A 57117-nucleotide genomic window follows, 5' to 3' on the forward strand; every position below is an offset into this window, starting at 1 on the left:
GCCCGAACTGAAGCATGCGGCGGTGCGCATCGAGCGCGCCGACCTGCCGTGGCGGATGATCGCGGCACGCCGCGGCGACACGCTCGCGCTGCAGGCGGCGCTGCAACCGCTGCTTAAGGACTGCGCGTACGCATCGGTGACATTCGACGCGGACGATCTGCTGGTTCTGCGCGCCGCGCACACCGCCGCGCCGCAGGGGTGGCTCGAGCGCGTCTACGCGGCACTGGAGCTGCCGTCCGGCGACGACACGCTCGAATACCGCGACGCGCGGCGCGGACTGGACAGGCGCGCCATCTGGCGCGACAACGTGATCGACGGCTTCGTGCTGGCCGGCGACACCGCCAACGGCGCCGCATTGCTGGCAAGATTACGCGAGGCGAAGCCGTGGAGCGGACCGCGTTTCGCCGCATTCGCGAGCCTGCGCGCCGAACCGGTGGTGCGCGATCGTGTCGTCTGCGGATGCATGCAGGTAAAGGCGTCGAGCATCAACGAGGCGATTGCGCAAGGCGCAACCGTGCCCGAGCTGAAGGCAAAGCTCGGCTGTGGCACAGTCTGCGGTTCGTGCCTGCCGGAGCTGAAACGGCTCGTCGACACCGCTGCCGTCGCAGGTTAATGTTGCAGATGCGGCCGAGAGCGACAACGCCAGCGACAACGCCAGCGGCAACGCGCGCGACAAGACAGGCGCGAAGCCGCGCAACGCGGCGCCCCGCGCGACTGAAGAATCGAACTGGAAGACCATGCTGCGTGTACTGCTCGTGACCGATACCGACAAGCCGATAGGCGAATTGCGCGAAACGCTCGCGCAACTCGGCTACGAAATGCTGGCCGGCATGGCGACACCGCAGGCGCTGCACCGCACGGTCGAAAGCGAGCGGCCCGACGTGATCATCATCGATACCGAATCGCCGTCGCGCGATACGCTCGAACAGCTGGCGGTGATGAACGCGACCGCGCCGCGCCCCGTGCTGATGTTCAGCAACGACGCGAACCAGCAGCTGATTCGCGATGCGGTGGGCGCGGGCGTCACCGCGTATCTCGTCGAAGGTCTCGCCACCGAACGCCTCGCACCGATTCTCGAAGTGGCGCTTGCGCGCTTTGCACAGGAATCCCAACTGCGCGAACGTCTCGCGCAGGCCGAAAACGAACTCGCCGAGCGCAAGCTGATCGACCGTGCGAAACGCGTGCTGATGGAGCGTCAGAAAATGACCGAGCACGCCGCGTACGCGATGCTGCGCAAACGCGCGATGGACCAGAGCATCAAACTCGTCGACGTCGCGCGTCAGATCGTTGCGTCGGCGGGCTTGCCGGAATGATGGGCCGCTTATGACTGAATCCGCACACTCGCTTGGACCGGACACGGCGCGCACGCCGCACGCCTCGCCGGGCCGCCTCGAAAAAACCCATCTGCGCCTCGGCTTCGTCGCGCTCAGCGACGCCGCGCCGCTCGTTGCCGCGAAACTCTACGAATTCGGCCACGCGCATGGGCTGACGCTCGAACTCGTGCGTCAGCCGTCGTGGGCCGCCGTGCGGGACAAGCTCATCTCCGGCGATCTCGACGCCGCGCACGCGCTGTATGGCCTCGTCTACGGCGTGCAGCTCGGCCTTGGCGGACCGCAAACCGATATGGCCGTGCTGATGGTGCTGAACCGCAACGGCCAGGCAATTACGCTGTCCCGACGCCTGACCGAGGCGCTTGCCTCGCATCGCACGCTGCCCGAAGCGCTTGCGACGCTCGGCCGCAAGCCCGTGTTCGCTCAGACGTTCCCGACCGGCACGCACGCGATGTGGCTGTACTACTGGCTCGCCGCACAACACGTGCACCCGTTGCGCGATATCGAAAGCGTCGTGATTCCGCCGCCGTTGATGGTCGATGCGCTGCTGGAGGACCGCCTCGATGGCCTGTGCGTCGGCGAACCGTGGAATGCCGTGGCGCAGGCGCAAGGCGTCGGCGCGACGGTCGTCTATAGCAGCGAAATCTGGCCGGATCATCCGGAGAAGGTGCTCGCGTGCCGGCGCGATTTCGTGAGCCGTTTTCCGAATACGTCGCGCGCGCTCGTGCAAACGATGCTCGAAGCGTGCCGTTGGCTCGACGACGACCGGCATTGCGCGGAAATCGCACGGCGGCTCGCGCAGCCTGAATTTATCGGCGTACCCGTGGAGATGATCGCGCCGCGGCTGCAGCATGAAACCGGGCATGGCGCGCGTTTGCCGGTCCGTTTCTTCGCGGGCGGTAAGGTGAACTATCCGCGGCCCGATGACGGTGTGTGGTTTCTCACGCAGTATCAGCGCTGGGGCATGATTGACGCACGTGACGACTATGCGCAGATCGCCGCGCGGATCAACCAGACGCAACTCTATCGTGAAGCGGCGCAAAACGTCGGCGTGAGGGTGCCGGATATTCAAGCGCCGCAGGTGTTGATCGATGGCCGTCTGTGGGATGGCTCGAACGCAGTGAAATACGCGGAAGCCTTCGCAATACGAGGCCTATGACGCGGCTGTGTCGAGCCGCTATCAAGGTCTGGTGCGGCCTGTCGCAGGCTACCGCCGCCGGTCGCCGAACTCACCGAGACTCGCCGCGAACCGCCGCGCGCACTCGAGCCCAAACGCAGCGGGCACAACGCCCCGATCGTGCGCCACGTCGAACCCCATCCGCCACGCGGCGATGCGCTTGCCGTAACACGTGAGCGTATCGAGCGATTGCATCACGAACACGATCGCGGGCAATAGTTGCGCATACAAGCTTTCCGCACGCGCGGTATCGCCTTCCGCAAACGCCTGATAGATCGCCGCCTGCCAGTCGAACGTATCGGGCGCGACGATCAGCCCGGCGCAACCCGCGCGCAGATTGTCGACGAGTTCCTGGCCGCCCCTGCCGTTGAACACCGGCAAAGCCTGACCCAAAGCGCGCAGGCTTTCGATCGTCGCGCGGATCGTTACCGCCGGACCCTCGCCCTTCAGCCAGCGAAACTGCGGACATTGCGCCGCAAGCGCGACGATCGATTGTACGGACAAGCCGACGCCCAGATACTCGGGCGCATTCTGAATGCCGGCCGGTAGATGCGTGCGCCGCATCACCGCCGCGAAGAAGTCGAAATAGAATGACTCAGGCTGCCCGCGCGTCGAAGGCGGCTGCAAGATCAGGCCGGTCGCGCCGCGTTGCGCCGCATAGTCGGCCAACGCAGCCTGCGCATCGACCGTATCGCCGGTAATCGTCACCGCCAACGGCACACGCGATGCGATATCCGCCGCCGCCCAATCGATCAACGCATGCTTTTCTTCAAGCGACAGCCGGTTCACTTCGGTCGCAAGACCGAGGATCACGATGCCGCTTGCGCCCGCTGCAATCGTCGCGTCGACCTGGCGGCGCATCGCGTCGCGATCGAGCCTGTCCTGCGCGTCGAAGTACGCGTATAACACCGGCCACATACCGGCGGGCAGCGAAGAGGTCCCGGCAACGGCGCTCACGGTTCGCGCCGCTCAATGCGAATCGCGCGGCACCGGCGCACCGCTTGCGCCGACCAGGAAGTCCAGGTCCGCGCCCTGATCCGCCTGCAATACATGCTCGACATAAAGCCGGTAATAGCCGCGCTTCGGCAATTCAGGCGCCTGCCAGGCGGCACGCCGGCGTTCGAGTTCTTCATCGGACACTTCGAGATGCAGCCTGCGCGCCTTCACATCGAGTTCGATCATATCGCCGGTGCGCACGAGCGCGAGCGGGCCGCCCGCCGCTGCCTCCGGCGATACATGCAGCACCACCGCGCCATACGCGGTGCCGCTCATGCGCCCGTCGGAGATCCGCACCATATCGGTAATGCCCTTTTGCAGCACCTTCTTCGGCAGCGGCATATTGCCGACTTCCGCGAAACCCGGGTAGCCCTTCGGCCCCGCGCCCTTTAACACCATCACGCAGTTTTCATCGATATCGAGCGACTCGTCGTCGACCTTCGCGTGCAGTTCCTCGACGTTTTCGAACACGACCGCGCGGCCGCGATGCCGGAGCAGCGATTCGGTCGCCGCCGATGGCTTGATCACCGCGCCGTTCGGCGCGAGGTTGCCCTTGAGCACCGCGATGCCCGCATGCGGCTTGAACGGCTTCGCAAACGACGTGATGACCTGCTCGTTGTAATTCGGCGCGTCGCTCACGTTGTCCCAGATCGTTTTGCCGTTGACGGTCAGCGCATCGCGATGCAACAGCCCCTGTTCGCCGAGCTGCCGCAACACCGCGGGCAAGCCGCCCGCGTAATAGAAGTCTTCCATCAGGAATTCGCCGGACGGCTGCAGGTTCACGAGACACGGCACTTCGGAACCGAGTTCCCAGTCTTCGAGTGTCAGTTCGACACCGATGCGTTTCGCAATCGCAAGCAGATGCACGACCGCATTCGTCGAGCCGCCGATTGCCGCGTTGGTGCGAATCGCGTTTTCAAATGCCTGACGCGTCAGGATTTTGTCCATCGTCAGGTCATCGCGCACCATGTCGACGATGCGGCGCCCGGCCAGATGCGCGAGCACCTGGCGGCGCGCATCGACCGCGGGAATCGCCGCATTGTGCGGCAGCCCCATGCCGAGCGATTCGACCATCGACGCCATCGTCGACGCCGTGCCCATCGTCATGCAGTGGCCGCGCGAGCGGTTCATGCACGATTCGGCTTCGACGAACTCCTGCCGCGTCATCGTGCCCGCCCGCACTTCCTCGGACATTTGCCAGACGCCGGTGCCCGAGCCGAGCGTGCCGCCGCGAAAGCGGCCATTGAGCATCGGACCGCCCGATACGGCAAGCGCGGGCAGATTGCACGACGCCGCGCCCATCAGCAAGGCCGGTGTGGTCTTGTCGCAGCCGACGAGCAGAATCACGCCGTCGATCGGATTGCCGCGAATCGATTCCTCGACGTCCATCGACGCGAGATTGCGAAACAGCATCGCCGTAGGCCGCAAGTTCGATTCGCCGAGCGACATCACCGGAAATTCGAGCGGCAGGCCGCCCGCCTCGCGCACGCCGCGCTTCACGTAGTCCGCCAGCTCGCGGAAATGCGCGTTGCATGGGGTAAGCTCGGACCATGTATTACAGATGCCGATTACGGGCCGGCCGTCGAATTCGTCGTGCGGAATACCCTGATTTTTCATCCACGAGCGGTGGATAAAGCCATCTTTGTCGTCCCTGCCGAACCAGCTCTGCGAGCGTAGCTTGCGCATGTCGCCTCCTGTGTCTTTTTACTTTGCCGTCTATTGCGGCAAGCATTGAGCTTACCGCATCGGGGTCGCGCCGGCAGCGGCTCCCTGCGCGGCACGCATTCGCGTTATCCCTTACCCGCTTTTACTTTCCCTTATCCGCCGGTACTTTGCCGTCGTCGCGTTGCCCCATCAGCCACGTGCCTATCGCCGCAATATCGTCGGTATCGAGCGTCGCGGTATCGGCTTTCAATGGCAGCCGTGCGACGATCGGCCTGCGCCTTCGACTCGGCCATCTTCCGCGCAATCGTGACGGCGACCGCGTTCAGTTCGGGCCGTGCCTCGGCGCGCCGGCGCCGCCGGCCGAAATGCAACCGCCGATCGATCAGCCTTTCGAGATGCGCACCGGCCAGCTCGTCGCGCCGCTTACGGGACGACAGCCGCAATATGTCGCGGCCGGTTTCCCATCGCTCGAGTCCTGCCCGGAATGGATAAATACGACCATCCGGAATCCTTTCTTTTACAGTACGCTCCGGACGCGCAGAAGTATCTGCAATGCCCCCGCGACGATCTATAGGACTTCTTCTATTCTTTACCGACGATCCGTAAAATATCGTCACTTCGCTGCACAAGCAGCGATCGAACGCTAGAATCGCCGCGTTACAAACGCCGCGGTCATGCACCGCCCCAAGCATGTGCGTCCTCTCCAATGAACCAGTATCACGCGAGATCCGGATCGCCGTCGCCGACGATCATCCGGTGATCCGCCACGCGGTCGCTGCAGCAATCAGCCGCATCGCAGGCATGCGCGTCGCCGCGAGCATCGCTTCAGGTACCGAACTACTCGATGCGTTGCAAACGGGTGAATGGCATCTGATCGTCACCGATCTTTTGATGTACAGCGAGCAAGCCGATGACGATGGATTGCATCTGGTGAGGCGCCTGAAACGGCTCTATCCGGCCATTCCGGTCATGGTATTCACGATGGTTCACAATCGCGACATCCTGCATGAACTCGATCAGATGGACATTGCCGGCATCGTGTCGAAGTCCGAAAGCGTCGGCGTATTCACGGAAGCCGTGCTCGACGTCGCGGTGCATCGGCAGCCGTTCCGGTCCGCCAGCGTGCAGGACATACTTCGTGGTCCGCACGTAACGACGCACGAACCTTCTGTACGTTCGCTACTGACGGTGAAGGAACTCGAAGTGGTCCGCCTTTATGGAGCGGGACTGTCGCTCACGGAAATCGCGGCGCGCCTGAACCGTTCGATCTCCACTGTTGCCACGCAGAAGAGCAAGGCAATGCGCAAACTCGGTATCGAAACGAACGCGGACATCATTCGGTACGCGCAGGCCAATCGCCTCATTCAATAAAAAAGCCGCGCAGCAGGCCTGCGCGGCTCGTCCTTGACATCGGCGTTCAACCCGTTCGCCGCTTTGTAGCGGCCAGCCGGTGTCAGAAGTTGAAATTGTCGATATTGCTCGCGTCGAACGTGGTAGGCGGTCCGAGAATAATCTCGCCGTTCGCGCCGATCGTGCGCTTGCCGAGCTTGCCCGCTTCGAACGACTCGCCTTCCTTGCCGCTGATCGTGCCCGATGCGAGATTCGCCGCCGCATACGCGGCGAGATAACCGAGTTGACCCGGATCCCACAACTGGAATGCCTTCACCGTGCCGTTCTTCACGAACGCGCGCATCTGGTTCGGCGTGCCGAGGCCCGTCACCGCAACCTTGCCCTTGCTCGACGAGGTCGAGATGTAACGCGCGGCCGCGGCGATGCCGACCGAGGTCGGCGCAACGATTGCCTTCAGGTTTGGATACGCCTGCAACAGACCTTGCGTTTCGACAAACGACTTCTGGTCGTCGTCATTGCCGTACGCGATCTTCACGAGCTTCATCTTCGAATACTCGGGCTTTTTCAGCTCTTCCTGCATCCACTTGATCCACGTGTTCTGATTGGTCGCGTTCGGCGTCGCCGACAGGATCGCGAACTCGCCCTCGCCGCCCATCAGCTTCGACACGAGCTGAATCTGCCCGCGGCCGATGCTCTCCGCGTTCGCCTGGTTGACGAACAGCTGGCGTCCGTCCGGCGCCGTGTCCGAATCGAACGTCACGACCTTGATGCCTTGCGACATCGCTTTCTTCAGATACGGCACGAGCGCATTCGCATCGTTCGCGGCGATCACGATGGCGTTCTGCCGTTGCGTGATCAACGTGTTGATGTACGACACTTGCGAGGACGCGCCCGCATCCGATGGACCGACGACCTTGCCATCGCCCTTGAATTCCTTGATCGCGGCCATGCCGCCGTCATCGGCGATCACTTCGTACGGGTTGTTGATCTGCTTGGGGACGAAGGCGATCTTCAGGCCGCTTTTCACGTCGGCCGCGTGCGCGGCGCTCGCGACGCCAAGCATCGCCGCGCATAGCAGCGCCGCGGACACCGCGGTTTTCGCCGCAGTTTTCGCATACCGCAGGGGTTCATGCATTTTTCTGTCTCCTCGCTGGAATGACCGGACCGTGCGGGCCCGGGTGGTTGATATCGGTCACTACCGTGTCACTGCGCTTTTCAACTGGCCGCTTGCGAAGACGCGGACTTCGCAACGGACTTCGCAAGAAAGCGCCGGTCGCGCATTGCACGCCAGCGCGCCACGAGATTCGGTATCAGCACCGACGCAAGCAGCAACGCACCGGTGACGATGGTCAGTGTTTCGCTCGATACGTCGTCGAGCGTCAGTGCATTCTTCAGTACGCCGATAATCAGCAGCGACAGCAGCACGCCGATCATCGAACCGCGTCCGCCGAAAATGCTGACACCGCCGAACAGCACCGCGGCAATCACGGAAAGCTCGAACCCTTCGCCGTTATCGCCGCGCGCGCTCGTAAAGCGCAGCGTATAGACGATACCGGCCAGCGCGCTCATCCCCCCCGACAGCACGAAGGTGCTGAGCCGGATCTTCGCCACTTCGATGCCCGAAAATGCGGCGGCCGTCGGATTCGCGCCGATCGCATGGAGGCTTCGGCCGAACGCGGTGGCCTGCAGCAGCACGGTGAACAGCACGGCGCAGACGACGACGATCACGAACGGCAGCGGAATAAACGTGGCGCCAAGCGTATCCATGCCGAACGCGGTGTAGCCGGGCGGAAAATCCGCGACGGCCTGGTCGCCGAGCAATACATAGGCAAGCCCGCGAAACAGCGCAAGCGTGCCGATCGTGACCGCCAGCGACGGCAGGTTCAGCTTCACGATCACGAGCCCGTTCAACAGCCCGGCAAGCATGCCGAACCCCAGCACGAGCACGATCACCGCGGGCATCGGCAAGCCCATATGCCACAGCACGCCCATCAGCGCGCTCGATGCGCCGAGCACCGATGCGACGGAGAGGTCGATTTCGGCGGACACGATAATCAGCGTCATCGGCAGCGCCATCAACGCGATCTCGGTCAGATCGGCGAGCACGTTCGACAGATTCGCGCCGGTCAGAAACACGGGCGACAGCACGCGGCCGAGCACCAGCGACAGCGCGAGCACGATCACAAGCAGCGTCTCCCAGCGCAGCGGCGTTTGCCGCTTGCGCGTGAGCAGCGCGGAATCGGGTTTAGCCATGATCGCGTTTCCTCATCATGCGTTTGGCGACGGAGCGGGCCAGCAAGGTATCGACGGTGATCGCCGCGACGATCAGCGCGCCTTCGATGGCCTGCTCCCAGAACGGCGACACGTGCAGCACGACCAGCGCGATGCTGATCACGCCCAGCACAAGCGCACCGAGCGTGGCGCCGAGTATCGTACCGACGCCGCCCGTAATCGCGACACTGCCGACCACCGCGGCCGCGACCACCTGTAGTTCGATGCCCTTTGCCGTGCTCGCGTCGACCGTGCCGAAGCGCGCCAGCCATAGCGCGCCCGCAAAGCCCGCGATCGCGCCCGACAGCAGAAAGCCCGACATCACGCGCCGCTCGACATTGACGCCTGCGAGCCGCGCCGCTTCCGGATTCGAGCCGATGGCGTAATGCTCGCGGCCGCCGCGGAAATGCTTCAGATAGACACCGAGCGCGATCAACACCGCGGCGGCGATCAGCGCGAGCGTCGGAATGCCGAACGCCGCACCGGTAGCAAGCCGTGAGAACGCATCGGGCAGACTCGTCGCGTTGATTTGCCCGCCATGCACCCACGCGTAGTCGGCGCCCCGGAAAATATAAAGCGTCGACAAAGTCGCGACCAACGAAGGCACGCGGCCGACCGCGACGAGCAGCGCGTTGATGCCGCCCGCCACGAGGCCGATCGCCAGCCCCGCGGCCAGTGCGACGAGCACCGGCATATGCGGGAACGCAACGTACAGGCTGCCGACCGCATATGCGCTGATGCCGACTGTCGAGCCCACCGACAGGTCGATATGGCGCATCAGGATCACCACGGTCATCCCCGCCGTCAGCAAGCTGACGATCGACACATTCAGCAAGACATCCCGCAGGTTTTGCAGATTCAGGAATTGCGGCCGCGCGAGCGCGGTGCCCACGATCAGCAACAGCAGCACGACAAAAAGCGTCGTTTCGCGGCGCTTCGCGATGCTGCCGATGAAGCCGCCGGAACGCGGCGCGATGCGCTTTTCCGCCGGCGGCTGCACCGGTGTGGCATGGGTCGACGAATGGCGCATCATGCGGCATGCCCCCATTGAGCGGCGCCCTGGCCGAGCGCCGCGCTCATGATCCGTTCCTCGCTTGCATCGGCACGCGCGATTTCGGCGCTGATCCGTCCTTCGTGCATCACGAGCACACGATCGGCCATGCCGAGCACTTCGGGCAACTCGCTCGAAATCATCAGCACGGCCATGCCGTTCCGCACGAGTTCCGATAGCGCGCCATACACTTCGGCCTTCGCGCCCACATCGATGCCGCGCGTCGGTTCATCGATGATCAACACGTTCGGGTTCGTCGCGAGCCATTTGCCGAGCACGACTTTCTGCTGGTTGCCGCCCGAAAGCGTCCCGGCCGCCGCGCCCGGATCGTCGGCCTTCAGGCGCAGCCGCTTGCCCCAATGTGTCGCAAGTTGTGTTTCGCTGCGCGTGGAGATAAGCCCATGACGAACGAGGCGCCCCAGCACCGTCAGCGACGCATTGCGCGCGATGCTCAGTTCGAGCGCAAGGCCCTGCTGGCGACGGTCTTCCGGCACGAGCGCGAGCCCGGCGCGCACAGCCGCGGCGGGACGCCCGGGCGCCAGCCGTTTGCCGCCGAGCAGCACCTCGCCTGAGTCATATGCATCGATACCGAAGATCGCGCGCGCGACTTCGCTGCGTCCCGCGCCGACGAGGCCGGCCAGCGCGACGATTTCGCCCGCGCGCACGGTGAAGGAAATGTCCTTGAACACGCCGACGCGCGTCAGGTCACGCACGGCGAGCCGTACTTCGCCGGGCGTGACGTCGGCCTTCGGGTAAAACGTTTCGAGGTCGCGGCCCACCATCTTCGCGACGATCTGATCGGTGGTCAGCGCCGACGTCCGCGCATCGAAGACTTTCGCGCCATCGCGCATGATCGTGACGTGCTGCGTGAGCGCGAACACTTCGTCGAGGCGATGCGTGATGAACAGGATCGCGACGTCGCGTTCGCGCAGTTTGCGCACGATCGCGAAAAGCCGCTCGACTTCGGGCAGCGACAAGGCGGCCGTCGGCTCGTCCATGATCAGCACGCTTGCGTTCAGCGATAGCGCTTTGGCGATTTCAATGACCTGCTGGTCCGCAATCGAAAGCCCGCGCACGAGCTGGTCGGCGCGCAGATCGACGCCGAGCGAGGCAAGCAGACCATTCACTTCGTCGCGCATCGCATCGTATTGAATGCGGCCGATGCGGTCCACGGGCTGGCGGCCCATATAAATGTTCTCCGCAATCGACAGATCGAAGAACAGCGTCGGTTCCTGATAGATCACGGCAAGGCCCGCGTCGCGCGCTTCGGCCGGCGTCGCGAAGCGACGCGGCGTGCCGTCGATAGACAGCTCGCCGGTGTCGGGCTGATGCACGCCCGCGAGAATCTTGACGAGCGTCGACTTGCCCGCGCCGTTCTCGCCGAGCAACGCGTGCACTTCGCCGGGCCATAGGACGAGTGCGCCATCGGCGAGCGCGCGAACCCGCCCGAACGATTTGCTCGCGTGTTTCAGTTCCAGCCTCGGCACCGCGTCGGTGTGTTGCTGCACGGCCTGTCTCCTCCCGCAAGCAGCATCGTGTGTGTGCCGCGTTGTTACGGTTGCCTTGCGCTTCTATCAAGGCTCCGTCAAAGATTCGGCATCCGATCCGATAATCAGATGCGGTAAACGCGCTCGGCGTTGCGCACGAACAGCGCGGCTTTCTCGGCGTCGCTCGCGCCACCGACAATCGCTGCATACGCATTCCACCAATCCGCATACGCACCGAACTGCCGGTCGACCGGAAAATTCGACGCGAACATCGCACGCTCGACGCCGAACGCATCGATCGTTTCCAGCACATAAGGCCGCAAGCTCTCGACCGTCCAGCGGTGATCGAACATCGCCAGCCCGCTGATCTTCACCGCGACGTTCGCGCAGCCCGCCAGCTTGCGCATGCCTTCACGCCACGCGCGATACCCGCCCACGCTGTCGCGATCGACAAACATGCCGGTGTGGTTGACGATGAACTGCGTATCCGCATGTTCGCGTGCGAGCGCGGCCGCCTCGTCCATTTGCGACGGATACAGCTGCATATCGAACGACATCCGGTACTGACGCAGCAGCGCGAAGTTCGCACGCCAGGCCGCATCGCGCATCAGATGCCGGCCGATATAGTCGTACAGCCTGTCTTCATGCACGTTCAGTATTTGCCGAACGCCGCGCGTGTTGGCGAACGCCGCGTGCGCTTCGAGCACATGTGCCGCGTCCGGCGCGCCAAGATCGATGCCAGCGACGATGCCGTTCGGCATGCGGCGCGATGAAGGTTCATCGGCCACCTGCTGCAGCCAGCGCGTTTCTTCGACGAGGTCCGCCGGATCGTGATTCGCCTCGACGTGCACGACTTTCAACACCTCGACGGGCTGCGCATCCTCAAGCAAATCGGCAAGCAGATAGTCATGCCGCAAATCGCGCGCATCGCCGACAAACGAGACGCCCGGGTTCGCCAGCCACGGATAGTGATGCGTCTTCAGGTCCCACAGATGAATGTGCGGGTCGACCACTTGCATGGAGCGTCCTTTATCTGTTGAGTGCGTCGATTCGCCGGGCGTGCGGCGAATCGGCATTGCGCAACCGGAATACGCGCGAAAGCGGCTGCTGAGACGGTGTGTGATCGGGAGCGGTCTGCATGATGTCCGCCATGTAATCCCACCATTTGCGCATCACATCGAGATGCGGCAGTTCGTCCATCGAGTGATTGCAGGTGCGCGTCAGCACCGCGAACAGATGGTGCGTTGCGTCATCGTAGTAGATCGAATAATCGCGCACGCCTGCATGATGCAATGCATCGACAAGCTCGGGCCAGATTTCGTTATGGCGCCGTTCGTATTCGTCGCGCATGCCGGGGTTCAGCACCATTCGGAAAGCGATTGTCTCCGTGTTGCTGTCTATTTCGCGCTCCATGTCCTGCTCCCTCCCGTTCGGTCTTTCGTGCCTGATCAAGGCTTGCGGGTGCCGTCTGCCGCGGTTGCCGGGCGCTTTCGCGGTCGCGCGTATGCAGCGACTATAATTCGGGCGTCGATAGCCTCTCAATCCGTTGTTCGGATAGGGCGATACCGAAACCGGATCGCACACCTCATGAGCCAGAACCCCGCCACCGTCGCCCTTATCAATCGGCTCAAGTTCAAACATCTTGCGTTGCTGGTCGCGCTCGACGACACGCGCAACGTCCATCAGGCCGCCGACGCCATCAACGTCGCGCAGCCGAGCGCGAGCCGGATGCTCGGCGATATTGAAGAAGCACTCGGCTTTCTGCTGTTCGAACGCAATGCGCGCGGCATGCAGCCGACGCCGCTTGGCGTCGTCACGCTCGCCTATGCGCGCCGCGCCCTGGCCGAACTGACGCGTTTCGCCGACGACCTCGAGGTGAAGCGCAAAGGCGGCCACGGCCAGCTCACCGTGGGCGCGATCATGGGCGCCGCGCCCGATCTGCTCGCGATGGCCGTCGCGACGCTGAAAACCGAGCGGCCGCTGCTCAACATCTGCATCCTCGGCGAAACGAGCGACCAGGTCGTGCAGTTGTTGCACCGCCGCGAGATCGACCTCGCGCTCGGGCGCCTGACAAATCCGCTGCAGCACAACGATTTCAGCTTCGAACCGCTCGCGCGCGAAACGCTGCTGCTTGTCGTGCGCGCCGTGCATCCGCTGGCGAAACGCGCCAGGCTTACGCTGCCCGAAACGATCGACTGGCCATGGGTTGCACAGCCGATTTCGAGTCCCGCGCGCGTGCTGTTCGAAGAAGAGCTCGCGCGCGCCGGGCTGACGACGCCCGCCAACCTCACCGAATGCGCATCGATCTTCGCGACGCTGCAATTGCTCGAAAACTACGACGCGGTCGCGATGCTGCCCGAATCGGTCGTGCGCGATCACGTGCGCGGCAAGCTGCTCGTCGCGTTGCCGGTTGAAATCGGCAAGAGCCTGGCGGGCTTCGGCATTCTGACGCGCAAGGAAGAACCGCTTGCCGAGCCGGCTGTGCGCTTTGTCGAATTGCTGCGTCAGCATTCGCTCACGCTAAAGCGCGATGCGTCCACGGCCGGCGACGTGGCGCCGGCGAGCCGCGCTATACCAAAGATCGCGTCTGCGCATTGAGCACCGCGTCGAGCACCGCGTCGAGCACGCTTCATTGCAGGTTCACGAACAGGCCGCCATCGACGAGCAGCGCCGCGCCCGTCACATAGCGCGCCCGATCCGACGCGAGAAACACGACGCAATCGGCGACATCGTCGGGACGGCCTAACCGTCCGAGCGGAATGCGCTTTTCGAAGTACGCCTTCCTCGCTTCGTCGGCGAGGTCTTCTGCGTTCAGGTCCGTCGCGATCGTGCCGGGCATCACCGAATTGCAGCGAATGCCGTACGGTCCAAGTGCGATCGCGCACGATTGCATCAGCGAATGCACGCCGGCCTTCGTCGGCGTGTAGTGCGTCTGCATGCCGCCGCCAACTAGTGCGCTGATCGAGCTCGTCGCGACGATCGCACCGCCTGTGCCCTGCGCTTTCATCTGCTGCGCGGCGGCCTGCGTCACGAAGAACGCGCCGTTCAGGTTCACCGCCACGGTGGTTTCGAGCACGTCGGCCGGCATATCGAGAAACGCGTGAAACGGGCAGATGCCCGCATTGCTCGCGAGCACGTCGACCTTGCCGAATGCCTCGACCGTGCGGCGCACGAGCTCGGGTCCCGTCGCGCGATCGGCGACGTTGCCTTCGACCGCGATCACGCGGCGGCCGAGCGCTTTGATTTCGTCGACGACTTCCGCGACCGCGGAGCGGCGGTTATACGATGCATCGTTGTCGCCCCAGTAATTGATCGCGACGTCCGCGCCGTCCTTCGCACATGCCACCGCAATCGCCCGGCCGATGCCGCGCGAGCCGCCGGTCACGATCACCGCCTTGTCTTTCAGCAGCACAACTGTCTCCTTCGTTTGACTGATTTCGATGCCTTAGTGCTTTAGCGCGGCGCTTTCGGTGGGCGCTTTAGTGTGGCGCTTTTAATGTGGGCGCGTTTAATGTGGATAAGGCCGCGCAAGCGCGCATTCAGGATTCAACCGCACGCCGAAGCCAGGCGTGTCCGGCACCTTCAGCCGGCCATTCACGGGCACCGGCTCGTCGAGCAGCAGCGGCGTGAACATCGGCACGACCTCATCGGCCTTCGGCGCCATCATCAGGAACTCGGAGAACGGCGAGTTATGCCGCGTCACCACGAAGTGATAGCTGTACACCGACGACCCGTGCGGCACGACCAGCACGTTATGCGCATCGGCCAGCGCCGATATCTTGATCAGCTCGGTGATGCCGCCGCACCAGCCGACGTCCGGCTGGATCAGATCGCAGCATTGCATGTCGAGCAGCATCCGGAAGCCCCAGCGCGTCGCTTCATGTTCGCCGGTGGACACCATCATGCCGCGCGGAACGTTGCGGCGCAGTTCGGCGTAACCCCAGTAGTCATCGGGCGGCAACGCTTCCTCGATCCATTTGAGCCCATATTCGTGCGCCGCTTTCGCGAGCTTCGTCGCATAGTTGACGTCGAGGCTCATCCAGCAGTCGACCATGAGCCAGAAGTCGTCGCCAACGCGGCTGCGCATATCGGCGAGGCGCTCGATGTTCTGCTTCAGGCCCGCTTCGCCTTCGGCGGGGCCATGCTGCAGCGGCAGCTTGCCGCCGATAAAGCCCATCTCTTTGGCGAGATCGGGCCGCGCGCCGGTCGCATAGAACTGCAGTTCGTCGCGCACCGGTCCGCCCAATAGTTGGTACACCGGCTCTTTGCGCACCTTCGCGAGCAGATCCCACAACGCGAGATCGACACCCGAGATCGTATTGAGCACGATGCCTTTGCGGCCGTAATAAAGCGTCGAAAAGTACATCTGATCCCACATCTTCTCGATGTCGGTCACGCATTGCCCTTCGAGAAAACGCGCGAGATGCCGCTCGACGATAAACGCGCCGATCTCGCCGCCCGTCGTGACCGCGAAGCCGACCGTGCCGTCGCTCGCCTCGATTTCGACGACGAGCGTGCCGAGCACGTTGATGCCGAACGATTGCCGGCTTTGCCGGTATTCGGGGTAGCGCGCCATCGGCGTCGCAATATGGTCGTCGATCCAGTGGCCGCCGGCCTGATCGTGATAGTCGGCGCCGCCGCCGCGGACGACGAAGGCACGCACGTGCCGGATAGTGGGCATCGCCATGTTAGTAGGCTCCGTTATGTTTTTGCGGTTGCGGGTTGCGGGTTGCGCGGTTGCGCGGTTGCGCGGTTGCGCGGTTGCGCGGTTGCGCGGTTGTGCGGGTTGCGGGTTGCGGGTTGCGGGTTGCGGGTTGCGGGTTGCGGGTTGCGGGTTGCGGGTTGCGGGTTGCGGGTTGCGGGTTGCGGGTTGCGGGTTGTGCGGGTTGTGCCGGTTGTGCAATTGCGCGCGCAACCACTCGTGCACGGATCCGCATGACGTATACATGGCGGCACAGCGCGCGTGAAAGCCGGCTTGGTTAAGCGGATCGGCGGCCGGTCAATAAGTCGCGCGTCCGCCGGACAGGTCGAATACCGCGCCCGTGCTGAACGCGCAGTCTTCCGACGACAGCCAGAGAATCATCGACGCGGCCTCTTCTGGCAGCAGGAAGCGGTTCATCGGGATTTTCGACAGCATGTAGTCGATGTGTTCCTGCTTCATCGAGTCGAAGATCTCGGTCTTCGCGGCTGCCGGCGTGACCGCGTTAACAAGGATATTTCTGGTCGCGAGTTCCTTTCCGAGCGATTTCGTGAGGCCGATCAACCCGGCCTTCGATGCGCTGTAGTGCGATGCGTTCGGGTTGCCTTCCTTGCCCGCCACGGAAGCGATATTGACGATGCGGCCGTAGTTCTGCTTGATCATCAGCGGCACAATCGCGCGGCACGTGAGGTACGGGCCGATCAGGTTGACGTCGATCACCCGGCGCCACACGTCCGGCGTGAGATCCCACAACGTGCCGTTGCCGCCGGTAATGCCCGCACAATTGATCAGCACGTGAATCGCGCCATGCGCGGCGAGGGTGGCGGCAACCGCCTTGTCGATCGATGCCTCGTCGGTCAGTTCGACGGTGGCCGCCGAGACGGTGCCGAATGCTTCGAGTTCCTTTTTGCTGCGCTCGAGGCGCTCGCTATCGATGTCCCACAGCGCGACTTGCGCGCCCGAACGCAGCGCACGCTGCGCGACCGCGTAGCCGATGCCGCGCGCACCGCCGGTAATGACGACGACGCGGCCCTCCAGATCGATCTGATTCATCGTGCGCTCCTGTACGGCGCACGAATGGCGTGCGCGCCGTTATCGTTATTGCCGGTTGATAGCGGGTTCCGGTTCAAACAATATAAAGCGGCACGCGATGCGGGAACAATCCGCGTATTAGATGGGGTGATAACAAAAGTGGATCGGGGCGGACTGATCGGCAAAGTTCACGGGCCCTCGCGAGACAGGCTCAATCCAGCAGCGCCGGGTTATGTATCGCGCCCGTCAGCAATTCGATAAACGTTTGCATTGTCTGCGGCAGGATGCGCCCCGCCATCGTCTGCACCTGCAGCGTACGCTGATGCAATTCCGCATTGACGATCGGCACGGCCGCGAGTCCATCGGCCTTCAGGCGGCTGCGTACCGTCACATAGCCCGTCAAGGTAAACGCGTCGGTCTGCCGCACGAAACTTTGCAGCGCGGCGTGATAGTTGCTCACGAATACGGGATCGAATACGAGCCCCTCGAGGCTGCACGCGATATCGAACAGCTGCCGGATCGTCACGCCCTGGTGATCGATCGCAAGCGGCCACGCGGCGAGATCGGCAAGCGACACAGATTCGCGCGCGCCGAGCGGATGATCGCTTCTGACGAGCGCGAAGATCGGCGCGCGCTGCGCATACAGCACGTGAATGTCCTTTTCCGGCGCGATACTGAAACAGACGGCGATATCGGAGGCGCCCTCGCGCACGCGCTGCGTCGCAACGGACGGAGCGGACACATCGAGCTGGAAATGCGTGGCGCGATGCGTCTTCAGAAAACGCGCGAAGACTTGCGGTAAAAAGTGCGGCGCCACGCCTTCGGAGCTTGCCACGCGTATGGTTGCCCGGCCGCCGTTGGAAAGGCCGCGGATTTCTTCGGTGACGCGCTCCGCATCGAGCAGGCTGCGCTGCGCATGTTCGGCAAGCAGACGTCCCGCATCGCTTAGCACCATGCCGCGCGGATGCCGCTCGAACAGCGCCGCACCGACTTCCTCTTCGAGCTTCGCAATCTGCCGGCTCAATGCGGACACGGCTACGTACAAACGCTCGGATGCCTTGCTCAGCGACCCGCTGCGTGCCACTTCGAGAAAGTAACGCAGTGCTGTGTGGTCCATATCGACAGATGGTTGCATTGCCGTTTCGGCAACGGTACGTGCCAAATATTGTAATTGTCCATAAATATCGTCCACGTCAGGATCGCGACATGGGTTTTGCACGAATGCCGTATGTCCCCTCGCCTCACTCGCCGCTGCGGCGCTGACCGGAGAGCAACGTTGACACGTGACATCGCGATTCAATCGGCAGCCGAACAGTACGATTCGGGCCGCTTCCTCGAAGACCTCGGGCGCCGCGTCGCCGCGCGCACCGAAAGCCAGGAAGCGGACAGCGGCGAGCGACTTCATGCCTATCTCGCCGACGAGATCGCGCCGCTGCTCAGCGCGTGCGGCTTCACATCGCGCATCGTCGCGAATCCGGTAAAGGGCGCCGGACCGCTTCTGATCGCGCACCGCCATGAAAGCGATACGCTGCCGACCGTGCTGACGTACGGGCACGGTGACGTCGTGCGCGGCTACGACGCGCAATGGCACGCGGGCCTCGCACCGTGGCGCGTCACGGTGGACGGCGATCGCTGGTACGGCCGCGGCACCGCCGACAATAAAGGACAGCACAGCATCAATCTCGCCGCGCTGCAAGCCGCGATCGAGGCACGCGGCGGACGGCTCGGCTTCAATGTGAAGCTGCTGTACGAGACCGGCGAGGAAGTCGGCTCGCCGGGCTTGCATGCGCTCTGCGAGCAGCTACGCGACGAACTGCGTGCCGATGTGCTGATCGCGTCCGACGGTCCGCGCGTAAGCGCGCACAGGCCGACGCTCTTTCTCGGCTCGCGCGGTCTCGTCAACTTCAGGCTCGACGTCACGCTGCGCGACGGCGGTCACCATTCGGGCAACTGGGGCGGGCTGTTGCGCAATCCGGGCATCACGCTCGCGAACGCGATTGCATCGATGGTCGATGCGCAAGGCCGCATTCTCGTCGAAGGCCTGCGTCCGCCGCCGATCACCGATTCGGTGCGCCGCGCGCTCGCCGATATCGAAGTCGGCGGCTATCCGGGCGAGCCCGCCATCGATGCCGATTACGGCGAACCGGGCCTCACGCCGACCGAACGCGTATTCGGCTGGAACAGCCTCGAAGTGCTCGCGTTTCGCACCGGCAATCCGGATAAGCCGGTCAATGCGATACCGCCGTCGGCTTTCGCGCATATGCAATTGCGCTTCGTGGTCGGCACCGACTGGCAGAACCTCGAGTCGATCGTCCGCCGTCATCTCGATGGGCACGGCTTCGCGCACGTCGAGCTCGATGTCGAACGCGGCGTTCCCGCCACACGCGTCGATCCGGATAACGCATGGGTGCAGTGGGCACTGCGCTCTATCCGCGAAACGACCGGCAAACCCCCTGCGCTGCTGCCGAATCTCGGCGGCACCTTGCCGAACGACGTGTTCGCCCATGTGCTCGGCATGCCGACGCTGTGGGTGCCGCACTCCTACCCCGGTTGCTCGCAGCATGCGCCGAACGAGCATCTGCTCGGACCTGTCGCGCGTGAAGCGCTGCAAATCATGGCGGCCCTTTTCTGGGATCTCGGTGCGGGACGCCCCGATAGCGCCGGCCGCCACGTCTCCAGCTCCGCCCTTTCCTGAACCGCTGACCGTTGCGTAAGGACATCGCCAATGCGCCTCGACTCCACCACGACGGCGGGCTCGCTCGCTGAACGCGCATCGCGCGCGAACGTGTCGCGCCTGATCGTCGCGACCTCGATCGGCAACGCGCTCGAGTTCTTCGATCTGATTGTCTATGGCTATTTCGCGACGATTCTGTCGCATCAGTTTTTTCCCGTGCATGACAAAACGGTGTCGTTGCTGCTGACACTCGGCACATTTGCGCTGTCGTATCTGGCGCGGCCAATCGGCGCGCTTGCGCTCGGCTCGTTCAGCGACCGCAAAGGCCGCAAGGCATCGCTGACACTATCGATCACGATGATGACGCTCGGCACCGGCATGGTTGCATTGATGCCGTCGTACGACGCGATCGGACTCTTCGCGCCGTTCGGCATATTCGTTTCGCGTCTTCTGCAAGGCTTCTCGGCCGGCGGAGAGTTCGGCAGCTCCACAGCGTTTCTGATCGAACACGCGCCCGAGCGCAAAGGATTTATGGCGAGCTGGCAGTTCTCGAGCCAGGGCGCGAGCACGCTGCTCGCGTCCGCGTTCGGCGCCGTGCTGACCAGTACGCTCGCGCCCGACGATCTCAACAGCTGGGGCTGGCGCATCCCGTTTCTGTTCGGCATGCTGATCGGTCCGGTCGGCCTGTATATCCGCCGACGCATCGACGAAACGCCCGAATTCGAGCGCGCCGAAAAGGCCGCGTCGCCGGTTCGCGAACTGTTCGCCACGCAAAAGGCACGCGTGCTCGTGTCGATCGGCGCGCTCGTGCTGACGACAACCGCAAACTACATGCTGCTCTATCTGCCGACCTACGCGTCGCGGCAACTGGGGCTCGCCGCATCGTCGGGCTTTATCGCCACGCTGATCGCGGGCGGCATCGTGATGGTGCTGACGCCGCTCGTCGGCCATTGGTCGGACAGGGTCGGCCGCACGCGGATCATGCTCGGCGCCGGCACCCTGTTTCTCGTGACCATTTACCCTGCCTTCGTGTTTCTGAACGCGCATCCGTCGCTGCCCACCCTGCTCGTGGCCGTGATCTGGATCGCGCTGCTCAAGGCAACCTACTTCGCGCCGATTCCGGCGCTGATGTCCGAACTGTTCCCCACCCGCACACGAACCACAGGAATGGCGCTCGGCTATAACATCGGTACCACCGTGTTCGGCGGTTTCACGCCGCTGGCGGTTGCGAGTCTGATTGCGGCGACGGGCAATAATCTCGCACCGGGTTTCTATCTGATGCTCGCGGCGATCATCAGTCTCGTTACGCTCGGATGGGCACGCGCGCGGCTCAGTGTTCGCTAGCCGCCAATTTATCGACCTGACAGCAGGAAGCATTCATGCAACACGCTTTACAGCAAGCCGTGCAATTCGCAGTGGAAAACGAATCGCTCTGGGACCGTCATGTGAACGGCAACTGGGGCGTGCACGTGAACGACCCGCCGCCGTGGAACAGGCTGCTCGGTCCGGTGCATGACCGCGGACCGGCTTCCGGCACGATCGCAGTGGACGGCCGGGTGCTCGTCACATGGGGCGAGCCGGATCGGCCCGACCTGACATTCAGTGTCGCGAAGATGTATCTCGCGTTGCTCGCCGGCGTCGCGCACGACCGGGGCCTTATGCCCGACGTCGACGAACCGGTGCGTGTCCGGGTGCCCGGCATCGGCTTCGATGACGCGCACAATGCGCCGATCACATGGGCGCATCTGCTTCAACAGACGAGCGAATGGCAAGGCACGTATTTCGGCTTATCGGATCAGGCCGATCACTTTCGCACGGTGAATTTCGCCGCGCCGCCCGACGGCAAAAAAGGCGACCTGCGCGCGTTGCAGCATCCCGGCACATACTGGGAATACAACGACGTGCGCATCAATCAGCTTGCGCTTGCACTGCTGCATCTGTTCAGGCAACCGCTGCCGGACGTGTTTCGCGAGGCGATCATGCGGCCGGCCGGCGCGAGCGAAAACTGGCAATGGGTCGGTTACGACAACGCATGGATCGATATCGATGGCCGGCGCATGCAGTCGGTACCGGGCGGCACGCACTGGGGCGGCGGCATGTCGGTCAGCGCGAACGACCAGTTGAAGATTGGGCAATTGCTGCTCGACGAAGGTATCGCGAACGGCCGGCGCCTGCTGTCGAGCGAATGGATTGCGCGGATGCGCACGCCCTGCGCGATTGCGCCGTTTTACGGCTACCTCGTGTGGCTCAATACCGACAGAAAGATTTTCCCGAGCGTGCCGGCGTCGAGCTATTTTGGCGTCGGCGCGGGCAGTTCATTTACGTGGGTCGAGCCCGAGCACCGGATGGTGGCGATCGTGCGCTGGCTGAATCCGGCGGCTGCCGATGGTTTCTTTGGGCGCGTTCTCAACGCGATTGGATAGGCCTTCAGGCGAGGACTGCGGCGCCATTCAGACATCGACGCGCACCGGCAACACGCCGGCGCTGCGTCCGTTTAATGACGCTTCAATGCGCGACGCTTCAATGCGCGCTGCGCGCGCCGCGCGTCAGCGAATCGAACAGCTGTTCCGCTTCGGTCAATTCCTCGAGCGCACGTTCGAGGCGCGATACCGCATCCGAATGGCTGATTGTCGATTCGCCTTCGGCTTCCCCACGCACGAGGCGGAACGCCTGTTCGACGTTGCGCGTCGCTTGCATATAGCGCGCAGCGGCGTTCGATTCGCGCGAGTGAGAAATGGCTGCCATGGTGGTCCTCCGTCTGCCTGCACATTACACAGACGCCAGGTTACCAGGCCGGCAACGGCCTGTCCAGGAACTCGCGCACAGTGTTGTAAACAGGCTAAGAGGCTCGCTTGCGCCCGATAGCGGCCGGGCCGTTATGCGTCGACAATAGATACGCCCTTACGTTTGCGCAATGAAGCGCCCGATCTCCACGTTCAACTGTTGCGCAGCGGCCGGTTCCGCCTCCGATGCCGCCATATGACCACTGTCGTAGGGCAAGTGCAGCAGCGTGCTGCCGGCGATCTGTTGCGCCGCCCATACGCCATCTTCGACAGGATTGTAAAGATCGAGCCGCGGCACGCCGATCATCGTGCGCGCGGTGATCGATGCGAGCGCTTTCGCGGTGTCGCCGCCGAAGCCGGGCGTCTGTCCGACGTCGTGAGCATCGTATGCCCACGACTGATACGTCCAGTCGAGCGGATCGCATTGTTGCCCGCTCCACCACCGCGTGCGATGCTCGAGCCACGCGTCCACGCTGCCCGCTTGCGCGACGTCGATGGCAAAGCGCTGCGGCGTGCGATTCGCGAATACGTGCATCACGCCGACCCATGCGGACCAGTCGGTGGCCGCGCCGCCGCGCATCAATTCAGGATTTGCGTTCGCCAGCGCGAGCCGGCCTGCGTGGTTCATCGCCTGTGCCCACGGCGCCGTTTTCGCCATCGGCACCAATGCAACGATGTGCGACATGAAGCCGGGAAACTGCACGCCCCACTGCAAGGCCTGCATGCCGCCCATCGACGCGCCCGCGACCGTATGCAACGCATCGATGCGCAGATGATCGAGCAGACGCTTCTGGCTCGACACCATGTCGCGAATCATAAAGCGCGGGAACTGCGTGCGCGGTTGCGTCGCCGAATTCGACGGTGAACTCGACAGCCCGTTGCCGAGCGCGTCGACCACGACGATCGTGAAGCGCGACGGATCGAACGCACGGCCCGCGCCGATCAGAAAGTCGAGCCGGTGATGCGTGCTGCCGATCGCGCAGAGACCGAGAATGACGGGCTTCGTCCGGTCGTCGAGATCGCCGTGCACGACATACGTCAGGCGAAGATCGTCGATGTGCTCACCGGATTCGAGCGCAAAATGGCCGAGCGCCGCGCTTCGATGCGGCACGTCGATCCAGCCCGGTTGTAAAGGAGGATGGCGCATTTGTCAGGATTCGATTACCGCGCGATTACGCTTCCCGATGCGAGACGCTCGAGGGGCCGGATTCACGTCGGCGAATGCGAGAGTGTGATTGTCGAGGCCACATAGTCGTCCAGTTTGAGCGCGCCGTCGAGATGCGCTAGCTGCTCATATACCAGCCGCCATTCACGTTGATCGTCTGGCCGTTTATATATCCGTTGCTCGCGAGCAGCACTGCGACATCGGCGACTTCGTCGACGTCGCCCAGGCGCCCGACCGGAATCACATCGCGTTTGATGTTCGGATTGCCGGCAACCATATCGGTCTCGATCAGCGCCGGCGCGATGACATTCGACGTAACACCGGTTTTCGCGAGCAGGTTCGCATAACTGTGCGCAAGCCCGATCATGCCCGCCTTCGACGCCGCATAATGCGGACCGATCACGCCCCCCGTCTGCGCGGCCACCGACGACAGCATGATCAACCGTCCCCAGCCGCGCGCCACCATGTCAGGCGCGACTTCCTGCGACGCAAGATAGGCCGACGTGAGGTTCGTTGCGATCGTCGTGTGCCAGTCGTCGGCGGTAAGCTGCTGCCATGGCTTCGCAAAGCCGACACCTGCATTGTTGACGAGCACGTCAATCTTGCCGAACGCGTCGCGCGCGCTGCCGGCCATCTTTCTGATCGCCGCCGCCTCGCTCACATCGACCTGGATCGCGATTGCTTTCGCGCCGGCCGCTTCGATCTGCGCGACCGTTTCGCGCGCGGGTTCGGCCGCATCCTTGTAGGTGAGCACAACCGACATTCCGCATTTTCCATAGGCAAGCGCAATGGCCTTGCCGATGCCGCGGCTTCCGCCCGTTACGAGCGCGACTTTTCCTGCCAGATCCTTCATCGCCAATCCTCCTTACCGTTAGCGACAGCCGCGCGGCCGCCCTTTCCGCTCGGGCTGTCTTTCAAACAATTTTCGCCACGACCCGATCGCATCACTTGATAGACTTGCAGCTTGCACAGACGACGGATAGAACGCGTGAGCATCGGGGAATACTACAAGCGGCTGAACCTGCCTGAAACCGCATCGCCTGAAGAGATCAAGAAAGCGTATCGGCGCCTGCGCGCGAAGTACCATCCCGACCTCAACAAGGGCAGCGAATCGAACGTCGAGCCCGTCTTCAAGCGCATACAGGAAGCATTCGAAGTCTTGACCGGGGCACGCGCGCCCGCGGCGCATGGTGCTTCCGCCACGCAGGAAGCGAACCGTCCTACACAGGCGCGCCCGCCGCAACCCCAGGCGCCGCGCGCGAACGAACGCGATGCGCGGAGCAAGTCCTGGTCCACCGCGTCCGACCGCTGGCAAGCGTACCGGTCAAACGACGACCGGCCGCCGATGCGCGGCGCGAACCGCCACGACAAGCTCTACGTACCGCTCGACGTCGCGTTGAACGGCGGCCATGCGCCGACCAGTTACCAGATAACCGCGCCCTGCCGGCAATGTGGCGGCATGAGCGCGCGCGTCAATGCCGGGCCCTGTGCCGATTGTGAAGGACAAGGCAAAACCGCGCTCGGTGCACGCTGCGGGAGTTGCGGCGGCAGCGGACGCGCAAACATCGATCGCTGCCCCGCCTGCCAGAACACGGGCTCCGAAAGCTACTGGAAAACCGATCAGGTTGCCGTGCCCGCCGGCGCCTGGGACGGCCAGCAACTGACGGTGCCCGACGGCGGCTTCCCCGGTGCGAATGGCGGCGCCGCAGGCAATGCCCTGCTCTCGGTCGTCATTCTGTGCGGCTCCGACATCGAGCGAGACGGACTCAATCTGACGCGCGAACTGAAAGTCGATTACGTGACGGCGACCCTGGGCGGCACATTCGACGCGCATCTGCTCGGGCGCAACTTGCGCGTTGCGATCCCGCCGAACTCCACGCAAGGCAGTGTGATCCGTTTGCCTGCGCATGGTTTATCGGATGCATCGGGCAATCAGGGCGAACTGAGGCTGCATGTCGTGCTCGCGATGCCGGATGCTGCGCGCTACCTGACCGACGAACAGCGTGCGCAGCTCAAGCAGATGTTCGACGATGCCGCGCGACGCCTGAAAAGCGACGACGACGCGCAATGATCGCGAGCCGCGATGTGTGGTGCTGCATCGCGATCCTCAGCAAGTATCGACCAACGCGCACCGCGCGGCGCGATGAGATTCCGCGTTGCCGCGAACGCCGGCTCGCGGCGGGCGATGGCGCGTCCATGCGCCGTTTGCCTACGCCATCGAGCGATCCGCGCTATGCTTGACGCAGCCTCGGCGCCGTTCAATGCGGCTTTGCACACCGGCGCTGCCCCCCTATCACGAGGAGTCCGCGATGACCGACACCCAGAAGCCGACGCAAGCGCGGCAACCATCCGAGGAAATGGATCCGCAACTGATCGAACTCGCACACGAGGTGTTCGAACTCGCGCGGCGCGGCGATGCGGGAATGCTGGCCGCGGTAATCGAGAAAGGCGTGCCGCCGAACCTGCGCAACGACAAGGGCGATAGTCTCATCATGCTTGCCGCTTATCACGGCCACGAGAACGCGACGCGCACGCTGCTCGAACAGGGCGCCGACCCGAACCTGCGCAACAACAACGGCCAGACGCCGATTGCGGGCGCCGCGTTCAAAGGCTTCAAAACAATTATCGAAATCCTGCTCGATCATGGCGCGGATGTGGAAGGTGCCTCGCCGGACGGCCGCACCGCGTTGATGGTGGCGGCCATGTTCAACCGCACCGAGATCGTCGACTTGCTGATCTCGCGCGGTGCGAACCCGCAGGCACGCGATGCGGGCGGCAATTCGGCCGCCGATGCGGCCGCGCGCATGGGCGCCGCCGATACCAGCGCGCAACTGACGAAGCCGCGAAGCTGAAATTTCATGCTTCATCCAACCTGCAGCGCGCCCGGTGCGGCGCGCCGCCTGCTTCATCGAACAGCGCTTTCGCTCGTGGTTAAATAGCGCCGGCTAATCCCCCTCGCAGCGCGACCCGCTGCGATATCCGCTTACCACGAGGCACTCCGGTGACCCAGACCTTCGACGCGCTCGCGGCGACGATCCGCGAGAAGTTTCCCGAACTGAGCCCGCAATTTCAGCTTGCGGCGGCGTTTTTGCTCGACAACCCCGATGAAGTCGCGGTGCTGTCGATGCGCAAGGTCGCCGAGCGCGCGAGCGTCCAGCCGGCCGCGATGGTGCGTCTTGCGCAGTATCTCGGCTTTCCGGGCTGGAACGAGTTGCGCGAGATCTTCGTCGGCCGCCTGCGCACGCGCCCCGAGCCGCTGACCGCGAAGGCGCGCTCGCTCGTCAAAGGCGGCTCCGGCAACCGGTTGACGCAAGCCCTTGCCGTTGCGCAGGCGCATAGCCTCGACACCACGGTCGCGCACAACGCGGGGCTCGTCGCCGAAGCGGCGAAACTGATCCGCAAGGCGCCGCATGTGCACGTCGCGGGGTTCCGCTCGTGCTTTCCGGTGGCGTTCGGGATGGTCTACGGATATCGCTTGTTCCGCTCGTCGGTGAGCCTGATCTCGGCGGAAGCCGGCACGCTCGAAATGGAGCTGCGCAGCATCGATAAACGCCATGCGACGGTTGTGATCAGCTTTGCGCCGTATTCAGCCGAAGCGGTGCGCGTCGCCGACGCCGCCGTGCGGCAGGGCTCGCGGCTGGTTGCGCTGACCGACAGCGCGGTATCGCCCATCGCCCTGAACGCGGACCAGACGCTGATTTTCTCGCATGACACGCCGTCGTTTTTCCCGTCGCTGGTGGCGGCCTCCGCGCTGGCGGAGATGCTTGTGGCGCATCTGCTGGCGCTCGAGGGCAAAGATGCCGTTGCGCAGCTCGCGGCAGCGGAAGCGGAATTGCATGCGAGCGGAGCTTATTCCGTTTAGAAGCGCGGTTTAGCCGCACCGCCAAAATCCCCGCCTCCACACGATTTTCCGCATTGACAACATGTGTTGTTACTAATGTAGAACTTTGCATCGTGTGCTTCATCTGTTCCGGAGGCCGGAAAATGACCCGGGTATTCCAACGCGCACCGCGCCCCACGTTACCGGTCACGGTGGCCGGCGATGGCATCGAGATCGTCGATTCGCAAGGCCAGTGTTATATCGATGCAAGCGGCGGCGCGGCCGTTTATCTGCAACGAACAGCCGATTGCGAAAATTGTCGGGCGGCTCGATGGTGCGATCGGTGCTGCGTTGACGCAGATCGGTGCGCCTTCGGCGCTATGATGTTTGCGCTCTCCTCCACTTCGACTTGACCATGAGCCAACGACTTCCGCAATTCCAGGCCGCCACGGCCACCGACGAACAGAAGGCCGTTCTCCACGACATCCTGAGCGGTCCGCGCGGCAACCTGAACGGTCCGTTCCTCGGCTGGATTTTCAGCCCGGAGCTGGCGCAGCACGCCCAGCGTTTGGGCGCGTTCTGCCGTTATCAGACGGGTCTGCCGCTGCGCCTGTCGGAACTCGCGATTCTCGTCACGGCCGCGCGCTGGCAGGCGCAGGCCGAGTGGTACATCCATTATCCAATCGCCATGCAGGCGGGCCTGCCGGCCGACGTCGCCGAGGCCATTCGCATCGGTCTGGAGCCGAAGTTCGCCGATAAAGACGACAAGCTCATCTACCAGTTCGCAACCGAACTGTACGAAGCGAAGCGCGTGTCGGATGCGACCTATAAGGAAGCGGTCGAGCGCTTCGGCCATACCGTCGTTGTTAATCTTGTCGGCCTGCTTGGCTACTATGCGCTGGTCGCGATGACGCTCAATGTGTTCGAGATGCGCGCGGAAGGTCAGGACTCGCTGCCGTTCCACGAATAAGCGTAAGCAGCAAACGTGCGCCACGGGTGCGTGGCGCACGCGCTCTTTTATTCGAATGCCTTATCGTTCGGGTCTGCGTGGAGCCTTTCCGTCGTCGCCGCTTTTCACCCGGAAAGACTCGCTCAATTACGCAAGCCTCAAGCCGCACTTCGGCAGGATCTCCTGCACCACCGCAAAGCGATGCTCCTTCACTGCGTCGTGAAACTTGCGATAGTCGCTGTTTTCGAAGGCCTTCGAGTATTTCGGCTGCACCTTGCCGTCGTCCTTCACCTTGATGCCGGTCGCGCCGTGTTTCCACGAGCCTGGGCCTTTCGCGACGTAGACCGGAATCGCTTCCTGAATGCCAGGAATCGAGCCGGCCACGACCGCATCGCGAATCACGTCAAGGCGCTTCTGCTCATCCCGATCTGTGTTGTGCTCGAGCAAGTGCTGCAGCGCCGCTTTCGCCCCAGCCGGCAGCCCCGGTTGATCGGTGAAATCGGCGGTTTTCGCGGCCCACGCCTGCACGACGCGGCAAGCCATATCCGCGGCTTCCATGAATTGCGGCAGGTTATCGCGATGCACTGTTTCGTTCTTGCCGTTCACGTAATGCCATTTCGCCCAGGGCAGGTCCGGGTAAGTCAGCGCGGCGCCATGCCCGAGCGGCAGCGCACGCGTGAGCACGTCGGACTGCAGCTTGTCGATCAGATGCCCGGTGTAGTGCTCGATCCGTTCGAGCCAGTCTTCGCGCGAACAATCCTCCGCTTCCAGATGCGACACCTTGTTGTAGTCCGATTCGATACCCGAGAACCCCTGGTGTGCCCACGTATCGACGTAGGTATGCAGCGTGGTGCCGAGCCGGTGCAACGCGTTGTCCGCGCCGCGGCGCTCGAGCGCGTGCCGCACGAGGTCGCGCGCGACTTCGCTGTCCGGCCGGCAGATCGCGCGCTGCTCGAGCGTTTCGCCGACGCCCGCCGGCAGGAAGTGAAAAGGCGTCCAGACCAGCCGGTTCAAATCGTCTTGCGTGTTCTCGTAGTCGAACAGCTGGTGGGCGGACGCGAAGCGTTCGAACTGCTCGCCGCCCGCGAATCGCAGCAGGCCCGGCGTCGTCGCGTCGTCGATGTACTGGCACGCATGCGCGACGGTTTGCGCGTCCTTTGCGGACAACCCGCCGAGCCGCGTCGTGATGTAGATCACCCCGTAGTGGAAATCGATGTTCATGCCGTGTCTCCGTATGGTTATCTTCGCTTTGCGTGGCGCGCCTGCACGCGCTGTGTAGGCACCGCCTCAATACAAAGCTGCGACACAAATACATCGATTCGCGCGCAGCGGCCTCATCCGAAAGTCGAATCAGACACGCTCGCTTTTAACTACATGGGCGTTAATCAATCAATTAATCACGACGATCTGATGAAAACGCCTTGCACAACGCGGCCGCCGATCGCTCGATCAGCGCCTTGCCCGCATCGAGTGCACCGGCAAACGACGCAAAACCATGAATCATGCCCTGCCAGCAAACATGCTCGACTTCGACTTTCGCGGCACGCAGCTTCGCTGCGTATTCGTCGCCCTCGTCGCAGAGCGGATCGTGGTCCGCGGTGAGATCATCGCCGGCGCAAGACCGGTCAGATCGTTCGCGAACAGCGGCGACACGTCGGGCGACGCGCGGTCGATGCCGGGTCGCAGCCATGCGTCGTAGCGCTCCTGCATATCGGTGCGGTCGACGAGAAACGCAGGCATGCCGAAGGTCTGCCACGACGGTCGCGACATCGTCGCATCGGTGTTCGGATAAAGCAGTAGTTGCAGCCGCAACGACGTACCGCTCGCCCGCGCGCGCTGCGCGACAAGCGCGGCCAGCAGACCGCCCGCGCTATCGCCGCCGACCGCGAGACGCGTTGCATCGACATCGAGTTCGACGGCGTGCACGGCGAGCCATTGCAACGCGGCCCACGCGTCATCCGTTGCCGCAGGGTACGGATGCTCGGGCGCGAGCCGATAGTCGACCGCCATCACCACGCATTGCGCGCGATTCGCGAGCGCGCGCATCAGCACGTCGTGACTCTCGAGACTGCCGGCAACAAAGCCGCCGCCGTGATAGTAGAGCAGCGCGGGCGCCCCGGCGATCGCCTCGTTTTTCGCGGCATCTGCGTCACCTGCACTGTCGCTGCGCGGATCGTAGATGCGCACCGGAATCGCGCCCCCAGGCCCCGGCAAAGTCCGGTTCGTCACCTTCGCCACGGCCTCCGGCGTACCGCGCACCGGGGTGTGGCGTGCGATTCGCGCGCGTAACGCGGCCACCCGTTCTGCAAACGTCAACGGCGCCGCCGACGCGGGTTGTGCGGCAGCCTGCCGCCTCATCTGTTCGAGCAACGCCACCACTTGCGAATCAAGCTCATTCATCGGTGCGGCCTTCCGTTTGCGATCGGCAACGATCGATTCTCAGCTAACGCACGACGCGTCCGAATATTCCTCACGTTGCAGCGCAGCACGCCGCATTCGCCGCGTCACGACCAGGCCTCGACGCGCGCAGCGCCGCCTGCCGCGCCGGTCTACGGCATCTGCCGGCCGTGATCCGATCAAGCAGATTCATGAGCCGCCGCGCCATTCACGCTGCCGGTGCGCGCCTCTAAAGTTCACCCCATGCCGTCGCCGACGGAAACTTTCCTAGAGGTGTTAGCCATGAAACGTCTGAATCGCGCTCTTATCGCCGCATCGCTGGTCGTCGCTCCCTTGACCGCTATTTTCGCCGCGCCTGTCGCTGCCCCTGCGGCTGATGTCGCGCCGCTCACACGCGCTCAGGTGCGCGCCGAACTGATCGAGGCCGAACAGAACGGCACATATCCGACCAGCAAGGTGCACTACCCGGACGCGCAACCGGATGCGGCAACCGTCTATGTCGCGAATCGCGCGGCCGCCAAAGCCGGTGTCGACAGCGCGTACGGCGGTTCGCCTGCCGGCAGCTCCGTGTCGGGTGCGCGTGCAGGCGGCGCCGTATCGGGCGAGCGTCCGCAGTTCGGCAACCTGTATCGCCATCACTAAGGCATTGAACAACGCAAGAGGAATACAGATGAACACGCTGATCAACAATCTGGCCCGCACAGGCTTGATGAAACAGGACGTCACGTATCACGTCGTCCGTGCATCGATGGTGCTGATCTTCGTTTTTTTCGGCTACCAGAAATGGTTCCAATACGAGGCGCAGGTGCTCATTCCATATATCAGCCACGGACCGCTGATCTTCTGGCTGTATCCGGTGTTCGGCATTCGCGGCGCCAGCTGGTTTCTCGGCGTATCGGAATGGTTGTTCGGCGCGCTGCTCTTTATCGGCTTCTGGAACAAGCGCATCGGAGTGCTCGGTGCGCTCGGCTCGGTCGCGACTTTTGTCGGCACCGTGACGATCATTCCGTTCATGCCTAACGGCTGGGACACAGCGGCTGGCGGTTTCCCTGCGATGGCCGGCAACGTGCCGTTCCTGATGAAGGATGTCGTGCTGCTTGCGGTATCGGTCTACCTGCTCAAGGAAGATGTGGCGAGAGTGCTTGCCGAACGGCGTACGAGATAAAGCGGGAAGAAGAAGTGAGGAGACAACGGCCGGAAACGCTCATGCGTCAAAACCCGGTAGATGGAGGTTGATTCGAGGGCGCGTGCAATTCAACGTTGCACGCGCCCCTGAACCATTGAACAGCACGCGCTTCTTTGCATGCCTGTCGAGCAGGCTTGCCCATTCGCTTGACAAGGCACCGTGAGGCGACCGTACCAGAAGGGACTACGTCGGCGAACACATCCGCGATCGGCGCAACTGACAACACCTGCCGCCGTAACCGCCGTGACGGCAGATGGACCTACGATGGACTGCGTCGGGCGACCTCGCATCGTGTATTCGCATCATTTGTGTTTTGGCGGCAACGCGTATTTCCCGGCCTCGATAGCATCGCGCAGTCGCTCGTTTTCATACGTTTTCCGTTGCAGTTTCGACTGCAGTTGACGAATCTTCTCTTTCGCGGCATCGATATCCGATATCAGCACCGGCGGATGACGGCACTCGGCGCCATCGCCGCCATCGGACGTTGGCGTACGGGGCGCCGCAAGGGCTTCGGTGCGACCGGCCGTATCGTCCGCCGGATATGCTTCCGCTGCGGCGGCCTCGGCTACCTTCGACAGACGAAACCCGACGCCGCGTACCGTCTGGATCGTAAGGCTGTTTTGCAGTGGCTTTAGCGCTTCCCTGAGTTGGGTGATGTATACGTCAACAATGCCGCCACTGAGAGACTTGCCGAACCATACGTTGTCTATGATGTCTTTGCGCGAGAGCACCCTGTATGGGTTTTCGACGAAGAAGCGTAACAGCCTGTAGCAGACCGGAACCAGCTTTAGCTCCACCTCGTCGACGGGGTCGGGTCCGGTTCGCATAAATGCCCGGCGCGCATCGAAGTCCATCGATAGGGTGTCGACCGAAACCCGGCGGGGCATTTCACGATACTCAATCGGACGTAGCATGACCTTGATACGCGCAAACAACTCCCGAATGCCATACGGTGCTCTCACATAATCGTCAGCGCCCTTCTCGAGCGAACGAACGCACTCTTCCTCGCCGGCGCCCTCTTCGCCGAGCACAATGATAGGCAACCGGCCGGTCGCCCCGCGATTGCGTACACCGTCGATAAGCGACAACCCCGATGCGTCCGGCAGCTTCAGGCGCAGCAGTATCACCTCAGGGCACGCCTGCGCTATAACGAGCAGAGCGTGTTCGACCGAAAAGGCGACCAGTGATTGATGTCCTTCCAGCCTGAACTCGTTCCACAACACTTCGGCAGCCGATGTATCCCCTTCGACGATCAGTATTTTCGCTTTGGTTCCCATAGTTGGCGCAGAAAATCTCGCACTGAGCGTCAATCATCGTGACTTCGCTCGATGAGGTTCGACCGCTCGGCTTTCCCGCGTGAAGTACCGTCATCGCAGACTTTCGCTATCGAGCGCAGCATTGCCTCGCACTGCAACTCCGCGCCCTCGACAATGCCGGGGTCATCGCTCGACTGCGCATCGGCAAAGCACGCCTCTACCTTTGGCCACTCGGCGTCGCGATATGCGGGAGTCCCATCACCAGCGGCATGGGTGGCGTCGACAACGATAAAAAAAGTGCAGAACACCAACAGGCACTGTGTTCTCATTGTGGATCTCCATGACCGTGACGCGGAACCGCGCGCGCTGGCTGCTTCGGGCCAGGTTGATGAGAGTCCGATCAACCATCAGTTCGGATGCCTTGATGTACCTGACTCCCGGCGAGTCACGCAATGACTGAAACACACAACGGTGTTCTGCTCGCATCGCCGCCTTTGAATTGTTCGGCCGGCAGTCACCTTATACGATCCGCATAGACCAGGCCACTGTGCATTTCAACAATCGCATTGTCGTCGGCAACAAGCGAACGGACGATTCCACAAACGACGCCTTGGCACACAAGCTTTTCCATCGCCGTTAGGCCAGTTCAGTCCGCTTTCGCATGCACCTCCCAAGACGACGGTGCTTCGCATTCCATATCTATAGATTCGGTCGCATGCGTTAAACGGAATCGATCAGCGCCTTTCAACATGAAACCGGAAAGCCCTATTGGCATGTCTTCATACACGACGAGAATGCCCCGACTTTTTAAATCATTCGTTTACGAGATTCATATTTCGCATAACAAAATACACGGATCAATTTTATTTCCGATATTGATCGGAATCTCTCGCCTCACCACCCCGATCCAAAGAGGAGCGTAATGTGAAAGCAGGTATTCAACATGTCGAACTTCGTACCATCCGGCTGCCCCAACATGTAAATGGTCCAGACAGCTACTTGAGTCGTTCCGTAATGTGCCTTAGCCAATTGGCAGCGGCGATTTGCCTGTGTGTCGTACAAGCCCCCTTGGCACATGCGCAAGGCGCACGTACGTCCGGCGATGAGATCGCCGTCAACCCGGAACCTTCAGGGTCGAAGCCAGACAGGAACATTCCGCGCGACGAAGCGGAGCCGTCCGGTTTTAATACGGGACCGACAAAGCAGATCGTGAAAGGATGCGTTGGCCCTGTCAGCTTCTGCAATGTGTACTTCGGTAGTTAAGGTCGACGCCTCGCGCCTTCTGACGCGTGAGGCAGTCGTCGGGATCATTCGTACACACCTGGTGACGACTTCCCTTGCGGCGATCGTCGTGCAGGCGGCGGTCGTCGCGCCGATGATTCTTTTTGTGAAAGTACCCGAAGCGTTCTTTCAAACGGGCGCGTTCCGTCTTGCCGCAGGCGCTTTATTGATTTCGCTAGTCATTCTTGTGCGAATCGCTGCATATCTCGGATATCGGACGGCGGCCAAAGGAGGTCACATTAAGGCACCCACCCAGGAAGATCCTGAGCGAGTACAAGTACTCATGCGTTATCGCCCTTACCCGCTGGCGGTGCTTCATCTGCGTTTCAACGGCAAGAAAGCGAAACTGATAGAGCACCAAGCCGCAACCCGTACCACCTGAAGTGGTCGACCACGCTTTAGCTATTTTCGTGCTCCGTTTCGCGATAGCGAAAGAACTTTGACATCTTTCCGATTCCCGGATTAAAGCAATTGCATGGGTCGATCTGTCGGTAAAAGGAAGCAAGCGCGCTCTTGGCGTGGTACAGATGACCGACGTTGTGCTCGGCCGGATACTCCGCGCCGCGCTTGTCCAACAGTGCCCACATCTGGTGTTCCAGGTCGACGCAATCGTGGCCCTTACGGACGATGTAGTCCTGATGGAATACGTGACACAGGAAGTGGCCGTAATAGAGCTTGATCGCGATCTGCCCGTCGATTTCCTTCGGTAAGGTCTCGACCCATTCGAGATCGTTGCGTCGCAAGGCGATGTCGAGCGCAACGATATCCTCCACTTCCTGGCCATGCACCGCGCGATACCGTACTGCCGCGCCTGCGGCGGCGAAGCGGTGCAGGAAAGCCTTGGTTCCCTCCGCGTCGGTGCATTCGAAGTAACCACCGGTGTGCCCGGCAAAGTAGCGCTGCAGGTAGTCCCGCGTTTCGGCGACGCTCTCCGCTGCCACTTTGAGAAGCAGATGATGCTCGTATTTGTCCCGGTATGCTCGCATTCTGGCCGGCAGATGGTTCGGAAACAGCTTGCTCGCCAGTTGCATCAACCGGTCCGTCAGGTGCGAGGGTAAGAAGCCCAAACGATCGAATACCGCATCGAGCCGGCTACGCAGGGCAAAGAGCGCAGGAAGCCGGGATGTGCCCAGGTACTGAATCGCAAGAAACGTATCTTTTCCGTAAACGGCCGCGACGTCGAAGGCATCGCGATGCAGGTACTCACCCGAAATGGGGAGCCGGGAAAATTGACTGAGCACGTGCCTGCGAATGTCGGTCAGTTCGTCAGGTTGATTGGTGCCGATATAAAACACTTTCGTGTCTTTCTCGATGGGGAATGTATCAAGCCGGACGGCAAAGACCATGAGTTTGCCCGCAGACCCTGAGGCTTCATAAAGCCGGTGCGTATCGGCGTTATATCGAGCGGGGGTATCTGCATCGATTTCTCTAACGTGACTTGCATAGTGATGATCGGACGCATCGCCGGCATCATGCCTTACGTCGTCGGGGGAAAATTCGTGTTGGTCCAGGCGCCGAAGGATCTGCTCCGGGCTATCGCCAAGGTCGACGCCTAAGTGGTTGACAAGACTGAGCGCGCCCTTGTCGTCCACGCGAGCGTAGATGGCAAGCTGCGTGAAGGCGGGCCCGCGATTGACAAGTGCGCCTCCGGAGTTATTGCAGATTCCGCCGAACACCGACGCACCAATGCAGCTCGACCCGATTACCGAGTGCGGCTCGCGGCCGAGCGGCGCAAGCGTCGTCTCCAGTTGATCGAGTGTCGCGCCGGGTAGGCAAATCACCTGTCGTCCGTCATCGATAACGTACAGCTTCTTGATACGGCTCGTACTGACGATGACGACGTTGCGGTCATAGTCATTCCCGTCAGGAGTCGATCCGCCCGTCAGTCCGGTATTCGACGCCTGTGTGATAACAATGACATTGCTTGCCACGCACGCCTGGAGAACCTGCCATTGCTCGACGAGCGTGCCGGGCCGAACGACGGCCAAAGCATCACCGTCGCCAAACCGGAAACCTTTGCGGTAACGACGCGTATCGGACGGCGAAACCAGAACGAACCTTGAGCCGACAATCCGCTTAAGGTTCGCCACGAGGCGATCGTTGCCCTCGTCAGAAGACGCGGCATTGATATCTGATTCACGACGAGGCATTGACACTGTAGGCTCCTTGTTAGAGTCTGGCCGAACCTGCTATCTGCCCAGTCGGCACGTGGACCTCGAAAGAACGCTAACGCGCGGAGCCAGGACATCATTCCGAATTTGCATGAAAAATTCCTGTATCCGAAGAACTGGATAGCGCGCGCCTGACTATTTCGATTCCGTAACGATAAATGTCGAAAAATTATTCCGGCTACTAACGAAGACTTGTGGCAGAGGCAATCAGACCTCATGCCGCGCGGCATACATCATCCGCGTGCCTCAATGAAAATTCTTTAGTGACATTGCACAAATCGATTGTGCTTTCTTCTAGTTCTCAGCCGCACCGATACATGTTCAGATAGGAAGATACGCAGACCGGGGGTCTCAACGTTCAACGGTCGCGTCGCCCTGCGTTTTTCTATCGCACCGACGAGATGGAAAGTCGGGACATCAAGACGAATTTCGTCTGCAAATCCTCCCATTGAGATATTGGATTAATGTCGGCCCTATGTCTAACCTCATGGGAACGATTTTTTTTACCGGTACGAATCGCCCGTTTGGACGGGCCAGCGTGCGGACCGGGCACCCTGAACAGAGGAAACGACGATGCAAACCGAGTACGCCGCGGCAGTGCGCAAACTGCAACCATCGACCTGCATCCCGCGCTCTTGCGCGCCGACGCTCGTGGTCAATCCACGTTGCGATTCGCCCAACAGCACAGAAAAGTAAGCGACGGGCAAGCCATGACTTTCTCCGCGCTCATGCCCGAAGCACCGAAGATCGGCGATGAGCTCCAAAACAGCATCGCCGCGTTACACGACGAGCCGTGGTATCTGGTTGAACACTGCTATTCGGCTGTGATGCACGTGAACGGCTATGAAAAGCTCGGGCTATCCGAAAGGAAGGAGGTGTTTCATACGCTCGAGCTGATAGTCGCCCGCTGGTGCAGCCTGGTCCTCGGGGTGGACAACGCATTTCCAAACCAGCTCGACCAACTCGAGGCGTCGATCCGCCGTCGCGTTCATCAAGGTATCTCGCTTGAGTCGGCATTGTGCGCGTTCCGCTTAAGCGTCAAGGAGCTTTGGCTCGCTCATCTCGGGCTTGGCGAGCACGACCACGCGCTACGCGACGAACTACTTTTTGTGGTCTCGCCCTATCTGCTGGAATACGCAGATTCCATGATGCAGTTCATCCAGCGTGTTTTTCTCGACGAACAACTTCATCACACGCTGCGGCGCGAAGAGATGCGGCGCCGATTAGGTGAAATGGTGTTTTCAGGTATCGACGAAGATCAGGACTTCAACCAGATTGCGCGTGGCCTTGGCTTTGACACGATGCTGCCGCGCGTAGCGCTGGCGGTCGATTACGAACCGGCAGAGCAGTCGAAGTCTGACATGGAGGCCGCATTGGAGCGTCTTGCGTCGGGCATTGCGCAGGTGATGAAAGTGCCGGCGGACGAAATCGTGCATGTCACGCAACGTGGCCAGAGAAGTCGCTCCCGGCTGATCATGTGGCTGCCCTGCACCGGCAAGTGTTCGTTGATTTCCAACCAGAGAGCACTCGCCGGTGCGATCGTCGACTACGCAAAGCCGATATCGGAGATCCGGGCCATCGGCGTAGGGCTCATGAACCGCGGTCTAAGCGGCTGGGCGGCTTCGGCTGGGGAGGCGAACACAGCGCTCGACTTCCTGTCGCCTCGCCGCAACATGGCCAAGGTGGCGTTCTATGCCGACATCGTGATCGATGAAAGCATTCGCGCAAACCGGAGTGCCCTGCGCTATTTCGAAGCGATGCTCGAAGAAATACTTCACGAACGGGATCTGTTGAAAACACTCGAGTGCTACTTCAACAATCGACAGCAGCACAAGAGCACTGCCGCGGAGTTAGGCATTCATACGAACACGCTCAGGTACCGGCTCGATCGCATCGAAATGCTGCTCGGCGCGAAACTCGACACCCCTCACTGGATGGCGCAGCTCTTCATTGCGCTAAGGCTGCGCGACGCGTGTTCCGCTCGTGCCGGCACACATATCGAAAATCTCGCGTCCAGCGCGAATAACTGACGGCTCCCCCAGAAAACGTTGGATTTGACTCACGTCGGCTCCGGCCGTCGAGGTGGACACGACCGTTGAGCGCATCGGGCGGGGACATGGTTAAAATCCGTCTGTTCATCGGTCGAATTTATCAAAGCCGTTTTCTGCGGACGAAAGGGATATGGAATTTCGTCAGTTGCGCTACTTCCTCGCCGTGGCCGACCATCTGCATTTCACAGATGCCGCCACGCACCTGGGCATTGCCCAACCCCCTTTGAGTCAGCAGATTCTCAAGCTCGAGAGGGAAATCGGCACGCCCTTGTTCGTCCGTCATCCGCGCCGCGTCGAATTGACCGAGGCGGGACGGCTCCTTCGCGAGAGCGCGCGACGCATCATCGAAGATGCGCAACAGGCATTGGCCGAAGTGCAGAACGCCGGGCGCGGCGAAACAGGCCGGCTCTCGCTGGGTTTTGCCGGCTCGACGGTATTTCATCCGATTGTGGCGGCAACGATGCAACGTTACCGTGATGCGTACGGGCGTGTGTCGATCAGTTGCGAGGAGAGCAACAGTTCGGCGCTGCTCGACAAGGTCGCCGAGCGTCACATCGATGCTGCACTGGTGCGAATGCCGCTGAATTGCGGGGATCTCGTCGTCGAGCGGCTGGTTGATGAGAACATGGTTGTCGTGCTGCCGGCAAACCATCGTCTGAGCCGGCGACGCCGCATCGACCTGGCAGAACTTGCCGACAATTCGTTCATCCTTTTTCCCCGGCCGATCGGACCGGATCTGCACGACTCGATCATCGGTGCCTGCCATCAGGCCGGTTTCGCTCCGTCGATCGGCATGGAATCGCCACAGATCTCATCGGCGGCAAACCTCGTAGCCGCCGGGTTCGGCATCGCAGTGGTTCCTGCATCGATCCGGCAAGTGCAGATCGAAGGCGTGTCCTATCATGAACTGAAGCACAACCCACTTTCGACGGGAATTGCGCTTATCCACCGCCAGCGCGAAAAATCGCCCACTGTGCTGAACTTTGTACGGGTCTTGCGGCTGCAGCGGCAGGCGGTGCGCGCCGCATGAATGAAGCGGGTGGCGCCGCGCAACGCATGCCGCCCTCGCCCGATTGAACACTGCCAGCGTCGGATAGATCCTTCCTGCGGGAACATGCGCCCGACGCTCGCCTGCTGAATTATCTGCCGTCGAAAACCAGAAGACTCATCCTATTGAGGACTCTTAGAACAGATACATCCCCGCGACAAAAATAACGCCTGAAAACAGCAGCGCCGTTACGCAATAGCCCATGATGTCGCGTACGCCGAGACCCGCAATCGCAAGCGCCGGCAGCGCCCAGAACGGCTGCGCCATATTGGTCCACGCTTCACCGTATGCAATCGCCATCGCCGACTTGCCAAGATCCGCGCCAAGCGCCTGTGCGGCCGGCATCACGAACGGACCCTGCACGACCCAGTGACCGCCGCCGCTCGGCACCGCGAAATTGATCACGGCAGAGCTCAAAAACGCGAGCAGCGGGAACGTGTGCACGTTCGCGATATCGACGAACCATTTCGTGATCACGCCGGCGAGACCCGAGTGATCCATCAGCGCCTGAATGCCCGCATAGAACGGGAACTGGATCATGATGCCCGATGCGCCGCGCGCCGCGGCGGCCACCGCACGCGCATACGCCATCGGCGTCTTGTGCAGCAGCATGCCGGTTGCGAGGAACACGAGATTGACCGTGTCGATATCGAGCGTGAAGCCCTTCGTCACCGTGCGCACGACAAGGAAGCCGTAGCAGACGAGCGCGACGAGCATCGCGAGGAAGCGGCTTTCTTCGAGCCGTTCGGCGAGCGTCGCGTTCGCGGGCAGTTTGCGTTCGACGGTCGGCGGTTCTTCCAGCAGCGCCGGATCGACCGCAACCACATCCTGCGGCTTGGGCATCATCAAACGCGCGAGAATCGGCAGCAGCACGATCAGCCCGAACGTGATGAACGCGTTATAGCCGGTGAAAATCGTGTGCGACACCGGGATCAGGCCAATGGCCTTCTCCATCGGATTGCCCTTGGTCGCCGCGACGAGCGGCACCGAACCCGACAGGCCGCCGTGCCACGTCAGAAAGCCCATATACGCGCACGCGACAAGCAGCCGATAGTCGGTGCCCTTTACGCGTCGCGCGACTTCACGCGACAGCATCGCGCCGAGCACGAGGCCGAAGCCCCAATTGATGGCGCACGCAACGGCGCCGACGAACGCGACGAGCATCACGCCCTGCCCCGGCGTGCGTGCCGAATTCGCGAGCGCGACCAGCATCCGCCTGATCGGACCCGAACTCGCGAGCGCGTGGCCGGTGACGAGAATCATCGCCATTTGCATCGAGAACGCGAGCAGATTCCAGAAGCCCGCGCCCCACAACGAGATCAGTTCGACGGGTGGCTTCGGCGTGAGACCGAACGCGAGCGCGAAGGTCGCGATGGTCAGGAAGATGGCAAAAATCAAAGGATCGGGAAGCACGCGGTGCACGACCTGCGTGAAAAACTGCGAGATGCGCTGAATCAACTGTCTACTCCTTGTCGCCTATTAGTCTGCATGCGAGATGTGCATGCGGGTTTTGGATTCGCGGGTTTCCCCTTGAACACCAGCGAGCCTTTCATTTTTCTTCATTGCGCTCGTCGGCAAGGGCAGAATTTTTGCATAAAAAACGCAGCCGCGTGCCCAAAGTATGCAAATCGCAAGGCTTACACGCGTGACAAACATCAGCGCTGCAAATGAATCTGGAACATTACGAAACAGAAAACTATTATCGACGCCATACCTTCGACGATCGGGAGTCGCCATGAGCACCGGTGCACCACCGGCTGGTCTTGTAATCGGCGTGCTGGGCGGCATGGGCCCGCAGGCGACCGCCGACTTTCTGATGAAGCTCACGGCCGCGACGCCTGCCGAATGCGAGCAGGACCATCTGCGCGTGCATATCGATTCGAACCCGAAAGTGCCTGACCGCAGCGAGGCGATCGCGGGCCGCGGCGCATCGCCGGGCGCGGCGCTCGCCGCGATGGCCGCCGGCCTCGAACGCGCGGGCGCCGACTTTCTTGTGATGCCGTGCAATACCGCGCATGCGTTCGAGCCCGACATCCGCGCGGCGGTCAGCGTGCCGTTCGTCAGCATGATCGAGGAAACCCGCGCGGCCTGCGAATCAGCGTTTCCTTATGCACGCCGCTTCGGTCTGCTTGCGACGAGCGGGTGTATCCATACGCTTCTCTATCAACACGCTTTCGCCCGCACCGGCCGCCGTGCGGTCGTGCTTGACGCTACTGACCAGGAAAGCCTGATGACCTTGCTGTACCGGGTCAAACTGGGTGACCGTTCGAACGCGCTGCGGGCCGCCATGCGCACCTATGGCGAAGCGCTGATCGATGCGGGCGCCGAGATGGTCGTCGCGGCCTGCTCCGAGGTTCCGCTCGTGCTGGCCGACGGCGATCTCTCGCGGCCCGTGCTCGACGCAACGGCGATCCTCGCGCGGCGCTGCGTGCGTTATGCGTATGGCTTCGAGCCGCTGCCCGCCCCGCAGCCAGGCGTACAACCCATCGCACCGATGCCGGCTTCGTGACATAAAACGCCGCGCACTCGCTGCAGTACAGCGTCGCCCGACGCGGCGCATTGAATTTTGGTCGATGAAGATACGACTGCGGCGCGCCCGGCAAGACCGCAAGAAACCGTAAGAAACCGCGCGCCGCCCGTAACGCATTCGTCCATTTCGATGCGCATCAAGCGCGGGAGACAAGCGTGAAACAGAACAGACTGGGGCTGGCCATCGTTATCGGCATGCTGTTTGGCATTGCGGCGGGCTACGTGTGTCATCAATCGGCCGACTCGCCCGCCGCAGCCAAGGAAATGGCCAGCAACTTCTCGTTGATTACCGATATCTTTCTGCGGCTCATCAAGATGGTGATCGCGCCGCTCGTATTCAGCGGCATCGTTGCGGGGCTGACGGCGATCGGCGATCCGAAAGTCGTGGGCCGCGCGGGCCTGAAGGCGCTCGGCTGGTTTTTCTGCGCGTCGTTCACGTCGCTATTGATCGGCATGGTGCTCGGCAACGTCTTCGACCTCGGGCACGCCATGAGCCTGCAAGTGCCGGCTGCGGGCGCGGCGGCGGGCGTCAGCACCGCTGCGTTCAATCTGCACAACTTTATTACGCACATCGTGCCGTCGAGCGTGATCGAAGCGATGGCGAACAACGAGATTCTGCCGATCCTCGTGTTCTCGGTGTTTTTCGGCATCGCGATGGGCACGATGAAAGACCGGCTGCCGCCCGCGCTGCTGTCGTCGATCGAGGGACTGTTCTCGATCATGCTCAAAATTACCGGTTACGTGATGTGGTTCGCGCCGCTCGGCGTGTTCGGCGCGGTGGCCGCGGTGATCACGGTGCAAGGGCTCGGCATGCTTGTCACGTATGGCAAGTTTATCGGCGCGGTCTATTTCAGCATGATGGTGTTGTGGTGCGTGCTGCTCGCGGCCGGCTATGGCGTGCTCGGCAAACCGGTCTTCGCACTCGTGAAACTGATTCGCGAGCCGATGATCATCGCGTTCTGCACGGCGAGCAGCGAAGCCGCGTATCCGAAAACGATCGAGCAGCTCACGCGCTTCGGCGTCAAGCCGCGCATCAGCAACTTCGTGCTGCCGCTCGCGTACTCGTTCAATCTGGACGGCTCGATGATGTATCAGGCGTTCGCCGCGCTCTTTATCGCGCAGGCGTACAACATTCACCTGTCGTTTGGCCAACAGTTCTGGATGCTGCTCGTCATGATGCTGACGAGCAAGGGCGTGGCCGGCGTGCCGCGCGCGGCAATCGTCGTGATTGCGGCAACCTTGCCGCTCTTCGGGCTGCCGGTTGAAGGCGTGGTGCTGCTGCTCGCTATCGACCAGTTCATCGATATGGGCCGCACGACCACGAACGTGGTCGGCAACAGCATTGCGTCGGCGGTCATCGCGAAGTGGGAAAACGGCCTCGCGCCGTGGACCGGAACCGCCTATCCGTTATCCGAAGCGATTCCGTCGATGCATCACGATATGGGCGGCGCGCATCTTTCACCGGCGCCGCAGTCGGCACCGCATGCAGCCCTCCAGACGTCGCGGTCTTCTCACTAGCGCGCCTGAACGGCAGGCCGACGGGCCGTTCAGGCGCAAAGCTCACGCGTGTTGAACTTCACAGCGCCGCCTCGCAGCTGCAATCAGCAACCTGCGAGCAACCTGCGAGCAACCTGCGCGGAGCGGCGCGCCCGCCGGCCATTCTGCAAACAAGCCTCGTTCGGTATATCGTTAGAACGAAAAGTCGGTTCGCGCCACGCGCGTCGAACTCTAAGATAGCGATTCTGGCCCGTTGCCCCATCGTCCATTTGCGCGCGCGATCGTTCGCACCGCATGCGCTGCGGTCATCGCGGCCACCGTCACCGAGCAAGGAGTCTTTCAGTTGAACCGTTTCGAGCATTCCCGCGCGCCGCTTGTCGTCGGCATCGGCGGCACGACACGCGCCGCGTCGTCGACGGAGCGCGCGCTTGCCGTCGCACTGCGCGGCGCGCAGGAAGCCGGCGCGCAGACGCATCTGTTCGGCGGCGCGTTCCTGCATCGGCTGCCGCACTATGCACCTGAAAATGCCGAGCGCACCGACGAGCAGCTCGAACTCATCGAAGCCGTGCGCAACGCCGACGCGCTGATCATCGCGACGCCCGGCTATCACGGCGGTGTATCGGGCCTCGTGAAAAACGCGCTCGATACCTTCGAGGATCTGCGCGACGACGCGCGGCCCTATCTCGACGGCCGCGCGGCCGGCTGCATCGTCACCGCGTACGGCTGGCAGGCCGCGGGCTCGGTGCTCACCTCGCTGCGCTCGATCGTGCACGCGCTGCGCGGCTGGCCGACGCCATTCGGCGCCGGCATCAATACGCTCGAGACGCGCTTCGACAGCGCCGGGCACTGCTCGGACCCGAAGGTCGCCGAACAGCTCGCCACGGTCGGCCGCCAGGCCGCCCAGTTCGCGCTCGCATTCGGCGGACAGGCGCGCGCCGGCGACGCTGGCCCGGCCGGCAGCGGCCCGGCGCACGCGAGCGCCGCGGGCATCTTCGCGCTGGCAGACTGACGCCCGCCCGGGGAAGACGGGCGAGGCGCCGACGCATCGGGCCTCACACAAGCCCGCTTCACGTGGCCGCTTCACATGCCCACTCGTCGCCCCCCCCCGTCAGTCCACCGCGGCGCCTCCCGCAAAGCAATGCGGCCATGCGCACAAAGCGTCCGCGAAACCGTGTGCCAGCCCACAGACGTGCGCGCATTGGCGACCGATAGTCGCGTCAAACCGGACTCATAAAACCGGACGCAAGAGCAAAATGAACCGACTGATTCGCTACAAGGGTTACCAGGTCGCCCCCGCCGCGCAGCGCCTGCCGAACGGGCTGTTCGCGGCCAATCTGACCATCGAGAAAAGCGCGGCCGAACCGGGGCACGCGTATTCGTTCGACGCCCTCGACTACTTCTTCGACGAAGAGCATGCGCTCGCCTACGCGTTCCGCTGGGGCCGCCTGTGGGTCGACGACCACCAGTAGCCAGGCGGCGCCAGGCCGGCTGTTCACACAAAATACGCGAACGCGCACGGACGCACGCGCTCAAACCGGTCTGAGTCCTGAGCCGGGGTCCACTCCATCCAGTCACACGGGCCTTCACACATGCCGCGCACGATTCGTCGCGAAGGCCGTCGGCCGCGCCTCGCGCGCCAGCGCAAGCGGCATTCCAGCGTGTTGTGACAAAATAGGGTGACATATGTCATACGTAAGATGCGTTAAATAAATTTGCCATGTCCGACACCCTGACAGATGCTGCCGCCGAAGACCACGCGCTGCGAAACTGGACATTCCGGGACCAGGCCCGCATGCGGATCGGCTCCGAGGCCCACAAGCAGATGTTCTGCCGCATGTTGCTTGAAACCCATAACCCCTATAAGCCCGCCGTACTCGACTGGCCGCCGCTCGCACCCGACGCACTGAAGCGCCTCACTTCGCTGCCGATCTGGGACATCGCCGTGCAAACCGAAGGCCGCGCGTCGATTCGTGTGGCGACCTACGCCGCGACGCTCAAAGACCCGCTCTTGCGCGAAGCGATCGAAATGGACGCAGCCGAAGAAGCGCGCCACAAGCATGTGCTGTCGCACCTCGTCGCCGCCTATGGCATCGAGCTCGCGCCGGAGCCTCAATATCCGGCGCCGCGCGACCCCGAATGGGCCTGGATGTTCACGGGCTACAGCGAGTGCATCGACAGTTTTTTCGCCTTTGGCCTGTTCCGTTCGGCCCAGCAATCGGGCTATTTCCCCGAGCCGCTCGTCGAAACGTTCGAGCCCGTCATTCAGGAAGAGGCGCGCCATATCCTCTTCTTTATCAACTGGGTCGCGTGGTACCGGCGTAGGATGCCGTGGTGGCGTCGCCCGTGGCATTCGCTGCGCGTCGCCGCGATCTGGGTCAAACTGGTGTGGGACCGGGTGGGCATGGCCAAGGGCATGGACGCCGACGGCGTGATGCACGACTCGAATTTCCTCGCTGCAAACAGCGCGTCGATCGGCGCCGCGCTCGACGCGCGGCAACTTCTCGAGCTATGCCTCGTCGAAAACGATCAGCGCATGAGCGGCTATGATGTGCGTCTCCTGCGCCCCACACTGATGCCGTGGCTCGCGCGGCTCGCCCTGCGTTTCATGAAGAAGTAACAGGCGCAGCGTTGCTGCCCGATTCGTGCCGCGCGGTCCGGCCGCGCCGGCGCGGGTTGGGTTGCGTGCGTCCGACCGGGAGGAAACACCGCATGGCATGGACCGTCGACGAACAACTGGCACTCACCGCATGCGAAGCAGTCGCGGCGATCCAGGCGGGCAAGCTGCGCGCAACCGATTACGTTGCGACGCTGCTCGCACGCGCGGCGGCCCTGTCGAGCCTCAACGCGTTGACCGTGCTCAATATGGAAGGCGCGCTCGCGGCGGCGCAACGCATCGACGCGTTATCGCCCGACGAGAAGGCGCGTCTGCCGCTCGCGGGCCTGCCGGTGGTCGTGAAGGACAACATCAACACGGTCGATCTGCAAACCGCCGGCGCCACGCCCGCACTCGCGGACTTCAAACCGAAAATCAACGCGCCGTCGGTGCAGCGTCTGCTCGATGCGGGCGCAGTGCTGCTCGGGAAAGCGAACATGCACGAGCTCGCATGCGGCATCACGAGCACAAATTTCGCGGCGCCGGGTCCCGTGCGCAATCCGTACGACCCGGGCCTGATTCCGGGCGGCTCGTCGGGCGGCAATGCGGTGGCGGTGGCCGCGCGCATCGCGCCGGCCGGTCTCGGCACCGACACCAGCGGGTCCAACCGCATTCCGGCCGCGTTGACCGGCTGCGTCGGCTTCCGGCCGTCGGTCGGCAACGGCGGCGCCGAGCGCCGCTATCACGATCCGCAAGCGCTGCTGCCGCTTAGCCATACACGCGACACGGTCGGCCCGATCACACGCACGGTGGCCGACGCCGCGCTGCTCGACACGGTCATAACCGGCGAAAGCGCGCTGCCTGCGGTCACGTTGGCCGGCCTGCGTATCGGCCTGCCCGCGCCGCTGTGGGACGGCCTCGATGCGTCGCTCGAAGCGGTCGCGCGGGCCGCGCAGCGCAAGCTCGCAGCCGCGGGCGTCGCGTTCGTCGAACTCGAGATGGGCGAACTGATGCGGCTCAACGACCGCACCACGCCGATCACGGCGCACGAAACGCTCGCCGATGTGCGCGCGTGGCTCGTCGCCAACGACGCGCCGGTGCAGACGGTCGAGGAACTGGCACTCTCCATTGCGAGCCCCGACGTGCGCGAAATATTCGCCGCGATACTCGCGGACCCGTTCGCAGCGCTTTATCATGCAGCGCTCACCCAATGGCGGCCGCAACTGCAGCAGCTTTACGCAACGACATTCGCGAATGAACGCGTCGACGCATTGATGTTTCCAACCACGATTCTTCCCGCCACGCCGCTCGACGAAATTCGCGGCTCGTCGGTCGTATCGCTGCACGGCCAGATGCTCGATACGATGGGCGCCTATCTGCGCAATACGGACCCTTCCGCCAATGCGGGGCTTCCCGGTTTGTCGCTGCCCGCGGGACGCACCGCGGACGGCTTGCCCGTAGGCATCGAACTCGACGGTCCGGTCGGCAGCGACCGGCGTCTCCTTGCGCTCGGTAGCGCATTCGAACAGGTTCTCGGCGCACTCGCGCCACCCATCATCTAACTACCGATGAGTCTCTTCCATGCCCCTCTTCTTGCGAAAAACACTGGTCTTTTCGCTGGCCGTGCTGGTGGGCGGCTGCGCGTCGCTGGCGGCCAGCAACCCGAACGCGTTATGGCAGATCGTCAGTGAACAGTGCGTGCCGCCCGAGCAATCGAGCGGAAAACCCGGTGTATGCACGGACGTCAATTTAAAGAAACACTACGCGATCCTGAAGGATATCGTCGGCGACACGCAGTACCTGCTGATTCCGACCGACCGCGTGAGCGGCATCGAGAGCCCGCTGATTCTGCAACCCGACGCGCCCGATTACTGGGTCGATGCATGGAATGCGCGGCATTACGTCAGTGAACGGGCCAGGATTCAATTGCAGGACGATCAGATCGGGCTCGAGATCAATTCGCAATTCCGGCGATCGCAACAGCAGTTGCATATCCATATCGATTGCATGCGCGACGATATCGTCTCCGCGCTTGCGCCCTATCGCGACCAGGTGCTCTTTCAGTGGCATCCGGCGACACTCGATAACCAGCGTTACCGCGTGATGCGCGTCCCGAATCTCGACGGCGAGAACAATCCGTTTCGTGTCGTCGCGCGCGATCATCCGGGTTCCGATCAGATGGCCCAGCAGACCATTCTCGTCACGGGTGCGGGGCACACCACGAAGGACGGCTGGCTGATCGTGAATAGCGCGCTGAATATCGAGGACGGCAGCGGCACGGCCGAGCCGTTGCTCGATCATGAGTGCAAGCTCGCGAAGCACGGTTAGCGCACGCGGGTCATGGCACCCGCTTAAGCGTTTTTCCAGCGAAGCTTTGCGTGACAAATTGGTTTCGCCGCGCGTAACCGGCCGGTAGGATCGGGTTCGATCGACGTCAGGGTCTTCAGCCCGGCGCATGAACGACCGGATCCGCCGATGGCCTTTTATCTCGATGACAGTCAGCGTCAAGCTTTGAACCGCCGCCGCGCGAGCTGGGCGTGGCGCAGCGAATGGCCGACATGGCTCGTTATCGTGGCGATTTACAGCGGATGGTTCGGCGTCGCGAACCACGCGCGCGTGCTCGGCATGCCTGTTACGGTCGCGCTGCTCGCGCTGTTCGGCGCATGGTATCTGTCGCTGCAGCATGAACTGCTGCATGGGCATCCGACGCGTTCGCCGTTGATCAACAGCCTGATCGGATTTATGCCGCTCGCGGTATGGTTTCCGTACCGCGTCTATCGCGAGCTGCATCTGCGGCATCACGACGATCCGCACCTGACGCGCCCCGGGCACGATCCGGAAAGCTATTTCGTGAGTCTGGCCGCATGGGATCGCGCGTGCCCGATGCTGCGCGCGTTGCTGACGGCGCGCAATACGTTTATCGGCCGCCTGCTTTTAGGCCCCGCGTTTTTCGCTCGCCGCGACCGCGAGCGATGCATTGCGCAAGCTTGCGCAGCGCGATTTCAGCGACGTACCCGCATGGCTCGCCCATGGCGCGGCACTCGCCGCATTGACGACATGGCTGGCGCGCAACTGCGGTATTGCGCCGTGGCTGTTTATTGTCGGCGCCGGTTATCCGGCACTGGCGTTGAATTCGGTCCGCTCGTTTCACGAGCATCGCAGCGCGGATGCGTATGAGCATCGCTCGGTGATCAATGAAGCAGCGTGGTTCTGGCGGCTGCTGTTTCTGAACAATAACTACCACGCGGTACATCACGACTTGCCGGGACTGCCGTGGTTTGCATTGCGCCGTGTCTATCTCGAACGCCGCGCGCAATACCTGCTCCGGAACGGCGGTTTTCTCGTGAGCGGCTACCGCGACTGGTTCACGTCGTACGCGGCAAAGCCGATCACGCATCCGGTGCACGCTTCAAAACAAACCGGCGCTGTGTACGAACACAGCGCGACACGGCGCCGGCAACTTGAGCCGAAGCGTCTGCTACGGCGTCAGCGTCTTCAGTTCAGACGCTTCAACTGACCGTCGTCCGCATACCAGTCGACCGTCTTGCCCGTCGTGTTGATCGTCACCGCGCGCGGCTCGGTGAACTGGTCGAACGACTCGATACCGGTCTCGCGGCCCACGCCGCTGTTCTTGAAGCCGCCCCACGGCGATGCCGGATCGAGCCGGTGGTGGTCGTTGACCCACACCATGCCGAATTCGAGCTTGCTCGCCACACGATGTGCACGCGCGACGTCGATCGTCCACACCGATGCAGCCAAGCCAAACTGCGTATCGTTGGCAATCCGAAGCGCGTCGGCTTCGTCCTTGAACGGCATCACCACGGTGACCGGACCGAACACTTCTTCCTGACCGATCTCGCAACGCGGATCGACGTCGTACAGCACCGTCGGCTCGAGGAAGAAGCCTTGCGACAGATGCGACGGAACCTTGCCGCCCGTCAACAGCTTCGCGCCGTCCTGTTCCGCGCGCGCGAGCATCGCGAGAATGCGCTGACGCGAACGGTCGGAAATGACGGGGCCGAGCTGCGTCTTCGGGTCTTCCGGGTTGCCGACGCGAATGCCGGCCGCCTTCACGCGGAAGCGCTCGAGGAATTCGCGGTAGATCGTTTCCTGCACGAGGATACGGGCGCCGCACACGCAGGTCTGCCCTGCGCCGATGAACGATGCAAACGCCGCGCCGTTGACCGCGCGGTCGAGGTCCATATCGTCGAACAGGATCACCGCGCCCTTGCCGCCCAGTTCGAGCGTGGTCAGGGCAAACGTGCGCGCGGCCGCTTCGCCGATCGAACGGCCTACTTCCGTGCCGCCCGTGAAGACAACCTTACGGATCAGTTCGTGCTTCGCGAGCGCCGCGCCGCACACGCGGCCTTCGCCGTTCACGACGTTGACCACGCCCTTCGGCACACCCGCTTCTTCGAGCAGGCGCGCGAGGCGTACTGTGGTCAGCGGGGTTTGTTCGGATGCCTTGATGACGACGCTGTTGCCGGTGGCAAGCGCCGGTGCGAGGCTCTTCGACAGAATCATCAGCGGGTGATTGAACGACGCCATCAGCGCAACCACGCCGAGCGCCACGCGCTGCGTGTAGCACAGGTACGGCCCTTCGATCGGAATCACGTCGCTGCGGCGCGTCAGCGACAGCGCCGCGAAATAGCGATAGAACTGCGGCAGGCGCGAAATCTGCGCGCGCGTCTCGGAGATCGGCCGGCCGTTGTTCAGCGTTTCGAGCTTGTAGAAATTTTCCAGGTCCGCTTCGAACAGATCGGCAAATTTGTTGATGATGCGCGAGCGCTGCTGGATCGGCATATCGCGCCATTCGCCGCGCTCGAACGCCGCGTGGCCGGCACGCACCGCGCGGTCGACATCGGCTTCCGACGCCGCCGCGAGACTGCCGATCACCGCGCCTGTTGCCGGGTTCACGATGTCCATCGCGCGGCCGCCTTCGGCGCCGGTCCATTCGCCATCGATCAGAAGCTGGGCTTCGAGGTGCTGCTTGTTGACTGCATCCATTGCGATTTCCTTGCGGTTTTCCGACGCGTTTCGTTGAAAGTTATTTGAGCGGCGACACCCGCGCGGCGGCGTTCACGCCGTCGGGCGCGAGCGCGTCGCCGGGTTGAAGGTCTTCGAGGCGCTGGCCCGTCGGTTCGACGCCGAGCCAGGCGACCACGACAATCTGGACCGCGAGCAGGCCGATCATCAGTGCGAGCACACCGACCACGCCATGCTGCGCAAACAGCGCCACGACGATAAACGGCGTCACGATCGTTGCCCCACGCCCCAGCGTATTACAGATGCCCGATGCGCGCAGACGCACCTCGGTCGGGAACAGTTCAGGCACGTACACGGCGAACAGCAACGCGACGAGCACGTAGATCGGAATGGTCAGCAGCAGGCCCACCACCGGCAGCAGCAGCGGATTGCTGACGAACGGATAGATCGCGCCGAACAGAATGGCCAGCAGCGACGCGGCGATGATGGTCTTCTTGCGACCCCACGAATCCGCGGTGAACGCGCCGATTGCCGATCCGACCGGCGCGCCGATCGACATCACGAGCGCATAGCCGAACGACTTCGCGATGCTGAAGCCTTGATGCACGAAGAACGTCGGCAGCCACGTGACGAAACCGTACAGCAGCGTGTTGATCACCACGAGACACACGCAGCCGACAATCAACCGCTGCAGCATCGTGCCGACGAACAGCGACCCGAAGCTGAGCGGCTCGCGTGCATGCGCGGGCTTCGTGGGCACCATGGCCGGCTGCGGCAACGGTTTGCCCTGCTCCTTCTCGACCTCGCCTTCGATGCGCTGCAGGATCGCTTCGGCCTCCTTCTCGCGGCCGGCGGACTCGAGCCAGCGTGGCGACTCGGGCAGCGACTTGCGCGCGTACCAGACACCGAGCGCGCCGATGCCGCCAAGCACGAACATCGCGCGCCAGCCGAGTGCCGGAATCACGAGCAAACCGATCAGCCCCGCGATCGGCAGGCCGGTCACGACGAACACCGCCATCAGCCCTTGCAGCCGCCCGCGCGAGCGCGGCGGCACGAACTCGGCGAGCGTCGAATAGCCGACCACGTTTTCGGCGCCGAGGCCCACGCCCATCAGGAAGCGGCATGCAATCAGCAGGTTCATGGTCGGCGAAATCGCGGCGCCGAGCGACGCGAGGCCGAAGATCGCGAGATTCACCTGATATGTAAAGCGGCGTCCGAAGCGGTCGCCGAGAAAGCCGGTGACGAGCGAGCCGAGCATCATGCCGAGGAACGTCAGCGACACGAACAGCGCGTTTTGCGCGAGCGTCGAGAAGCCCGTTTTCAGCGTCGCGCCGAGCACCGTCGACGCGACATAGATGTCGAAGCCATCGAAAAACATGCCGATGCCGATCAGCCACATGATCCGGCGATGAAACGCCGACATCGGCAACCGGTCGAGTCTTGCACCTGCATTCACGTTCATGTTGTACGTCTCCAGCCAGTTTTCCGGTCGGTTGTTGTTTTGCGCGGCGGGGGGTGGTTGCCGCGGGTGTGTCGGGTTTTGCTCGGGGTCTGCTGCGCTCGGGGGTGACTGCGTTAGCGGTCAGCGGCTTTGCATCAGCCGCAGGGTCGTCACGGTCAGCGTTTCGGTTGCGAGGCGGAAGTTCTGTTCGAGCGCGTTCTCTTCCGCCGCCTGGAAAAACGCCTTGCAACCGCGCGCGCCCGTCTCGTCGAGGGCGAGGATGCGTTCGATCAGCGTGTCCGTCGCAAGACTCAGCGCATCGGGCTCGGCGACCTGGGTAATCAGGCTCGCATCGAGCGCGACGGACGGTGTCATCGGCTCGCCGAACAGCACCATCGGGAACACCCGCTTGGGCAACGCATAGCGGCCGAGGTAAGCCATGATCGCGGCGGGCGGCAGGCCCGCTTTCATTTCCGGGAACGCCAGGCGCGCGGCGCTCGACACGATCGCGAAGTCGCACAGGATCGCAAGGCCGAAACCGAAACCGAACGCATCGCCCTGCACTTCGGCGACGCTGATGAGCGACGTGCTGCGCAATAGCTTCTTCAATTCGATCAGGCGCGCGACTTCCGCGTGAATCGACAGCGCGTCGCGGCCGGCGCGTTCGCGGCCCTTGCAGAACGCGTTGCCCGCGGCGCGCAGCCGCAGCACGCGCGCGGTCGGCTCGATGGCCTCGCTGCGCAGGGCGGCAATCATCGCGTCGAACATCGGCCCGGTGACTTCATTCGCGGCATCCGGGTTATTCAGCGTGAACGTGAGCACCGCGCCCGATTTTTCGATCAATACGGGCTGCGGCAAAGAAACGTGATCCACGTGCTCTCCTTGGTTCGGGTCTTGGTGCGGTAAGTTCGATGTTGTATAATCTGTATACAGCGTATTCAATGAATAGTGCAGTGTCAACCGGAATGCTCGCCGAGGGGTTATTACCGGTAACCGGAAGGGAGAAGGGAGCTCCAATTGCGAACCGCCAAAAAGGCCGAAAAAGGCCAGCATCAGGACATGCCGCTCGCGCCGCCGCTCGATACGATCGGCCGCAAGTACCACGCGCGCATGCGCACCATCCACGCGACGAGCGACTCGTTGAGCGAAGGCGTCGTCGTGCCGGCGCTGCGCGAAGCGATTGTGGAAGGCGTGCTCGCACCCGGCAGTCGCCTGTCCGAAGTACAGGTCGCGAAGCAGTTGAATGTGAGCCGCACGCCGATGCGCGAAGCGTTCGCGCAACTCGAACGCGAAGGGCTCGTCACGATGCTGCCGCGCATCGGCGCATTCGTGCGCTCGGTCAGCGTGCGCGACGTCGAAGAGATCTATACGGTGCGCTCGGCGCTCGAATGCCTTGCGGTGCAGCTTGCGGCGAACCGCATCACCGCGCTCGGGCGCGCGCAGCTCGATGACGTGGTCGCCGCGATGGAGACGGCCGTCGCCGCCGACAATCCTGCAAGCTACGTCGACGCGCTCGATCGCTTCTATACGGTCGTGATGACGATTGCCGATAACCGCACGCTGCAGGAAAGCCATGCGGCGCTGATCGGTCCGGTGCGGCGTGTGCGGCGTATTGCGATGGCGCGCGGCGGGCGCATGCGGGCGTCGTTCGAGCAGTCGGTGCGGATTCGCGATGCGATCGTGAAAAACGATCCGGGTGTGCAGGATTTGATGCGCGAGCAATTACAGGGCGCCTGCAAGGCCGCGCTCGATGTGCTCAATCACGTGGAAGACCATGATGCAGCGTAGCGGCGCCGTGCCGTGCGATTTGGCGCAGGCCCGATGATGTGCAAGAATCGGTCGCATCATGAGTGCTCTTCCGTGGGTCGCCGCACTGCCGATGTACAACGTCTCGCCATCGCTGGAAGCATGCTGGCGCGAGTGGATTCTGGACGTGCTGAGCGCCGTCGAACCCGAGGCGCGCGTCGTCGAAAGCGGTAGCGATCTTTCCGCGTTCTGGCGGCGGGACGACCTGCTGCTCTCGCAAACGTGCGGCTACCCGTTGACGCACGATCTGCGCGGCGCGGTGCAACTCGTTGCGACGCCCTGCTTCGATGCGCCGGGCTGCGTCGGCCCTTATTATTCGAGCGCGCTCGTCACGCATGTCGATGCGCCGTTCGCGGCGCTCGAAAGCTTCCGCGGCTCGACCGTCGCGTTCAATCAGATCGACTCGAACAGCGGCTTCAATGCATTGCGACAGGTCATCGCGCCGCTTGCGCGCGGCGGCCGGTTCTTCGGTTCGTCGTTGCAGACGGGTTCGCATATCGCTTCGCTGCACGCCGTGGCCGAGCGCCGTGCCGATCTTGCCGCGATCGACTGCGTGACGATGGCGTTTGTACGCGACGAACAGCCGGCGCTTGCGCATGCGGTGAAGCAGATCGGGTGGACTCAGGCATCGCCGGGATTACCGCTGATTGCATCGAAAGCGGTGCCGGCGGATCGCATCGCCGCGTTGAGAAGCGCGTTGAGAAGCGCGCTGAACGAAGCACTCGCGATACGGCCGGAGCGGGCGCGGCGGCTACGGTTGAAGGGCTTTGAAATGCTCTCGATCGAGGACTATGCGCGCATTACGCAGCTCGAACACGAGGCCATCGAACTCGGCTATGCGCGGCTAGCGTGATAAGGACGCCGGGATAGAGGCCGCGGGTCATTCGCTCGACAGCACGAGCAGTTGCGCCCCTTCGGCGACCTGATCCCCGACGGCATATAACAGCTCCGCCACCGTGCCCGCGGCAGGCGCGCCGATCGTATGCTCCATCTTCATCGCTTCCATCACGATAAGCGGCGCGCCCTTTTCGACCTTTTCGCCGGGCTCGACGAGCACCGCGATCACTTTGCCCGGCATCGGCGCCGTCAGGCGGCCTTCGCCATGCTCGGCATCGGCCGCATGCGCGAGCAGGTTCTGCCATTCGAACGCGAGCGCCTCACCGCGGCAGAACACATGGAACGTATCGCCATCGACGAACACGCGGCCCGTCACGCGCGCATTGCCAAGCGTTGCGCCATATTCGTGTGCCTCGGCGCCGACCCACCATGCAAACGGCTCGCAACGGCCCGCGAATTCGAGCGTCTGGTCGGCGCCGTCGCGCGCGAATGTGACGGCGAATGGCATGTCGCTTTCGACATCGTTCCAGTTCAGCGTCCGTCGATAGCCGCTATTCAGGCGCCAGTGCGCGAGCGCTTGCCACGGCGATGTGCCGCTCGTCGCCGCAGCACCGGCCGCAGCGCCTTCGCGTTCGAGCAAAGCCGCGCATGCCAACGCCAGTGCGGCGTCGAACGGCTTTTGCGCGGGCGCGAACAATGCGTCGCGATGCCGTTCAATCAGGCCCGTATCGAGGTCGGCGCTCGCGAACGGCTCGCTCGTCACAATACGCCGCAAAAACTCGACGTTCGTATGCGGCCCGACCACTTCGCAGGCCTGCAGCGCGCGGCTCATCCGCTGTAACGCGTCGGCGCGCGTTGCACCATACACGATCAGCTTCGCGATCATCGGGTCGTAGAACGGCGTGATCGTGTCGCCCTCGCGCACGCCGCTGTCGATACGCACGGACGCACGCGGGCCACCCTGCAACGCGCCAATTGTGAATTCGACGCCCGCGGGCATGCGCAAATGCTTGAGCGTGCCCGTCGACGGCAGAAAACCGCGCGCCGGGTGCTCGGCATAGATACGCGCTTCGATCGCGTGTCCGTTGAGCTGCAACTGTTCCTGTGTGCACGGCAGCGCTTCACCGGCCGCGACGCGCAACTGCCATTCGACGAGGTCGTGCCCGGTCACCATTTCGGTCACCGGATGCTCGACCTGCAGCCGCGTATTCATTTCCATGAAGTAGAAGTCGCCGGCCGTCATAATGAATTCGACAGTGCCGGCGCCGACATAGCCGACCGCGCGCGCGGCCGCGACCGCCGCTTCGCCCATCGCGCGGCGCAAGACATCGGAGAGCCCCGGTGCGGGCGCTTCTTCGAGCACTTTCTGATGTCGCCGCTGCACCGAGCAGTCGCGATCGAACAGATAGACGGCCCCGCCATGCGTATCGGCGAACACCTGCACTTCGACGTGGCGCGGCCGCGTCAGATACCTTTCGATCAGCACGCGGTCGTTGCCGAAGCTGCTCGCCGCTTCGCGTTTGCACGACGCGAGCGCCGCCGCGAAGTCTTCACTGCGCTCGACAACGCGCATCCCTTTGCCGCCGCC

The 57117-nt window shown here is 62.9% G+C and carries 54 protein-coding genes and 1 pseudogene (1 of these 55 only partly in view); 28 read left to right on the plus strand and 27 right to left on the minus strand.

Features of this window, described 5'->3' with window-relative positions:
- The 3 genes from ACYPXD_RS26905 to ACYPXD_RS26915 form a co-directional block, all read left to right on the plus strand.
- A partial coding sequence (locus ACYPXD_RS26905) for a (2Fe-2S)-binding protein (protein ID WP_459718550.1) occupies positions 1-613 on the plus strand: 613 nt, incomplete at its 5' end.
- Between the two features lie 124 nt (positions 614-737).
- Positions 738-1313, plus strand: coding sequence for an ANTAR domain-containing response regulator (locus tag ACYPXD_RS26910; RefSeq protein WP_459718553.1), 576 nt, complete (start codon positions 738-740; stop codon positions 1311-1313).
- 10 nt (positions 1314-1323) lie between these two features.
- The gene (locus ACYPXD_RS26915; protein ID WP_459718556.1) at positions 1324-2490 is read left to right on the plus strand and encodes a CmpA/NrtA family ABC transporter substrate-binding protein; all 1167 of its coding nucleotides are present in this window, start codon (positions 1324-1326) and stop codon (positions 2488-2490) included.
- 48 nt (positions 2491-2538) lie between these two features.
- Here ACYPXD_RS26915 and ACYPXD_RS26920 read toward each other — a convergent pair whose 3' ends face one another.
- Together ACYPXD_RS26920 and ACYPXD_RS26925 are read right to left on the minus strand one after the other, a co-directional pair.
- Positions 2539-3465, minus strand: coding sequence for a dihydrodipicolinate synthase family protein (locus ACYPXD_RS26920; RefSeq protein WP_459718559.1), 927 nt, complete (start codon positions 3463-3465; stop codon positions 2539-2541).
- 12 nt (positions 3466-3477) lie between these two features.
- Complete coding sequence (locus tag ACYPXD_RS26925) at positions 3478-5190, minus strand: IlvD/Edd family dehydratase (RefSeq protein ID WP_459718563.1); 1713 nt, start codon at positions 5188-5190, stop codon at positions 3478-3480.
- A 669-nt stretch (positions 5191-5859) separates the two neighbouring features.
- On the opposite strand from ACYPXD_RS26925, the gene ACYPXD_RS26930 reads away from it, so the two are divergent.
- A complete protein-coding gene (locus tag ACYPXD_RS26930; RefSeq protein WP_459718566.1) occupies positions 5860-6540 on the plus strand; it encodes a response regulator in 681 nt (226 codons plus the stop codon).
- 82 nt (positions 6541-6622) lie between these two features.
- On the opposite strand, the gene rhaS is transcribed toward ACYPXD_RS26930, so the two are convergent.
- The 6 genes from rhaS to rhaM all read right to left on the minus strand — a co-directional run bounded on the left by rhaS (position 6623) and on the right by rhaM (position 12741).
- On the minus strand, positions 6623-7654 hold the full coding sequence (gene rhaS / locus ACYPXD_RS26935; RefSeq protein ID WP_459718569.1) for a rhamnose ABC transporter substrate-binding protein: 1032 nt from the start codon (positions 7652-7654) through the stop codon (positions 6623-6625).
- Between the two features lie 80 nt (positions 7655-7734).
- The gene (locus ACYPXD_RS26940) at positions 7735-8772 is read right to left on the minus strand and encodes an ABC transporter permease (RefSeq protein ID WP_459718572.1); all 1038 of its coding nucleotides are present in this window, start codon (positions 8770-8772) and stop codon (positions 7735-7737) included.
- Positions 8765-9823 carry an ABC transporter permease gene (locus ACYPXD_RS26945; protein ID WP_459718574.1) on the minus strand — a complete coding sequence of 353 codons (1059 nt, stop codon included), beginning with the start codon at positions 9821-9823 and terminating at the stop codon, positions 8765-8767. Before ACYPXD_RS26945 ends, ACYPXD_RS26940 begins: the two co-directional genes overlap by 8 nt.
- Positions 9820-11349: a sugar ABC transporter ATP-binding protein gene (locus ACYPXD_RS26950; protein WP_459718577.1), complete on the minus strand. Its 1530-nt coding sequence runs from the start codon at positions 11347-11349 to the stop codon at positions 9820-9822. The genes ACYPXD_RS26945 and ACYPXD_RS26950 overlap by 4 nt, the downstream gene beginning before the upstream one ends.
- 104 nt (positions 11350-11453) lie before the next feature.
- Positions 11454-12347 (minus strand): amidohydrolase family protein, encoded by an 894-nt coding sequence (locus ACYPXD_RS26955; protein ID WP_459718580.1) that lies wholly within the window; start codon positions 12345-12347, stop codon positions 11454-11456.
- Positions 12348-12357: 10 nt separating this feature from the next.
- The gene (gene rhaM / locus ACYPXD_RS26960) at positions 12358-12741 is read right to left on the minus strand and encodes an L-rhamnose mutarotase (RefSeq protein WP_459718583.1); all 384 of its coding nucleotides are present in this window, start codon (positions 12739-12741) and stop codon (positions 12358-12360) included.
- A gap of 174 nt (positions 12742-12915) precedes the next feature.
- Between rhaM and ACYPXD_RS26965 the strand changes: the two genes are divergently transcribed.
- Positions 12916-13926: a LysR family transcriptional regulator gene (locus ACYPXD_RS26965; protein ID WP_459718586.1), complete on the plus strand. Its 1011-nt coding sequence runs from the start codon at positions 12916-12918 to the stop codon at positions 13924-13926.
- Between the two features lie 31 nt (positions 13927-13957).
- Here ACYPXD_RS26965 and ACYPXD_RS26970 read toward each other — a convergent pair whose 3' ends face one another.
- From ACYPXD_RS26970 to ACYPXD_RS26985, 4 genes are all read right to left on the minus strand, one after another.
- Positions 13958-14740, minus strand: a complete 783-nt coding sequence (locus tag ACYPXD_RS26970; protein ID WP_459718589.1) for an SDR family NAD(P)-dependent oxidoreductase — start codon at positions 14738-14740, stop codon at positions 13958-13960.
- Positions 14741-14836: 96 nt separating this feature from the next.
- Positions 14837-16015, minus strand: coding sequence for an L-rhamnonate dehydratase (gene rhmD, locus ACYPXD_RS26975; RefSeq protein ID WP_459718592.1), 1179 nt, complete (start codon positions 16013-16015; stop codon positions 14837-14839).
- Positions 16016-16327: 312 nt separating this feature from the next.
- A complete protein-coding gene (locus ACYPXD_RS26980) occupies positions 16328-17080 on the minus strand; it encodes an SDR family NAD(P)-dependent oxidoreductase (RefSeq protein WP_459718596.1) in 753 nt (250 codons plus the stop codon).
- Between the two features lie 190 nt (positions 17081-17270).
- Positions 17271-18176, minus strand: a complete 906-nt coding sequence (locus ACYPXD_RS26985; RefSeq protein ID WP_459718599.1) for a LysR family transcriptional regulator — start codon at positions 18174-18176, stop codon at positions 17271-17273.
- A 159-nt stretch (positions 18177-18335) separates the two neighbouring features.
- Between ACYPXD_RS26985 and ACYPXD_RS26990 the strand changes: the two genes are divergently transcribed.
- The 3 genes from ACYPXD_RS26990 to ACYPXD_RS27000 are packed head-to-tail and all read left to right on the plus strand — an operon-like array spanning position 18336 to position 22156.
- Positions 18336-19754 carry a M20 family metallopeptidase gene (locus ACYPXD_RS26990; protein WP_459718602.1) on the plus strand — a complete coding sequence of 473 codons (1419 nt, stop codon included), beginning with the start codon at positions 18336-18338 and terminating at the stop codon, positions 19752-19754.
- Between the two features lie 30 nt (positions 19755-19784).
- The gene (locus tag ACYPXD_RS26995; protein WP_459718605.1) at positions 19785-21077 is read left to right on the plus strand and encodes an MFS transporter; all 1293 of its coding nucleotides are present in this window, start codon (positions 19785-19787) and stop codon (positions 21075-21077) included.
- 35 nt (positions 21078-21112) lie between these two features.
- On the plus strand, positions 21113-22156 hold the full coding sequence (locus ACYPXD_RS27000; RefSeq protein ID WP_459718608.1) for a serine hydrolase domain-containing protein: 1044 nt from the start codon (positions 21113-21115) through the stop codon (positions 22154-22156).
- A gap of 97 nt (positions 22157-22253) precedes the next feature.
- Here ACYPXD_RS27000 and ACYPXD_RS27005 read toward each other — a convergent pair whose 3' ends face one another.
- From ACYPXD_RS27005 to ACYPXD_RS27015, 3 genes are all read right to left on the minus strand, one after another.
- A complete protein-coding gene (locus tag ACYPXD_RS27005; RefSeq protein ID WP_459718611.1) occupies positions 22254-22478 on the minus strand; it encodes a hypothetical protein in 225 nt (74 codons plus the stop codon).
- Between the two features lie 156 nt (positions 22479-22634).
- On the minus strand, positions 22635-23663 hold the full coding sequence (locus ACYPXD_RS27010; RefSeq protein ID WP_459718613.1) for an alpha/beta fold hydrolase: 1029 nt from the start codon (positions 23661-23663) through the stop codon (positions 22635-22637).
- A gap of 136 nt (positions 23664-23799) precedes the next feature.
- On the minus strand, positions 23800-24534 hold the full coding sequence (locus ACYPXD_RS27015; protein ID WP_459718616.1) for an SDR family NAD(P)-dependent oxidoreductase: 735 nt from the start codon (positions 24532-24534) through the stop codon (positions 23800-23802).
- Between the two features lie 135 nt (positions 24535-24669).
- Here ACYPXD_RS27015 and ACYPXD_RS27020 point away from each other — a divergent pair, with 135 nt between their 5' ends.
- The 5 genes from ACYPXD_RS27020 (at position 24670) to ACYPXD_RS27040 (ending at position 28471) form a co-directional block, all read left to right on the plus strand.
- Positions 24670-25752 (plus strand): DnaJ C-terminal domain-containing protein, encoded by a 1083-nt coding sequence (locus ACYPXD_RS27020; protein WP_459718621.1) that lies wholly within the window; start codon positions 24670-24672, stop codon positions 25750-25752.
- 238 nt (positions 25753-25990) lie between these two features.
- Positions 25991-26533: an ankyrin repeat domain-containing protein gene (locus tag ACYPXD_RS27025; protein WP_459718624.1), complete on the plus strand. Its 543-nt coding sequence runs from the start codon at positions 25991-25993 to the stop codon at positions 26531-26533.
- Positions 26534-26682: 149 nt separating this feature from the next.
- Complete coding sequence (locus ACYPXD_RS27030) at positions 26683-27543, plus strand: MurR/RpiR family transcriptional regulator (protein WP_459718626.1); 861 nt, start codon at positions 26683-26685, stop codon at positions 27541-27543.
- A gap of 180 nt (positions 27544-27723) precedes the next feature.
- Positions 27724-27885, plus strand: a complete 162-nt coding sequence (locus ACYPXD_RS27035) for a hypothetical protein (RefSeq protein ID WP_459719721.1) — start codon at positions 27724-27726, stop codon at positions 27883-27885.
- A 31-nt stretch (positions 27886-27916) separates the two neighbouring features.
- Entirely contained in the window at positions 27917-28471 is a 555-nt protein-coding gene (locus ACYPXD_RS27040; protein ID WP_459718629.1) for a carboxymuconolactone decarboxylase family protein, read from the plus strand.
- 126 nt (positions 28472-28597) lie between these two features.
- On the opposite strand, the gene ACYPXD_RS27045 is transcribed toward ACYPXD_RS27040, so the two are convergent.
- The 3 genes from ACYPXD_RS27045 to ACYPXD_RS27055 all read right to left on the minus strand — a co-directional run bounded on the left by ACYPXD_RS27045 (position 28598) and on the right by ACYPXD_RS27055 (position 30850).
- Positions 28598-29671, minus strand: coding sequence for a DUF6765 family protein (locus tag ACYPXD_RS27045; RefSeq protein ID WP_459718632.1), 1074 nt, complete (start codon positions 29669-29671; stop codon positions 28598-28600).
- 172 nt (positions 29672-29843) lie between these two features.
- Complete coding sequence (locus ACYPXD_RS27050; RefSeq protein WP_459719627.1) at positions 29844-29999, minus strand: hypothetical protein; 156 nt, start codon at positions 29997-29999, stop codon at positions 29844-29846.
- Positions 29951-30850, minus strand: a complete 900-nt coding sequence (locus tag ACYPXD_RS27055; protein ID WP_459718635.1) for an alpha/beta hydrolase — start codon at positions 30848-30850, stop codon at positions 29951-29953. Before ACYPXD_RS27055 ends, ACYPXD_RS27050 begins: the two co-directional genes overlap by 49 nt.
- Before the next feature lie 279 nt (positions 30851-31129).
- Between ACYPXD_RS27055 and ACYPXD_RS27060 the strand changes: the two genes are divergently transcribed.
- Both ACYPXD_RS27060 and ACYPXD_RS27065 read left to right on the plus strand, forming a co-directional pair.
- Positions 31130-31489, plus strand: a complete 360-nt coding sequence (locus tag ACYPXD_RS27060; RefSeq protein WP_459718639.1) for a DUF4148 domain-containing protein — start codon at positions 31130-31132, stop codon at positions 31487-31489.
- A gap of 28 nt (positions 31490-31517) precedes the next feature.
- Positions 31518-32012, plus strand: coding sequence for a YkgB family protein (locus ACYPXD_RS27065; RefSeq protein ID WP_459718642.1), 495 nt, complete (start codon positions 31518-31520; stop codon positions 32010-32012).
- A gap of 323 nt (positions 32013-32335) precedes the next feature.
- On the opposite strand, the gene ACYPXD_RS27070 is transcribed toward ACYPXD_RS27065, so the two are convergent.
- Positions 32336-33310 carry a response regulator transcription factor gene (locus tag ACYPXD_RS27070; RefSeq protein WP_459718645.1) on the minus strand — a complete coding sequence of 325 codons (975 nt, stop codon included), beginning with the start codon at positions 33308-33310 and terminating at the stop codon, positions 32336-32338.
- Between the two features lie 29 nt (positions 33311-33339).
- A complete protein-coding gene (locus tag ACYPXD_RS27075) occupies positions 33340-33618 on the minus strand; it encodes a hypothetical protein (protein WP_459718648.1) in 279 nt (92 codons plus the stop codon).
- Positions 33619-34511: 893 nt separating this feature from the next.
- On the opposite strand from ACYPXD_RS27075, the gene ACYPXD_RS27080 reads away from it, so the two are divergent.
- Positions 34512-34952: a hypothetical protein gene (locus ACYPXD_RS27080; RefSeq protein WP_459718651.1), complete on the plus strand. Its 441-nt coding sequence runs from the start codon at positions 34512-34514 to the stop codon at positions 34950-34952.
- 16 nt (positions 34953-34968) lie between these two features.
- Here ACYPXD_RS27080 and dld read toward each other — a convergent pair whose 3' ends face one another.
- Entirely contained in the window at positions 34969-36720 is a 1752-nt protein-coding gene (dld, locus tag ACYPXD_RS27085; RefSeq protein ID WP_459718654.1) for a D-lactate dehydrogenase, read from the minus strand.
- 545 nt (positions 36721-37265) lie between these two features.
- Here dld and ACYPXD_RS27090 point away from each other — a divergent pair.
- Positions 37266-38771: a PucR family transcriptional regulator gene (locus tag ACYPXD_RS27090; protein WP_459718658.1), complete on the plus strand. Its 1506-nt coding sequence runs from the start codon at positions 37266-37268 to the stop codon at positions 38769-38771.
- A gap of 151 nt (positions 38772-38922) precedes the next feature.
- Positions 38923-39822 (plus strand): LysR family transcriptional regulator, encoded by a 900-nt coding sequence (locus ACYPXD_RS27095; protein ID WP_459718661.1) that lies wholly within the window; start codon positions 38923-38925, stop codon positions 39820-39822.
- A gap of 153 nt (positions 39823-39975) precedes the next feature.
- On the opposite strand, the gene ACYPXD_RS27100 is transcribed toward ACYPXD_RS27095, so the two are convergent.
- Positions 39976-41298, minus strand: coding sequence for a TIGR00366 family protein (locus ACYPXD_RS27100; protein ID WP_459718665.1), 1323 nt, complete (start codon positions 41296-41298; stop codon positions 39976-39978).
- 21 nt (positions 41299-41319) lie between these two features.
- On the minus strand, positions 41320-41577 hold the full coding sequence (locus ACYPXD_RS27105; RefSeq protein ID WP_459718668.1) for a hypothetical protein: 258 nt from the start codon (positions 41575-41577) through the stop codon (positions 41320-41322).
- Between ACYPXD_RS27105 and cuyB the strand changes: the two genes are divergently transcribed.
- The 8 genes and pseudogenes from cuyB to ACYPXD_RS27145 all read left to right on the plus strand — a co-directional run bounded on the left by cuyB (position 41576) and on the right by ACYPXD_RS27145 (position 49976).
- Positions 41576-42349 carry a cysteate racemase gene (gene cuyB, locus ACYPXD_RS27110; RefSeq protein WP_459718671.1) on the plus strand — a complete coding sequence of 258 codons (774 nt, stop codon included), beginning with the start codon at positions 41576-41578 and terminating at the stop codon, positions 42347-42349. The genes ACYPXD_RS27105 and cuyB overlap by 2 nt on opposite strands.
- Positions 42350-42525: 176 nt before the next feature.
- A complete protein-coding gene (locus ACYPXD_RS27115) occupies positions 42526-43887 on the plus strand; it encodes a dicarboxylate/amino acid:cation symporter (protein ID WP_459718674.1) in 1362 nt (453 codons plus the stop codon).
- 322 nt (positions 43888-44209) lie between these two features.
- Entirely contained in the window at positions 44210-44875 is a 666-nt protein-coding gene (locus ACYPXD_RS27120; RefSeq protein ID WP_459718677.1) for an NADPH-dependent FMN reductase, read from the plus strand.
- A gap of 244 nt (positions 44876-45119) precedes the next feature.
- Positions 45120-45335, plus strand: a complete 216-nt coding sequence (locus ACYPXD_RS27125) for a transcriptional regulator (protein ID WP_219801534.1) — start codon at positions 45120-45122, stop codon at positions 45333-45335.
- Between the two features lie 248 nt (positions 45336-45583).
- Entirely contained in the window at positions 45584-46483 is a 900-nt protein-coding gene (locus tag ACYPXD_RS27130; protein WP_459718683.1) for a ferritin-like domain-containing protein, read from the plus strand.
- Positions 46484-46575: 92 nt separating this feature from the next.
- Positions 46576-48021 (plus strand): indoleacetamide hydrolase, encoded by a 1446-nt coding sequence (gene iaaH, locus ACYPXD_RS27135; protein ID WP_459718685.1) that lies wholly within the window; start codon positions 46576-46578, stop codon positions 48019-48021.
- A gap of 19 nt (positions 48022-48040) precedes the next feature.
- Positions 48041-48787, plus strand: a complete 747-nt coding sequence (locus tag ACYPXD_RS27140) for a CDP-diacylglycerol diphosphatase (protein WP_459718688.1) — start codon at positions 48041-48043, stop codon at positions 48785-48787.
- A gap of 147 nt (positions 48788-48934) precedes the next feature.
- Positions 48935-49976 (plus strand): annotated as a pseudogene (locus tag ACYPXD_RS27145) (fatty acid desaturase).
- On the opposite strand, the gene ACYPXD_RS27150 reads toward ACYPXD_RS27145, so the two are convergent.
- From ACYPXD_RS27150 to ACYPXD_RS27160, 3 genes are all read right to left on the minus strand, one after another.
- Positions 49955-51466: an aldehyde dehydrogenase gene (locus tag ACYPXD_RS27150; protein WP_459718691.1), complete on the minus strand. Its 1512-nt coding sequence runs from the start codon at positions 51464-51466 to the stop codon at positions 49955-49957. The pseudogene ACYPXD_RS27145 and the gene ACYPXD_RS27150 sit on opposite strands and share 22 nt — an antisense overlap.
- Positions 51467-51506: 40 nt before the next feature.
- Positions 51507-52907, minus strand: coding sequence for an MFS transporter (locus ACYPXD_RS27155; protein WP_459718695.1), 1401 nt, complete (start codon positions 52905-52907; stop codon positions 51507-51509).
- A gap of 120 nt (positions 52908-53027) precedes the next feature.
- Positions 53028-53759, minus strand: a complete 732-nt coding sequence (locus ACYPXD_RS27160; RefSeq protein ID WP_459718698.1) for an enoyl-CoA hydratase/isomerase family protein — start codon at positions 53757-53759, stop codon at positions 53028-53030.
- A gap of 144 nt (positions 53760-53903) precedes the next feature.
- Here ACYPXD_RS27160 and ACYPXD_RS27165 point away from each other — a divergent pair, with 144 nt between their 5' ends.
- Positions 53904-54674: a GntR family transcriptional regulator gene (locus tag ACYPXD_RS27165; RefSeq protein ID WP_459718701.1), complete on the plus strand. Its 771-nt coding sequence runs from the start codon at positions 53904-53906 to the stop codon at positions 54672-54674.
- Positions 54675-54732: 58 nt separating this feature from the next.
- A complete protein-coding gene (locus ACYPXD_RS27170) occupies positions 54733-55545 on the plus strand; it encodes a phosphate/phosphite/phosphonate ABC transporter substrate-binding protein (RefSeq protein WP_459718704.1) in 813 nt (270 codons plus the stop codon).
- Between the two features lie 27 nt (positions 55546-55572).
- Here the strand turns inward: ACYPXD_RS27170 and ACYPXD_RS27175 are convergent, their stop codons facing one another.
- Positions 55573-57117 carry the 3' portion of an acetyl/propionyl/methylcrotonyl-CoA carboxylase subunit alpha gene (locus ACYPXD_RS27175; RefSeq protein WP_459718707.1) on the minus strand. Its footprint extends 486 nt past the window's final position, so the window shows 1545 of its 2031 coding nt (coding positions 487-2031); the start codon falls outside the window, past its right edge; it ends in the stop codon at positions 55573-55575.

The organism is Paraburkholderia sp. 2C, assembly GCF_054589215.1.

Excerpts from the sequence above, each read along its gene's own strand:
- ACYPXD_RS27005 (WP_459718611.1), bottom strand. The coding sequence starts at position 22,478 with ATGGCAGCCATTTCTCACTCGCGCGAATCGAACGCCGCTGCGCGCTAT.
- ACYPXD_RS27105 (WP_459718668.1), bottom strand. The coding sequence starts at position 41,577 with ATGGCGACTCCCGATCGTCGAAGGTATGGCGTCGATAATAGTTTTCTG.
- ACYPXD_RS26915 (WP_459718556.1), top strand. The coding sequence starts at position 1,324 with ATGACTGAATCCGCACACTCGCTTGGACCGGACACGGCGCGCACGCCG.
- ACYPXD_RS27150 (WP_459718691.1), bottom strand. The coding sequence starts at position 51,466 with ATGGATGCAGTCAACAAGCAGCACCTCGAAGCCCAGCTTCTGATCGAT.
- ACYPXD_RS27070 (WP_459718645.1), bottom strand. The coding sequence starts at position 33,310 with ATGGGAACCAAAGCGAAAATACTGATCGTCGAAGGGGATACATCGGCT.
- ACYPXD_RS27155 (WP_459718695.1), bottom strand. The coding sequence starts at position 52,907 with ATGAACGTGAATGCAGGTGCAAGACTCGACCGGTTGCCGATGTCGGCG.
- ACYPXD_RS27025 (WP_459718624.1), top strand. The coding sequence starts at position 25,991 with ATGACCGACACCCAGAAGCCGACGCAAGCGCGGCAACCATCCGAGGAA.
- ACYPXD_RS26955 (WP_459718580.1), bottom strand. The coding sequence starts at position 12,347 with ATGCAAGTGGTCGACCCGCACATTCATCTGTGGGACCTGAAGACGCAT.
- ACYPXD_RS26985 (WP_459718599.1), bottom strand. The coding sequence starts at position 18,176 with ATGGACCACACAGCACTGCGTTACTTTCTCGAAGTGGCACGCAGCGGG.
- ACYPXD_RS27095 (WP_459718661.1), top strand. The coding sequence starts at position 38,923 with ATGGAATTTCGTCAGTTGCGCTACTTCCTCGCCGTGGCCGACCATCTG.
- ACYPXD_RS27125 (WP_219801534.1), top strand. The coding sequence starts at position 45,120 with ATGAACCGACTGATTCGCTACAAGGGTTACCAGGTCGCCCCCGCCGCG.
- ACYPXD_RS27130 (WP_459718683.1), top strand. The coding sequence starts at position 45,584 with ATGTCCGACACCCTGACAGATGCTGCCGCCGAAGACCACGCGCTGCGA.
- rhaS (WP_459718569.1), bottom strand. The coding sequence starts at position 7,654 with ATGCATGAACCCCTGCGGTATGCGAAAACTGCGGCGAAAACCGCGGTG.
- ACYPXD_RS27015 (WP_459718616.1), bottom strand. The coding sequence starts at position 24,534 with ATGAAGGATCTGGCAGGAAAAGTCGCGCTCGTAACGGGCGGAAGCCGC.
- ACYPXD_RS26980 (WP_459718596.1), bottom strand. The coding sequence starts at position 17,080 with ATGAATCAGATCGATCTGGAGGGCCGCGTCGTCGTCATTACCGGCGGT.
- ACYPXD_RS26995 (WP_459718605.1), top strand. The coding sequence starts at position 19,785 with ATGCGCCTCGACTCCACCACGACGGCGGGCTCGCTCGCTGAACGCGCA.
- ACYPXD_RS27055 (WP_459718635.1), bottom strand. The coding sequence starts at position 30,850 with ATGAATGAGCTTGATTCGCAAGTGGTGGCGTTGCTCGAACAGATGAGG.
- ACYPXD_RS26945 (WP_459718574.1), bottom strand. The coding sequence starts at position 9,823 with ATGATGCGCCATTCGTCGACCCATGCCACACCGGTGCAGCCGCCGGCG.
- cuyB (WP_459718671.1), top strand. The coding sequence starts at position 41,576 with ATGAGCACCGGTGCACCACCGGCTGGTCTTGTAATCGGCGTGCTGGGC.
- ACYPXD_RS26930 (WP_459718566.1), top strand. The coding sequence starts at position 5,860 with ATGTGCGTCCTCTCCAATGAACCAGTATCACGCGAGATCCGGATCGCC.
- ACYPXD_RS27000 (WP_459718608.1), top strand. The coding sequence starts at position 21,113 with ATGCAACACGCTTTACAGCAAGCCGTGCAATTCGCAGTGGAAAACGAA.
- ACYPXD_RS27065 (WP_459718642.1), top strand. The coding sequence starts at position 31,518 with ATGAACACGCTGATCAACAATCTGGCCCGCACAGGCTTGATGAAACAG.
- ACYPXD_RS26940 (WP_459718572.1), bottom strand. The coding sequence starts at position 8,772 with ATGGCTAAACCCGATTCCGCGCTGCTCACGCGCAAGCGGCAAACGCCG.
- ACYPXD_RS27170 (WP_459718704.1), top strand. The coding sequence starts at position 54,733 with ATGAGTGCTCTTCCGTGGGTCGCCGCACTGCCGATGTACAACGTCTCG.
- ACYPXD_RS26965 (WP_459718586.1), top strand. The coding sequence starts at position 12,916 with ATGAGCCAGAACCCCGCCACCGTCGCCCTTATCAATCGGCTCAAGTTC.
- ACYPXD_RS26925 (WP_459718563.1), bottom strand. The coding sequence starts at position 5,190 with ATGCGCAAGCTACGCTCGCAGAGCTGGTTCGGCAGGGACGACAAAGAT.
- ACYPXD_RS27035 (WP_459719721.1), top strand. The coding sequence starts at position 27,724 with ATGGCATCGAGATCGTCGATTCGCAAGGCCAGTGTTATATCGATGCAA.
- ACYPXD_RS27060 (WP_459718639.1), top strand. The coding sequence starts at position 31,130 with ATGAAACGTCTGAATCGCGCTCTTATCGCCGCATCGCTGGTCGTCGCT.
- ACYPXD_RS27010 (WP_459718613.1), bottom strand. The coding sequence starts at position 23,663 with ATGCGCCATCCTCCTTTACAACCGGGCTGGATCGACGTGCCGCATCGA.
- rhmD (WP_459718592.1), bottom strand. The coding sequence starts at position 16,015 with ATGGCGATGCCCACTATCCGGCACGTGCGTGCCTTCGTCGTCCGCGGC.
- iaaH (WP_459718685.1), top strand. The coding sequence starts at position 46,576 with ATGGCATGGACCGTCGACGAACAACTGGCACTCACCGCATGCGAAGCA.
- ACYPXD_RS27045 (WP_459718632.1), bottom strand. The coding sequence starts at position 29,671 with ATGAACATCGATTTCCACTACGGGGTGATCTACATCACGACGCGGCTC.
- ACYPXD_RS27040 (WP_459718629.1), top strand. The coding sequence starts at position 27,917 with ATGAGCCAACGACTTCCGCAATTCCAGGCCGCCACGGCCACCGACGAA.
- rhaM (WP_459718583.1), bottom strand. The coding sequence starts at position 12,741 with ATGGAGCGCGAAATAGACAGCAACACGGAGACAATCGCTTTCCGAATG.
- ACYPXD_RS26910 (WP_459718553.1), top strand. The coding sequence starts at position 738 with ATGCTGCGTGTACTGCTCGTGACCGATACCGACAAGCCGATAGGCGAA.
- ACYPXD_RS27140 (WP_459718688.1), top strand. The coding sequence starts at position 48,041 with ATGCCCCTCTTCTTGCGAAAAACACTGGTCTTTTCGCTGGCCGTGCTG.
- ACYPXD_RS27075 (WP_459718648.1), bottom strand. The coding sequence starts at position 33,618 with ATGAGAACACAGTGCCTGTTGGTGTTCTGCACTTTTTTTATCGTTGTC.
- dld (WP_459718654.1), bottom strand. The coding sequence starts at position 36,720 with ATGCCTCGTCGTGAATCAGATATCAATGCCGCGTCTTCTGACGAGGGC.